Origin of the sequence: Bradyrhizobium sp. Mp19 (genome assembly GCF_029952935.1) — a bacterium.
Lineage (GTDB): Bacteria > Pseudomonadota > Alphaproteobacteria > Rhizobiales > Xanthobacteraceae > Bradyrhizobium > Bradyrhizobium elkanii.
In genome coordinates this window covers 1-56543 of sequence record NZ_JASAUT010000012.1, presented here as the reverse complement: position 1 = coordinate 56543, position 56543 = coordinate 1, and the positions used below count along the sequence as shown (strand labels likewise).

Sequence of the window (56543 nt, the reverse complement as noted above, 5' to 3'; positions counted from 1 at the left end):
GCGGAGGCGACGACGGCTTCCGCGGTGGCGGAGCCTGCCATCGACAGCGAGCGTTCGATGTCGGCCGACAGTGTCCGGACCAGATTGGTGGCGTCGGTCGACGCGCCGGCGAGCGTGCTCTGGGCCTCGCGGGCGGAAGCGACGATGGATTCCGCGGTGGCGGTGCCGGCGGTCGAGAGCGAGTGCTGAACGTCGGCCGCGAGCGTGCGGACCAGGTTGGCGGCTTCGGTGGATGCACCGGCGAGCGTGCTCTGGGCCTCGCGAGCGGAGGCGACGACGGCTTCGGCGGTCGCGGTGCCGGCCATCGAGAGCGAACGCTCGACGTCGCTGGCGAGCGACTTGACCTGGCCGGTGACGTCGGTCGAGGTCGCGATCAGCGTGGTCTGGGCCTCGCGGGCACCGGTCATGATCGCTTCGGCAGCGGCGGAGCCGGACATCGACAGCGACTGCTCGACATCGGCGGCGAGCGACTTGACCTGGCTTGCGGCTTCGACAGAGGCGCTGACCAGCGTGGTCTGCGCGTCGCGGGCGCCGGACAGCACGGAGGCTGCGGTGGCGCTGCCGGCCGCCTGCAGCGTGCGTTCGACATCCTCGGACAGCGACTTGATCTGCGAGGCGACGTCGCCGGAGGCCGAGACCAGCGACACTTGGGCGTCGCGGGCACTGGTGAGGATCGAGTTGGCGGCGCTGGTGCCGACGGCGGTCAGCACGCTCTCGACCTCGGCCGAGCTCAGCTTGAGCTGGTTGCCGACATCAGCGGACACGGTGAGCAGCGCCTGCTGCGCGGTGCGCGCGCCGGTCTGGATGGTTTCGCTGGTGTTGACCACGAGGTTGGTCAGCGAACGCTCGGCGTCCTCGACATGGGACTTGATGCTCGACGACAGCAGCTCGGCGCGGGACATCAGGTCCTCGCTCGCCTGGCGGCCGCTGCTCTCGATGCGGCCGGCGACGGCCTCGACGCGCGAACCCAGCAGGTCCTCGAACTGCGCGACGCGGGTGTCGATGTCGCCGGCGATGACGCCGACGCGGCTCTCGATGCCCTGCTGGATGTCGGCGAAGCGCGCCGAGATGGTGTCGGTCAGGTTCGAGCTGTGACCGTTGATGGTGTCGGCGAGGCGGGTGCTGTGGCCGTTGAGGGTGTCGACCAGGCGGATGCTGTGGCCGTCGATGGTCTCGGTGACGCCGTTGATGCGATGGTCGACCGCGGCGATCGCCTGCACGGTGCCTTCGGTCAGGGTGGTGGTGAGCAGGCCAAGCCGCGAGTCGATCGACTGGATCGCCTGGGAGGCGCCATCGGTCAGCTGGGTCGCGAGCGTGCCGAGATGGCCGTCGATGGTGTCGGTGACCGACTTGGCGCGGCTCTCGAAGGTGACCTCGAGGGACTTCATGCGACCGTCGATCGCGTCATCCAGCGACTGCAGGCGGCCGTCGAACGAGCCGATCTTGCCGGCGAGCGAACTATCGAACGACGACAGCTTGTCGGTCAGCGAGGCGTCGAGATTGGTGACGCGGCTGCCGAGCGTGGTCTCGAACTGCAGCAGGCGCTGGTCGAGCGAGGCGGTGATCTCGCCGCTGTTCGTGGTCACGCGATGGTCGAAGGTGTCGACATAGGTCTTCAGGCTGTCGGCGATGTCCTGGGTCCGTTGGCCCATGCGCTCGACGATGTCGCCGCCGAAGGTCTTCACCGTGCGGTCGAATTCAGAGATGTGGCGGGTGATCAGCGCGCCGAGCGTGCCGGAGTCGCGGGCGAATTTCTCGGCGAGCTCGCTGCCATGGTTTTTCACCAGGTCGTCGAACGCGCTCATCTGCAGCGACAGCGAGTCGTGCGCGGTCTCGGTCTGGCCCACCACCTTGGCGACCAGCGAGTTGACGGTGACGTCGAGCGCTTCGCTCGCCTTGTCGCCGGACGTCAGGATCTGGCCGGCGAGGCGGTTGCCGGCGTCGTCGATCTTGCTGACGAGGTCGTTGCTGCGCAGCTCGAGCTCGAGCAGCAGCGAGTCCGCGGAGTTCTTCAGGGAGTCGTGGACCTCTTCGGTGCGGTCGGAGATGCCGTCGACGATGACGGACGAACGCTGCTCGAACTCGCCGGTGATGCGGTCGATGCGCTCGTTCAGCAGCTCGTGGACGCGATCGGCCAGATCGACGAACTCGTCATGGACATGGCCGGTCTTGAAGTTGAGGCTGGTGGTCAGCCGCTCGGAGGCATCCATCACCGCGCGCGTGGTCTCGGCGCTGGCTTCCTCGAGGCGGTCGAGCAGGTCGCCGCCGCGCTCGCCGAGCGCGAGGATCATGTTGTCGCCGGCATGGCTCAGCGCGGTCGTGATGTGCTGGCCGCGCTCTTCCAGCGCGCCGGTGATGCTCTTGGCGACTTCGTCGACGCGCGAGGCGATCGCGTCCGAGATCAGCGCGATGTCGTGGCGCAGGTCGATCTGCACGCCGGAGATCGCGCTGCGCACCTGCTCGGCCTGGCCGACCAGGTTGTCGCGCTGGTGGGCGATGTCCTGCAGCAGCGCGCGGATGCGCACCTCGTTGTCGGAATAGGCGCGTTCCAGCGCCGCGACCTCGTTGGCAACGAGGGTCTCGAGTTCGCCGGCGCGCGCGATCGCGCGCTCGACGCCGTCGCCCATCGCCGCGACCTCGCGGCGGATCGCCTGGCCGACCGTCACCATGGAATCGGCGGCGGCGTTTTCCGGCTCGGAGAATCGCATCGCGACCTGCGCCATCGATTGCGCGATCATCTGCATGCGCTGACCGTGCGAGGCGAGGCTGGCGAGATAGTAGAACAGCAGGATCGGCACGGCGAACAGCGCGGCAAGGCCGGCGAGCACCAGGACGCCGGTGCCCTGGGCCATCGAGGCCTGCAGGGCCGGCCAGAACGCGATGGTGAGAATCACGCCGCCCAGCAGCCAGGCGCCGGAGCAGACAAAGAACAGCGTGAAGGCGTTGCGCGCGCGTCCTCCCTGCAGCGTCTGCAGCATCTGGCCGATGGTTTCGCGATCGTCGTTGGCGGCGCGGCGCGGCGCGCGCGGTTCTTCGATCGGCTCGAACGCCGAACGATCGGTATTACTCGGACGGGACTCGAACGATGCGGCTGAAAAATCGGCAGCGGGCGGCAGGTTCGGCGGCGCGGCGCCCTCGTTGAGGGGGCTGCGATTCTCCGCGCCCTGTTCGCTGATGTTGAGGGCTTCCTGGATGGCAGAAAGCGCGACTTCGGTGGGATCTTTGACCTTCTTGGGAGTGTTCGCCATGTTCAGTCTGAGCCCTCTCACTATTTTACGCGTCGGCGAGCCTGCGATCGTCCCCACGCAAGCTCGAAGCCGGTGCCCACAAGCGGAGCGCAAGCGGCCCCCTGGGCGGCTTGTCCGCTACATCCGCAAACATCCTATTGGGAGAGCGATGCGAATGAAATGCTTGCGATTAATACTTTCTTAATCATCGTTAACAGCTTTGCGCCATAAGGCCTTATGGGTACTCGAAATTCCGGCCGTAGCGCGTCGATTGTGTCCAGAAATTGTCCAGAATCGGGCGGTTTTGCCGATCATCCCGACAACAATCCGTTAACCAGTTTCGTGATTGGCTGGGCCAACGATCCCGCCGGCGAGGGCCCGGCGGAGACGACAGGGACAGGCCATGCCGCTTCATCTCGAACGGATCGAATGGACGCAATCGCCGCCGCTGGCGCCCGGCGCCGGGCCGATCGACGTCGATCATCTTCAGCGCATGACGCTGGGCGATCCGGGCCTCGAGCGGGAAGTGCTGGCCATGTTCGCGGCCCAGTCGGCCCGGATCCTCGGTGAACTGGCCGCCTTGCCGCCCGAGGCGGCGACCCACGCCCACACCCTGAAAGGATCGGCGCGGGCGATCGGTGCCTTCGGCGTCGCCGAGGCTGCGGCCCAGCTGGAGACCGCGCTGACCGGCGGTTCCGATGCGGCCCAGCCGCTTGCCGCGCTCGGTGCCGCGATTGCCGAGGCGCGCACGGCGATCGAGCTGATCCTGGGCCGCTCCTAGGCGTCCGGCGTCTCGGCAGCGCGCCGCGGCAGCTTGGGCGGCTTCCCAACCAGCGGGCAGGTTTTCGGTCTCCGCGCTAGCGCTGTGCGGATCGACCCGTTATACGACTGCCCGGGACCTTTCCATCCATCGTCCGGCGCATTCCGGCAGCACGAGCAATCATGGCCAAAATCCACTTTATCGACCATTCCGGCGAGAAACGCACAGTTGAGATCGAGAACGGCGCGACGGTGATGGAAGGTGCGATCCGCAACGCCATTCCCGGCATTGAAGCCGAATGCGGCGGCGCCTGCGCCTGTGCGACCTGCCATGTCTATGTCGATGAAGCCTGGCGCGAGAAGGTCGGCGCGCCGTCGCCGATGGAAGAGGACATGCTGGATTTCGGCTTCGACGTGCGTCCGAATTCGCGGCTGTCCTGCCAGATCAAGGTAACCGACGATCTCGACGGACTGGTCGTGTCGACGCCGGAGCGGCAGGCCTAAGATTCTTTCATTCGCCGTCCGGATTCACACCGCGACGGATCCAGCGGCGGAAGTTCTGCTTGACCTCCGCCGGCAGCGGCGTCGGCCTGCGCGCGGCCTCATCGATCATCACCGTGACCGCCTTCGCCGACGCCACGCATCTGCCTTCCGAAAACACCACCTGGTCGAAGGTGGTCGATGTGCGTCCAAACTTGACGAGACCGAGCCCGAGCTCGATCTGACCCGGCCAGTGCAGCTCGGCGCGGAAATGGATGTCGAGGCGCACCATGATCCAGCCGAGCCCCGCCGGCATCAGCCCCATGCTGCGGTCCTTCACCAGCGTGACGCGGCCGGTTTCAAAATAGCTCGCATAGACGGCGTTGTTGACGTGCCCGTTGGGGTCGAGATCGGCAAAGCGCACATTGTCGGACAGGCGATAGGGAAAGTCTTCCAGGCGCGGTGCATCGTCGGCGCGGACAGGGGCGTTCACGAGGGGGATCTCCGTCGGTTTCCCGCCCATACAGCCGAGTTGCGCAGGCTCGGCAAGGGGTTGCCGCGCCAGCCGCTGCCCCTATTATGCATGTCGCGATCCGGCCCACTTGGCTGGACAGGCGAAAAAGCCGTCCAGTCGACCTCAACTGTAAAGAAGCGGACATGAGCGAAGCGATCAAGACCGATGTGCTGATTATTGGCGCGGGCCCCTGCGGACTGTTCGCCGTGTTCGAACTGGGCCTGCTCGACATGAAGGTGCATCTGGTCGACATCCTCGACAAGATCGGCGGGCAGTGTGCCGAGCTCTATCCCGAGAAACCGATCTACGACATTCCCGGAATTCCCTTCGTCACCGGCCAGGGCCTCACCGAGCAGTTGATGGAGCAGATCAAGCCGTTCAATCCGACCTTCCATCTCAACGAGATGGTGGAGAGCATCGAAAAGATCGGCGATCCCCTGTTCCGCGTGAAGACCGATGCCGGCAAGGAGTTCGAGTGCAAGGTCGTCGTGATCTCGGCCGGTGGCGGTTCGTTCCAGCCGAAGCGTCCGCCGGTGCCGGGCATCGAGGCCTATGAAGGCACGTCGGTGTTTTATGCCGTGCGCAAGATGGAGCAGTTCCGCGACAAGAACATCCTGATCGTCGGCGGCGGCGACTCCGCGCTCGACTGGACGCTCAACCTGCATCCGATCGCCCAGCGCATCACGCTGCTGCACCGGCGTGACGATTTCCGCGCAGCGCCGCACAGCGTCGAGCAGATGCGTGCGCTGGTTGCCGACGGCAAGATGGATCTGAAGATCGGCCAGGTCACGGGGCTCGAAGGCGCCAATGGCCAGCTCTCGGGCGCCGCGCTCAAGAGTAACGACAATGCGGTCTCGACGATCGCCTGCGATACGATGCTGCCGTTCTTCGGGCTCACCATGAAGCTCGGTCCGGTCGCGAACTGGGGCGTTGCGCTGGAGAACAATCTGGTGCCGGTCGACACCGCGGCGTTCGAGACCAACGTGTCCGGCATCTTCGCGATCGGCGACATCAACACCTATCCGGGCAAGCTCAAGCTCATTCTCTCCGGCTTCCACGAGGGTGCGTTGATGGCGCAGAAGGCGCACCGCTACGTGTATCCGGACAAGCGGCTGGTGTTCCAGTACACAACCTCGTCATCGAGTCTGCAGAAGAAGCTTGGGGTGCACTGATTCCACTCGAGCAGAGACCAATGCCAGAGGCATGGGCCATTTGCTGCGCGGCGCGGGTACTGGAACCCTCCGTGAAATGGCCGTAGTCTGCTTGTACCCGAGTTGGTCGATCGATCAGGTGATGATGATGCGGAACACGCTATCCAGACTTCGGCTGATCCTCGCGATCGCCACGGCCTTTGCGCTAGCTGCTCCGCTTGCGGCCTCGGCGGCCGACCCGTCGGCGGCCGGCCTGTGGCAAAAGGTCGAAGACGGCAAGCCCGAGGGCTGGTTCCTGGTGATCGAGCGCAATGGTCTGTTCGAAGGCATGATCGCAAAGATGTTTTCATCGCCCGGCGATCCGCCCAATCCGGTCTGCTCGAAATGCACCGACGATCGCAAGGACATGCCGTGGCTCGGCATTCCCCTCATCCGCGACATGAAGCGCAACGGGCTCGCCTATGAAGGCGGCAACGTGCTCGATCCGCGCAACGGCAAGGTCTACAAGGCCAAGATGACGTTGAGCGCCGATGGTCAGACGCTGACGATGCGCGGCTTTCTCGGCATCTCGCTGTTCGGCAAGGATGAGGTCTGGACCCGGCTGCCTGACACCGCGGTGGCCCAGCTCGATCCCGCGATCGTCGCCAAATATCTGCCGGCGCAAGCCGCGGTGGCGAAGCCGGCGGCGCCGGTGCCCGCGACGAAGCGGCACTAACACTTCTCTCTGGCTAACGCTCCGATCTGCGCGCGCTCACGCTCCGCTCTTGCGTGGCAGCGTGAGCGTTCAGCGCTGTCCCGTCGGTGCAATCGGCATCGGCAGTGGCGCGACCGGCTCGGAAATCACTTCAGGCACGGCGGTGTTCAATTGCAGCACGGTGGCGGCCGCGGGGACCGCGGCATCGGCCATCGCCGCATGGCCTTCGGCGCTCGGATGCACCGCGCCGCCATACACCGCCGACAGGATGCCCCATGTCGCGTCGTGGATGTCGCTTGGCTGCATCGAGGACGGCAGGCCCTGCGGGTAGGTCATCGCCGTGAAGTAGCTGTCATTGGCGTCGCGGATCCAGCGCGCGCGCGGCAGATAGGCGCGGTATTCGCCGGCGCTGCGGCCGCATTTGAGCGGCTGGTTGGCCGCGGCGACGATGTCCGACACGAAGCTGTCGCCATTGGCGGCGAAGCAGTCGCGGTCGAATTCCGGATCGGTCGACGCGCGTGCGCAGAAGCCATGGCTCGCAAACGCGTCCTGATGCGCATCGACGAAGGTCATGCGGTCGGCCTGCGGATTGCGGCAGATGATGCCGGACTGGCACTGCGCGATCGCCTTGAGCTGCGGCAGGAACTCGTTCTGCACGAAGCTCGAGACCGACGCGAGGCGTTTGGGATCGGCGTTGAAAGAGGGATGGATCTCGAAGCCGGCGCGGCCGCCGGGGCAGGGTGCGCCGCCGTTGGCGAGCGCCGGATTGGCATAGGCCGTGTAGATCACGTGCGAGAGATCGCCGCCGACCAGCGGCTTCAGTGCATCGCGCAGCTTGGCAAAATCGGCCGGCAGGTCGCGCGCCAGTGCCGAACGGGCATCGTCGACGCTGGCCATCGAGCCGCCGCGGCTGAACAGCGTGCGCTCGGTCGGCGTGTCGACGATCACGTTGGCGACGAGGCCGGAGAAGTAGATGTCGTTGGCGCCGATCGACAGCAGCACGAGGTCGAGGGTGCGGTCGGGCTGACGGCGCTTGGCGGCGGCGAGTGCCGTGCGCAGCTCCGCGATCTGGCCGTTGACGGTGCCCGAGCAGGTGTTGGCTGTCTTCGTCGGCAGGCATTCCCGCGCCTGCTGCGAGCCGAGCAGGCCGTCGGAGATGGTGGCGCCGGTGCAGGCCAGCGGCAGATAGGTCACCGCGATGTGCGGATATTGCACGGCGAGCGCGAGCGCCGTGCGGGTCTGGTAGCTGTACAGCGACCGGTGACAGGCCGAGTTGAGCCACAGCGCGCTCTGGCGCTGCCAGTTGGTCAGGGTGTCCGGTGCTTCGCAGGCGCGGCCGCCTTTGTAGCCCGCGCGGCTCGGCCGGTAATATTGCGCCCCGCCGAGATAGGAGCGGAAGCAGAACCCCTCGTCGGAGAGCGCAATCGCGCGGTCGGGATTGCCCTCGCCGGATGCGATGCTGTCGCCGAGGCCCGCGATCAGCAAGTCGCGTACCTCGATCGGCGTCGTCACGCGCTGGTTGGCGTCCGAGCCGCTCGCGACGTCGACGGTCGCGACCGTGGTGCGGCCGTAGCGGACGCGAAGATTGACCGGCTCGGCGCAATCGAATGTCGAGGATTGCGGCCCGTCGCCGTCGTCGAACGACCAGGCGCAGGTCGCGCCGACCGGAACCGGTCCGGTGAGCCGCACGACGATCGGATGATCGATCGGCGTCAGATAGCTTTCCTTGACGTTGTCGCGCATGCAGGGCTCGCTGACGCGGCCCTGCAGGTCGATGCAGAGCCGGTTCACGGTGTTGCGCGCCCAGCCGCGGCCGTCGCTTTGCAGTTCCAGCGCCTGTTCCGAGGCCAGCACGCTGCGGCCAAGCCCGCTTTCGACATGCAGGCGGAAGTCGCGTTCCTCGCGGAACAGGCGGAAGCGGTTGCGGACCTCCCAGGAGATCTGCAGCTGATTATCCTGCGCGTCCGCCGCTGATGCGAATACCGCTGCCAGCGCGCTGCCGAGCAGCACGCTGCAGACCGTCACCCGAAACGAAAATCGAACCAAAAAGCCAATCATGGCGCGGTTTGACGCGAGCGGTACGGCGAAAATAAGAGAAGCGGCTGCGAGGATCAAAAATCCGGGGTCGAGGGGCCCCGCACGAGGGCCGATAACGTTGTCTGTTACCGTTTCAGCTGCCTGACCCGCTGCTGCCGGCTTTCGATCGGTTGCCGCACGGTCGCCGAAGCCGTGCAGGCTTGGCTTAGTCGTTTCCGCTCTTGCCAGGGCTGCACCACGTTGAGCCAGAGCTCGCGCATGCCCATGATCGAGATCGAAATCCCGAACGGGATCAGGAAGTAGAGGATGCGGAACACGACCAGCGTCGCCAGCAATTGTTCCTTGCTGAACTCCGGCAGCGCCACCAGCATCGCGGCGTCGAACACGCCGATCGAGCCGGGGGCGTGGCTGGCGAAGCCGAGCAGCGTCGCCAGGATGAACACGACCGCCAGCGAGACGAAGTCGATATGCGGCTCGGTCGGCATCAGCAGGTACATTGCAAGCGCGCAGAAGCCGAGATCGACCACGCCGATCAGGATCTGCAACAGCGTCAGCTTGGCCGAGGGCAGCACCACCTTCCAGCCGTTCTGGCCGAGCTCGCGGCGCTTCTCGCCGGTCAGGAGCCAGACGAAATAGGCGCCGATGCCGGCAAGGCAGCCGAGCGCGATCAGCCGGTTCATCGCCGGCGGCAGCAGGTCCATCGCCGACGCCGCCGCCGGGTGCCAGGCCATGCCGAAGCCGAGCACGAACAAATTGCCGAGCCAGAAGGTCAGGCCCGACAGAAAGCAGATCTTGGCGACGTCGATCGCGGAGAGGCCGTAATCGGAATAGATCCGGAAGCGGATCGCGCCGCCGGTGAAGACCGTGGCGCCGATATTGTGGCCGATCGTGTAGCTCGTGAAGCTCGACAGCGCTGCGATGCGGTAGGGGACATGGATCTTGCCGATCGTGCGCAGCGCGAAGAAGTCGTAGAAGGTCAGCGTGCAGAACGCCCCGACCACGCAGAGAGCCGCCAGCGCGATCCGATGCGGCGCGATGTTGGTGAGCGCGGTGAGAATGATGCCGGTATCGACGCCCTTCAGGGTGTGAACAAGCGACGTGATCGCGAACGCGATGATCAACACACTCGCGGCGATCCCGAGCCGTTTCCAGCCGATCTTTTCCTTGAAACCACGCCCAAGCGTGGTCAGCAGCCGAAGCATTCATCCTCCCGGCGGGGCGGCAATTTCAGTGGGACCCGGTCACGGACGGCGACGGGTGACGGGCAAACGCACCGTACGCGATGACCCATAAGGCAAAACCGATGCGTTGTGCAGCCCTTGACAAGCCAAGCTTCGGCCCTCGTCCAGCGTCATTGTCATATTGGCTACATATGTTCTCGCTCTGCGGAATGTGAGTCGCAGGACGGCGACGGGGCCACTGCATGTTCCGCCGTTCCAAGCGATTTCGTCGGCTTTTTCGCCGATTTTGCCGCCGTTCCGGCGTCGATGCGGGTCAGTTGGCGCGAGGCGAATAGACGATATGCATCAGCACGGGGACGCCTGAGCCGGCTGTGGCGTTTACCAAAGTGTGAAGTCGACGCGCGCTTGCGCATGATCCGCCCTGCGCTCGGGGCCAAGTGAGGCGCGCGAGGGCGGTCCGTAGGTCTATTGAGGCAAAACGCCGCGCAAGCGGGCCGCCGTCGGGCAGGCCGGCCAGGCATGCGATTTCACACTTCGATCGGTGGCGAAGTGTTGCGGCGAAACGAAGGCCTATGTCTCGCATTGGTTGCCGAGAGCAAGGACAAGACCATGCAACAGACATCCCTGAACGTCCGGCACATGCCGCCGGACCGGCGCGCAGCGTCGCATCAGCAAACGAGCGGGCTTGCGGCGACGTTGACGCTCGCCGCGATGAGTCTCGGCTATGGCGTCGTGCAGCTCGACGTCACCATCGTCAACACGGCGCTCAATGCGATCGGCTCTTCGCTCGGCGGCGGCGTTGCCGAACTGCAATGGGTGGTCAGCGCCTACACGATTGCCTTTGCGGCCTTCATCCTGACTGCGGGCGCGCTCGGCGACCGGATCGGCGCCAAGCGCATCTTCATGGCCGGGTTTGCGATCTTCACCGCGGCATCGGTTGCCTGCGCGGTCGCGCCTGATGCGGCGACGCTGATCGCCGCCCGCTGCGTGCAGGGGCTGGCCGCGGCCATCCTGGTGCCGAACTCGCTGGCGCTGCTCCGCCATGCCTATGAAGACGAGAAGGCGCGGGGACGCGCGGTCGGGGTCTGGGCCGCGGGCGCGAGCCTTGCGCTGACCGCCGGCCCGTTCGTCGGCGGCGGACTGATCGCGCTGGTCGGCTGGCGCGCGATCTTTCTGGTCAACCTGCCGATCGGCCTCGCCGGCTTGTGGCTCGCCTGGCGCTTCGCCAACGAAACCACGCGTCATCAGCAACACCGGCTCGATCTGCCGGGTCAAGTCGCGGCGATCGCCGCGCTCGGCACGCTGGCCGGCGCGCTGATCGAAGGCGGCGCGCTCGGCTGGGGCAACCCGTTCGTGATCGCGGGCTTCGTTCTCGCCGCCGTCTTCTCCGTGCTGTTCGTCTGGCGTGAGGCGCGCGCGCCGCAGCCGATGCTGCCGCTCTCGCTGTTCCGCCAACGGATGTTTGCCCTGACCTCGCTGGTCGGACTCCTGGTCAATGTCGCGTTCTACGGCCTGATCTTCGTGCTCAGCCTCTACTTCCAGCAGGTCAACGGCCTGTCGGCGTTCGCCACCGGCCTCGCGTTTGTGCCGATGCTCGGCGCCGTGCTGCCCGCCAACCTGATCGCGCCGCATGTCGCGGAGCGGATCGGCGCGCCGGCGACAATCGCGCTCGGTGCAACGCACTCCGCCGCCGGATGTCTGGCGCTGCTGTTCATCGGCCCCGGCACGAGCTATCTCGCGATCTGCCTGCAATTGCTGGCCATGAGCGGCGGCCTCGGCCTGCTGGTGCCGCCCCTGACATCGGCGCTGCTCGGCAGTGCCGAGCCGCAGCATGCCGGCATCGCGGCAGGGGTGCTTAACGCGACCCGGCAGACCGGCAGCGTGCTCGGTGTCGCGCTGTTCGGCTCGATGGTCAGCCGGTCCGCGGCCTTCATCGCCGGCCTGCATGCGGCGCTCGTCATCTCCGCCGGCGTGTTGCTGGCGGCCGCTGCGCTGATCTGGATCGGCGCATGGTCACAGACTCGGCGTTGAGACGAACCGCAGCGAGGCATCTCCGCCTTGCGCTGGCTCGATCGCCTGCATTCAAGGCTTCTTCACCATGCGTGGAACCCTGCTGCAGTGCGGTTACCGTTCGTACACGAATGCGTCTGTTCTTATAGGTCCATAAAGGGGGCCTATATGTATCGCGTTCTGACCTGTCTCACTTTGGAACATGACTGGCGGCTGGTCGTCCTTGGCGGGGTGATCTGCCTGCTCGCCAGCGCCGTCGCGATCAGCCTGTTTCACCGTGCTCGCGCTGCACAGGGTCGTGCCCGCGAGATCTGGATCGGCCTCGACGCGGCGGTCGGCGGTTGCGGTATCTGGGCCACCCATTTCGTCGCCATGCTGGCGTACGATCCCGGCATCGACGCCGGGTACAACATTCCCATCACGCTGCTGTCGCTGGTGCTCGCGGTTGCGATCCTGGCCGTCGGATTGGCCGTCGCCACGCTCGACGAACGCTGGCGGACGGTTGCGGCCGGCGGCGCGATCGTCGGCGCCGGTGTCGCGGCGATGCATTACACCGGCATGCTCGGGCTGGAGCTGCCCGCGCGCATCGTCTGGTCGCCCGGCATCGTAGCCGCGTCGATCGCGTTCGGAAGCCTGTTTGGCGCGCTCGCGCTGGTCGTTGCCACGCGTGGCGAACGTTTCGGCACCACCGCCGCCGCGACCGGTCTTCTGACCGTCGCGATCGTCTCGCATCATTTCACCGCGATGGGCGCGGTGACGCTCGTCCCGGATCCGACGATCGTTTCCGGCGGGCTTACGGTCTCGCCGCGCGTGCTCTCGTTCATGACCGCCGTTGCGGCCTTCGCGATCCTCGGCCTCTCGCTGATCGCCTCGATCCTCGACCGTCGCGCCAAGACCGAGCTTCACAAGCAGAAGGTGGTGCTCGATACCGCGCTCGAGAACATGTCGCAGGGGCTGTGCATGTTCGATGCCGACGGCCGCATCATGCTGTTCAACGAGCGCTACAGCGAGATGATGGGGCGCAGTCGCGTGCCGCTGCAGGGACGCCTGCTGATCGACGTCCTGCAGGATCTGCATTCCATCGGCGAGTGGGACGGCGATCCCGAGGAGTTCTGCAATGCTCTCGTCGCCGAGGCAAAGGCCGGCCACAGCGCGACGCGGATCGTCAGCCGCAACGAGCGCGCGATCCGTGTCGTCGACCAGCCGATGAAGGGCGGCGGCTGGGTCGCGACCTTCGAAGACATCACCGAATGGCAGCAGGCCCAGGAACAGATTTCGCACATGGCGCGGCATGACGCGCTGACCAATTTGCCGAACCGGACGCTGTTCCGCGAGCAGCTCGAGAAGGCCTCGAGACTGGCCAAGCGCTCCGACCAGCTGGCAGTGCTCTGTCTCGATCTCGATCATTTCAAGGAAATCAACGACACGCTCGGGCATCCGATCGGCGATGCGCTGCTGCGCGAAGTCGCGCGCCGGCTGGGCGAATGCGTGACCGAGCACGACACCGTGGCGCGGCTTGGCGGCGACGAATTCGCCATCGTGCAGTTCTGCAGCAATTGCGAGCCGTCCGTCGTGTCGACGCTGGCAAGTCTCGTGGTCGAGCGGATCGCAGCACCCTACGAGATCGAGGGCCACCAGCTCGTGATCGGCGTCAGCATCGGCATCTCGCTCGCACCCGAGGACGGCAAGGATCCCGACGAGCTGCTGCAAAAGGCCGATCTTGCGCTGTACCGCGCCAAGGCCGACGGCCGCGGCACCTATCGGTTCTTCGAGACCGGGATGGATGCGCGTGCGCAGGCGCGCCGCCTGCTGGAGCGCGACCTGCGACTCGCGCTCGAGCATGACGAGTTCGAGGTCTACTATCAGCCGATCCGTGATCTCGCGGGCGATCAGATCGTCGCCTTCGAGGCGCTGGCGCGCTGGAACCATTCGTTGCGTGGCCTGATCGCGCCGAACAATTTCATTCCTGTCGCCGAGGAAACCGGACTGATCGTTCCGCTGGGCGAGATCGTGTTGCGCAAGGCCTGCGCGGAGGCCGTGAGATGGCCTGCCGACATCGCGGTCGCCGTCAACCTGTCTCCGGTGCAGTTCAAGAATCCGAACCTGGTGTCGTCGGTGAAGGCGGCGCTGGAGGCGTCGGGCCTGTCGGCGGACCGGCTCGAGCTCGAGATCACCGAATCGGTGCTGCTGCAGAACAGCGAGGCGACGCTCGCGGTGCTGCATGAGCTGCGCGGTTTCGGCGTCCGGATCTCGCTGGACGATTTCGGCACCGGCTATTCCTCGCTGAGCTATCTGCGCAGCTTCCCGTTCGACAAGATCAAGATCGACCGTTCCTTCGTGACAGACCTTGCGACGCGCGAGGATTCGATGGCGATCGTGCGCGCCGTCACCGGTCTCGGCAAGAGCCTCGGCATCGTCACGACAGCCGAAGGGGTCGAGACCGACACCCAGTTCGACCTGCTGCGTCAGGAGGGCTGCACGCAGGCGCAGGGCTATCTGTTCAGCCCGCCGCGGCCGGCGGCTGACGTTGCCAGGATGTTGCGCCGGACGCCGGAACGATCGGTCGCCTGATCTGGAAGAAGGTCGGGGGCTCTAGCTCTTGCGCAGCGCAAAATAGGCGCCGCAAAACGCCATTGCGGCGCCGAGGCATAGCGCGGCGAGACCGGCGAGCACGGCGGAAATGGTCGAGACCGTGCTCGGCGCCGACGCGGCCTGGCCGGCGCCGGCCAGCATCAGCACGCCGACGACAATCAGGAAGTTGCGCATCCGTTGCGGGATCTGGCCGGCCACCGCGCTGTGCATCAGATTGGCGGTGAAGTAGCCGCCCGAAAATCCGACGGTCGCGATCAGCCACCACGCGATCGCCGCGCCCGCCGGCATGAACTCGTGGCTGTCGGAGCGCCACAGGCCGCCGAGATCGAGCCCGTAGCGCGCGCCGAGCATGTGCACGGCAAGCGCCAGCAGCACGCCGGATATCATCGCGCCGCCGAGGATGAGGTAACGCGGAAAATAGGTCGTCTCGGGCATGGCTCGCTTGTAGGATAGGCGCGACAGGCTGCGCAAGCTTGCGCGTAGGTTTGAACAGGTGGAACGGCGAATTGCCAACAACGTTGCAGGACCGGTCGGAGGTAGGCGAGGGCACGGCGGTGCGCTATGCCTACAAGGCCTCCTTGATCGGCTCGGCGCACCAGTTCGAGCTGACCGGGGACGGGCTGGCGTGGCGGATCGCCGGCCGGTCTGGCGTGTGGGACTATGCCGACATCTCCGCGGTGAAACTGTCCTATCGGCCGGTCTCGATGCAGCAGCAGCGGTTTCGCGCCGACATCGACAACGCCAAGGGCGGCCGGATCGCGATCCTCTCGACCACCTGGCAGACCGCGACGCTGGTCGCGCCGCAAGGACACCTCTACCGCGACTTCATCGTCGAGCTGCATTGCCGTATGAAGGCGGCCGGCAGCACGGCGAGGCTGGTCGGAGGCCTCGGGCCGAAGACATACACCGCCGCGCTGGTGCTGCTGGCCTGCCTTGCGGTTGCAATGATCGGATTGCTGCTGATGGCGCTGCTGACGTCGAACTGGATGGGCGCGCTGTTCCTGGTCGGCTTTGCCGCGCTGTTCACCTGGCAAGTCGGCGGCTTCGTCACGCGCAACCGGCCGCGGCGCTACAGCTTCGATCAATTGCCCGATGCGCTGCTGCCGAAGGCGGTTCGCAATCAGTGAGTTGGCCGCTCTCGCGACCGGACTGTAAGCGGGTTGTAAGCAACGCGCTGTAAGCTTTGTGCCTGATTTGCTTCCCGCTGGAGCGTCAGATGACAATCCGGACCCCATTTATGGCTCTATGCCTCGTGCTCCTGAGCATCCCGCCGGCGCTTTCCAAGGGCAGCGTGGGCAACAAACATGATCCGCTTGATCACAATCACATAGACAACCTGCCGCCCGACGTGCGGCAATACGTTGCCGGAATCTGCAAGGGCACGCCGGTCGCGCAGCACGACTTTGCGACCTACTCGCCGCAAGAAAAGCGCTGGCGGATAAACCTCGAATATTTGCAGTGCGGCGTGATCGGGGAATATCGCAGAGGCAACCAGTGCATGGATGTGGACTTCGTAGCCGAGGGCGCGCATTTCCGTCTCGTGAGAAAGACGTATGCAGCCTGTGGCTTTTGATGCCCTGGCGCCAGGATCACTGTAAATAGGCCGCTGCGAGTGAACGTGCGTCACTCCGTCGAGTCAAAATCCTCCTCGGTCGCGCTCAGCATGCCTGCGAGAGTCCGCAGGCCGAGGTCGAGTTGCTCCATCGGCGGTGCGGCCAGCGCGAGCCGCACCGCATTGGGCGCGTGCCCCGGCGTGGCGGCAAAGGTCGTCGACGGCGTCAGCGCGATGTCGCGGCGCGCCGCGGCCGCGACCAGGGTCTGCGAGCGCCAGTGCGGCGGCAAGGTCAGCCAGAGATGATACGACTTCGGGTTGGTCTGGATTTCGAAATCGGCCAGATGCTTCGCCGCCAGAAGCTGGCGGCGGCCGGCATCGATCCGCTTCAGGCGTGACAGTTCGGCGGCGGTGCCGTCGGCCATCAGCCGCTGCCCCGCGGCGAAGGCGTAGCCCGACGCGGTCCAGCCGCCCGAGCGCACCGCGGCCATGATACTCTCGCGCAACCGCGGCGGCGACACGATGAAGCCGAGCGCGAGGCCCGGCGCGACCTTCTTCGACAGGCTGTCGAGCATGATGCAGCTGTCGGGCGCCAGTGCGGCGAGCGGCGCCTCATCGTCGAGGAATCCGTAGACGCCGTCCTCGATGACGACGAGGCCGAGCTTCTCCACCACGCGCAGCAGCTCGGCGCGGCGCTCGGGCGGCATGGTGATGCTGAGCGGGTTCTGGATCGTGGGCTGGACGTAGATCGCGGACAGATGCGCCTCGCGATGCGCTTTTTGCACCGCATCCGGTCGCACGCCGTGTTCGTCCATCGCGAGCGGCACCAGCGAGATGCCGAGCCGCGCGGCGATGCCCTTGACGAACGGGTAGGTCAGCGCCTCGACGCCGCAGCGTCCGCCGGGCGGCACGACGGCGGCGAGCGCGGCGGCAATGCATTGCCGGCCATTGGCGGTGAACACGATCTGGTCGGGATTTGGCGTCCAGTTCTTGCGCGCCAGAAATTCCGAGGAGATGGTTCGTGCCGCCCGCGTGCCAAAACTGGTTGCCGGCCGCAGCGCGCCCTCGAGCACCTCGGGCCGCTCCAGCCCTTCGAGGCTCTTGGCGATCATCGTCGCCTGGTGCGGCAGCAGCGGATAGTTGAACTCGAGGTCGATGCGGGCGCCGCGCGGTTCGGTCGGCGCCGCGATGCCGCGGCGCGCCTCGCCGGAGACGAAGGTGCCGCGGCCGACTTCGCCGACCACCAGCCCGCGCCGCAACAGCTCGGTGTAGACCCGGCTCGCCGTCGAGACCGCGATGTTGCGGTCATAGGCGAAATGACGCTGCGGCGGCAGCCGGTCGCCCGCCTTCAGCGCGCCGCTGGCGATCTCGGCGGCCACCGCATCCGCCAGCTTCAGATATTCGAACCTCGACATTATTGCACCGAGAGCAATGTTTTACTTGCTCCGAGCAATGTACCGGATCATTTAAGAGGGAACAAGCCCATGATTGCACCGAGGAGCGCGCAAGCAATCCGAGGTCCCGACGGCACAGGCGCTGAAACAGCATTTGTGTCAACGGCGTAGCTTTGTCGATGGGCAGCGAAGGAGATGACAATGTCAGCGATATCCTCAGCCGCCGCAGCGCCCGCGCGGTCCAGCATGTTGGGCGGATTGCTCCGATTGCTCCGAGTGTGGGGTGATGCACTCGCGACCCATTGGGTGCGCCGCGAGGCGATCAAGACGCTGCGCCAGCTCGATGACCGGGCGCTGCGCGATATCGGACTTTCGCGCTGCCAGATCGAGACCGCCGTCACCGGCGACTTCGACCTCGAGCTGGTGCGGATCCGTTAAGATGCCGGTGCTGCGCTAAAGCATGATCCGGAAAAGTGCGGGGCGGTTTTCCCTCGCGACAAACGCGGGACGCGTTTGCGCGGAGATCATGCTCAGACAAAGAGCTAAAGCGCGATGACGATTCAACCCAATCACGTCGCGCTTTAGGGCCGGGCGCCGACTGCCGGTTGCAGAATTCACCGAAACTACACCAAAGAAGCGGAAGAACCCCATCTCCTCACCACTGTCGCTCCAAGGTTGTGAGGCCATATGCTAGCCTGTTAGCTGCGTACGCTAGCGTTGAGTTGGGGACCGATGGCCGCTCGCAAATTGTCGCAAGGGCAGGCCCCGACCCGGGAAGCGCGTCGCCGCTGGCACGAGGAGCGATCGCTGCGTTGTGCGATCCGGTTGGCCCGCATGGGCTACTGGGAGTCGCAGAGTGCCGCCGCGACCGATGTCTGGATATCGCCCGAGCTCGCCGCATTCTACGAATTCGAGACCGCCGACGGCTACATCCCCATCGCCACGGTGCGCGAGCGCTATTTACCCGAAAGCCGGAAGCTGCTGGAGGCGCATTACGCGGCCTGCTGGGCGGAGGGGCGGCCCTATGCGGTGCGGACGAGACTCCGCGGTCCCGATGGCAGCCTGCTCGACTGCGTGGTGCATGGCGAGCCGGAATTCGACGCGCGCGGTCAGGTCCGGCGCGTGTCCGGCATCGTCCGCGACGTCACGGAGGAGACCTCCGCGCTGCGGCGCCTGGCGGAGAGCGAGCAACGGCTGGCCGATTTCGTCTCTACCGCCTCGGACTGGTGCTGGGAGAGCGACGCCGAGCATCGGCTGCTGCCCTATCCCAAATCGCTCGCCGGCAATGCGGCGTTCCAGAGCGTGGCCGCCGGCAGGAAGGCGCGCTGGGAACTGACTTATGCGCCGGAGGACGGGGAGGCCATGGCGCGGCACCGGGCCGATATGGAGGCCCATCGCCCTTTTCGCGACTTCACCTATACGCTGATCGGCAAGGACGGCTCGCGCGTCAGTATCTGCACCAGCGGCAAGCCGATCTTCGCCGATGACGGCAGCTTTCTCGGCTACCGCGGCACCTCCAGCGACATCACCCAGCTCAGGGCGGCCAAGGCGCTGCTCGACCAGCGCACGCGGGCGCTGGAGGAAGCCCACCGCCTCGGCAAGATCGGCACCTGGAGCCACCGGCTGGACAGCGGCCGCACGATCTGGGCGCCCGAGCTCTACCAGCTTCTCGGCTTGCCCGACACGTTCGAGCCGACCGATGAGAACATGAGGCCCTATTTCCTGGACGGCGACGCCGACCGCTTCCGGGACGTGCAGAAACGGGTGCTGCGCACCCGCCGGACCGAGGCCACGGACCTGCGCATCCTGCACGCGGACGGTATGCCCCGCGATCTGGCGGTCATCTGCAAGGCGGAGGTTGCCCACGACAAGGTCGTCGGCATCGTCGGCACCGTGCAGGACGTCACCGAGCGCAAGGAAGCCGAGCGCCAGCTCGAGCAGCTCGCCTACAGCGATCCGTTGACCGGCCTTGCCAATCGCGCGCTGTTCACGCGCCAGCTCGCCGCCCTGACCGAAGGCTGCTCCCAGGGAGGCCGGACTGGTGCGCTGCTGCTCATCGACCTCGATCGCTTCAAGGAGGTCAATGATTCCCTCGGCCATGCGGCCGGTGACGAATTGCTGATCAAGGTGGCGGCTGCGTTGCGGCAGGACTTGGGGCCGCGCGCCTTCATCGCCCGGCTCGGCGGCGACGAATTCGCCGTGCTGGCGGATGGATGCGACACGTCCGACGCCGCGCTGACCGGGCTTGCCGATCGGCTCATCGGCAAGCTGTCCGGCCCCGTCGATCTCGCCGAGGGCGAGGCCTCGGTCGGCGCCACCATCGGCATCGCCCGCCTGCCGGAGCACGGCGCGACGGCGGAGACCGCCGTGCGCAACGCGGACCTCGCGCTCTACATGGCCAAGGAGGCCGGGCGAGGGCGGGCGCAACTGTTCGAGCCGGTCTATGCGCAGGCGGTCGATGAAAGGCTCGATCTCGGCCGCCATCTGCGCCACGCCGTGGAGGCCGGCGCCCTCGAGGCGCATTATCAGCCTCAGGTGGACCTGAAGACCGGCCGCGTCACCGGCTTCGAGGCGCTGCTGCGCTGGTCCCATCCCGAGCGCGGGCCGATCTCGCCGGCGGAGTTCATCCCGATCGCCGAAAGCTCCGGACTCATCGTCGATCTCGGCCTGTGGGTGCTGCGCGAGGCCTGCCGGCAGGGCCGCGCCTGGCTGGATGCCGGGCTGCCGCCGCGCTCCATCTCGGTCAATGTCTCGCCGGCGCAGATCTGGAGCGTGGATTTCGAGACCGCGGTCTCGGCCATCCTGGCAGAGACCGGCTTTCCGGCGGAGCTGCTCTGCCTGGAGCTGACCGAAAGCCTGTTCGTGGATCATACCGAGCAACGGATCAGTCGCACGCTGACGGCGCTGTCCGGCTTAGGCGCCCGGCTGGCGCTGGACGATTTCGGCTCGGGCTATTCCTCGCTCGGCTATCTGACGCGCCTGCCTTTCGATTGCCTGAAAGTGGACCGGGCCTTCGTGGATGGCATTTCCACCGCGCCGGAGAAGCGCAAGCTGCTCGGCGGCATCATCGCCCTGTCGCACGGGCTCGGCATGACTGTCGTGGCGGAGGGGGCCGAATTGTCCGCCGAACTGGACGTGCTCGGCGGGCTCGATTGCGATCTGGTGCAGGGCTTCGTGTTTTCCCCACCCATCGCCGCCGGCAAGGCGCCGCTGGTCGCCGCCAGCATCGAGCGCGAGGCGCGCCGGATGCAGCCGAAACGGAATCGCCTCTAGCCGAACACCGCTTCGGCGGCATTCTTTTGCCCCTGGCTTTGCCTCGATGGTGCCAGCTGACCAATTGACTAGGCCGTTTGCTCACACACCGGAGTTGGGCGAGGGGCGCTTGACGTAGCTAAACATCCGAGCTGTTCGATAGCGTAGCGCGAAAGCTACAAGCGGCGGCAATCCATCTTGCAAATTCCATCTTTGGTTGATTGTGAGCTGGCACACAAATAGCGTTGCCAGCGGGACGCGAGGGGGCGAAGCGTGCATTCGCAGCATTTGCGTGCGCGAGCCGCACGTGTGGACTCATCCGACGGCGTGGCAACGCGGGCGGACCGCGGCGATGTCGCAGGCCGCATCGTCGCACGACGGCGCACGGCATTGCTCTCCGGCACGACATTGATCGCAGCGACCGTTTGCATCGCACTTGCCGCCATTTCGATGGCGCCGACGTCTGTGCGCGCGGACGGCGGCAAGGGCGGCGATGCATCCAGCTCTGGCGGCGCGGGCGGCATCGATCCAAACGGCGGTGCCGGAGCCAACGGATTGACTGGCCTTGCAGGTTCGGGCGGCGGTGGCGGGGGCGCAGGGGGTGGCAGCGGCGGCTCCGGCGGGACCGGCTCAACCGGCGGGCTCGCAGGCGCCGGCGGCAATACGCCCGGCGCAAACGGGACAAACGGAGGCGGCGGCGTCGGTAGCGCTGGCGGTGGTGGCGGCGGGGCCGGGGGTACTAACGGAACCGTGGCGACGACACTTGGCAATGTCGGTGCGCTGGCCGGCGGCACCGGCGGGAACGGCGGGAGCGGCGCCGGCGGTGGTGGTGGCGGCAGCGGCGGCTATGGAGCCATCGTCTCGGGGGCAACCGCCAACACGAATTCCGGGTCGATTGACGGAGGAACAGGCGGCAACGGCGGCAACGGAAATCTCATTCAACCCTTTGCAGGCGGCGGCGGAGGAAACGGCGGAGCTGGTGGGTCCGGCGGAGTGGGCGCCTATTTCGTCGACTCGGGTGCAATGCTCACGACCTCCGGAACCATAACGGGAGGAAGTGGCGGAAGCGGCGGACGTGGTTTTGCGACCATGGGCTTCATCGGATCGGGTGGTGCGGGCGGCTCCGGCGGTGCGGGCGTCTCCTTCGCCGGCACCGGCGGGATGCTCACGAACACCGAAGCCATTACGGGAGGAAACGGCGGAAGCGGCGGGATCGGCAGTTTCGGCGCCCCCGGCGGGAACGGCGGCTCCGGCGGAGCGGGCGCCTATTTCGCCGGCACGGGTGCAACGCTCACGACCTCCGGAACCATAACGGGTGGAAATGGCGGAAACGGCGGGCAGAGTTCTACGGGCTTGAGCGGCGCCGGATCGGCTGGCGCGGGTGGCTCCGGCGGAGCGGGCGTAGCCTTCGCCGGCACAGGCGGGTCGCTCACGAACGCAGGATCCATTACGGGAGGAAACGGCGGAAGCGGCGGCTTCGGGCTCGTCAGCGCCTCCGGTGGGAACGGCGCCTCCGGCGGTGTGGGCGTCTCCTTCGCCGGCGCGGGTGGGACGCTCACGAACGCCGGATTTATTTCGGGTGGAAATGGCGGAAGCTTTGGCATCGGGGGCGGCAGTGCCACCACCGGCGCCGGCGGTGCCGGCATCAGCGGCGCGGGCCTCGCGATCGTCAACAACGGCACGATCACCGGCGGCCTTTCCGGGGACGGTGTGACGCGTGCCGATGCGATCGTCTTCACCGCGGGCGTCAACTCCCTCACCGGAACGGGCACGACCGGCAGCTTCACGATGACCAGCGGCGGCACGTTCGCGCCCGGCTCGGGCGCCGCCGGCAGCTCGATGACGGTCGCCGGCAACCTCGCCTTCCAGTCGGGTGCGGTCTATCTGGTGCAGGTGAGCCCGTCGGCTGCGAGCTTTGCCAATGTCACGGGCACGGCGACGCTCGCTGGCACCGTGCAGGCCGTGGTCGGCCCCGGCTCCTTCACGCGTGGGCAGGCCTATACGATCCTGCACGCCAACGGGCTGGGCGGCAGCAGGTTCGACGGGCTGAGCGTGAGCAATTCGAATTTCACCTTTGGCCTGACCTATACCGCCAATGACGTAGTTCTCACCCTGACGGGTGCCGTCTTAGGGGCGGGCGCCGGCCTCAACCAGAACCAGCAGAACGTCGCGAGCGCGCTCAACAACTTCTTCAACAGCGGCGGGACGCTGCCGCCGAGCTTCGGCAACCTGTTCTCCCTAACTGGCGCCAATCGCGCCAATGCACTTACGCTGCTTTCGGGCGAGGCGGCGACCGGCGCGCAGCAGGGTGCCTTCCAGCTGATGACCCAGTTCCTCGGCGTCATGCTCGATCCGTTCGTCGATGGACGCAACGGCGTCGCTGGCGCCGGCAGTCCCACGCTCGGCTTTGCGCCCGATCGGCCGGACCTGCCCGCCGACATCGCGCTCGCTTATGCCAAGGTGATGAAGACGCCGCTCTACAAGGCGCCGCCCGCGGTGTACGAGCCGCGCTGGAGCGTATGGGGCGCCGGCTTCGGCGGCTACAACAAGACCAATGGCGATCCGGCCGTGCTCGGCAGTCATGACCTGACGTCGCGCGCCGCGGGCTATGCGACCGGCCTCGACTATCATTTCACCCGCGACACGGTATTGGGCTTCGCGCTCGCCGGCGGCGGTACACGATGGGATCTCGCACAGGGCTTGGGCGGTGGCAGGAGCGATGCATTCCAGGCCGGCGCCTATGCCGCGACCCGCTCGGGTCCGGCCTATGTCGCGGCATCGCTGGCGTTTGCCAATTACTGGATGTCGACCGACCGCGTCGCGGCGTTCGGCGACCACCTCACCGCCGATTTCAACGCGCAGAGCTTTGCCGGACGCGCCGAGGGCGGTTATCGCTTCGGCTCACCGGTCGCCGGGATCACGCCCTACGCCGCGCTGCAGGCGCAGAACTTCCGTACGCCTGGCTACAGCGAGGTCGACGTCAGCGGTGGCGGCTTCGGGCTGACCTACAATTCGCGCGCCGGCACGGATACCAGGAGCGAGCTCGGCAGCCGCTTCGACTATGTGACGGCGTTCTCCCGCGATGCCGTCCTGACCTGGCGCGGACGCGTTGCCTGGGCACACGACTGGGTGAGCGACCCGGCGCTGACCGCCGTGTTCCAGACGCTTCCCGGCGCGAGCTTCATCGTCAACGGCGCGGCGCCCGCGAAGGACTCCGCGCTGGTATCCGCGGGCGCCGAGCTCAAGCTCGTCAACGGCGTCACACTTCTCGGCAAGTTCGATGGCGAGTTCGCGCGCGGCTCGCAAACCTATGCCGGCACCGGCACGATCCGTTACACGTGGTAGAGCGGGCGGAGTGATATGCCGTCGTGATGACGCGCCGCATCTAAAGCGACTATGGCAAGTCCGGTGTGCGCCAGAAGCTGAACTCAACGTGAGCACAATGCGTCCGCTTTTCGGTCCATAGCGACCAATCGCCGTCGGTCAGCGCCTCATGTCTTGCCCCCGCGCATTCGCCGAGACTATGCTGGAAGGCCGGCCTTTCGCAGCCCGTCAACCAGGTGCTCCAAGTCTTCGGCGCGTTTGAGAATGGATACCTGCTGCTGGGTGCCGCTGATGCTGTATCTTGGATTTAAGCGTAGAACCTCGTTTGCCTCTGCACGAGCATCTTCCATTCGTCCCAGCTGAGCGTACGTCGCAGCCAGGAAGGCGTGGCCATACTGGTGATTGGGCGCGCGGCTAATGGCTTCGGTCAACCAATGTTGGGCATCGTGGTATTCTTTGAGGTGGTAGTGAGCTACGCCGACCATCAACGGCGCAAAATGCGGATGGAATGGATCAAGGCGCATTTGCAACTTGGCGATTGCAATAGCTCTGGTCGGCTCTCCCACCGAGTAAAATATTTGCGCGAGGCGGTAATCCGCGAAATTGGGGTTTAGCGCCAGCGCCCTTTCGGCGGCGCCAGTCGCTGCGTCGAAGTCACGCTTCCGGATGATGTTATAGCCCAACTCGGCATAGGCTTCGGGCAGGCTCGGATTGTGGGCAATTGCCGTGCGCGCCAATTTGATGGCCAAGTCAAGGATAGTCGGGCTCAAATATTCATCATTCAGCGGATTGAGCCAAGCCACCCGGTGAGTGCTGGCCAGCATTGTATAGCAACGGGCATATTTCGGATCGATGGCCAGCGAATCTGCGAGGTGCCCTCGTGTCCTCAATAATTCCGCCATTTGCCACGAGGACTGGAACGCTATCCACGCCGCACTTGCGCGCATGTAGTGATCGTAGGCCTGCCAAGTCTTGGGCGGCTTGAGCAAGGTGCGTTCAGCTTCCGCCATGTTCACATGCGCGACCAGAATTGCGGCGATCGTCCGCGCCACGTCGTCCTGGATCGCAAATACATCCTTTAACTTCTGGTCATAGCGCTCGGCCCAGCGGTGGACGCCACTTGCAGCATCAATCAGCTGCGCCGTGATCCGAACTCGGTCATTGCCCCGACGAACGCTACCCTCCAGAACATAGCGCACGCCGAGTTCTCGACCCACCAGACGCAAATCAACCGCTCTGCCCTTGTATCGAAAACTCGAATTGCGTGCGATCACGAACAAGTCCGAGAAGCGGGACAACTCGGTGATGATGTCTTCCGAAATTCCATCCGCAAAGTACTCCTGCTCCGGGTCGCGACTCATATTCTCAAAAGCCAGGACGGCGACCGATGGCTTGTCGGGAAGCGCAAGCGCCGGTCGCGCCGGAGCGTTGCCGAACGACACGCGATAGACCCGCACCGGCCGTGCAATGTTCTTCAGTTGATGCTCACCACTATCTTCGAATTCGACGTCAAGCTTATCCTGCGTATCTTCGCGTACGCGTTGCGATACACAGATGTCGCCCGGCTCGCAAAGCGCCTCGAGCCGAGCTGCAACATTTACCCCGTCCCCAAAGATATCGCCGTCTTCTATGATGATGTCGCCGGCATTGATGCCAATGCGGAACTCGATCCGCTTTTCAATTCGCACATCGGTGTTTCGAGTGATCATGCCACGCTGTATCGCAACGGCGCATCGCATCGCGCCGACCACGCTGGCAAACTCCACCAAAATTCCGTCACCGGCGCTCCTGATGAGCCGCCCGCCGTGCTTTTCGATCTCGGGATGGAGGAGCGCAGACAGATGTTCGTTCAGCCGGGCGTGCGTACCCTCCTCATCAGCACCCATGAGGCGGCTGTAGCCAGCCACATCGGCCACGAAAATAGCACTCAGTCGCCGTTCCACACGATCTGCGGCCATAAAAGCTCGCCCTGATCCGATCCGATCTTTAGTCAAAGACTATTGTCAGAAGAAGGAGGTGTCTATCGGGCTCCGAACACCGGTGTTGTTCAGTTAGTGCCAGCCCGCGTGCGAGCTTGGCGAGATCGCCGCCGGTATTGAATTCTGCCTGTTTTGATGGCGAACCGCGTGCGAGTCGCGGACGGATGGTCGCGCTTGCAGGGTGCCCGAGAGCGCCAGCTGGTCGGATGACGTTCTTTCGGAGGTTGCGCCCTTGAAGGGCGCGTGGTCCAGTTGTCCTTGAAAATCGCGATACCCGGCGGAAAGGGATCAGTGCATGACGAGACTCACGCCGCTATTTCTCGCCGCGCTTGTGATGCTCTCCAGTCCCGCCCTGCCGAATGAAGGGCAGATTACATTGGTCGTGGGATTTGCAGCAGGGGGAACCTCCTCAACCGCGGCCAGAATCGTGGCTGAAGCAGCCGAGCAGATGGCGCGAATTTCCACGATCGTGGAAAATCGACCTGGCGCAGGAGGGGCGATAGCGGCGGATTGGATCCTTCGGCAAAAGGGGACTCGAACGCTCTTGTTCATGTCCTCCACGTCGTCGCTCAGGACGTCACCCCAAAGCGGGCTCGTGCCGATCGGAATTTTGGCGACCTTCTCCTACGTTGCTGTCACGAGAAAAGACACTCCCGCGCACCTTGCTGAATACATGCAGGAAGCCTCGCGCGAGGAGAAATATCGCACCGTAGCCACCGCAGGCGCCGGGAGCATTCCCCATCTGATAGGCACAAAGCTTTTCAGTGACTACGGAGTGCCGATGGTGCACGTGCCGTATCAAGGGTCGGCGCCGGCGATCCTCAGCGTCCTTGGGGGGCACGTCGCTGTTGCGATTGTTCCTTTTCCAGATTTTCTCCCGTTTCAAGATTCGCTTCGGATGATTGCGCAAACCGGTAGCGGGATTGAGACGGAAGGATGGGTCGGCATCCTCGCTCCGCCGGATACATCAGCGGAGGAAGTCGTCCGCCTCGCCGAGATTTTCCGGCAAGCGTCGCAAGGTTCTCAGGAGAAACTGCAGAATGTCGGATTTAAGCAAGTATGGCGATCCGGTGCAGAGGCACGAGCGATGCATGAGAAAGATTACACCCAGTGGACGCCGATACTTAAGGTGCTCGGAATTCAACCCTGAGACGGCCGAGACGGCCGCCGGCCATGACGTGACCGGGGGCTTCACACCCTGCCGTCTGGAGCAGCGTCGATTTTACGTGCCCTTTGGTTAGGCCCTCCGCTGTCTTTTCCGCATTCGGCGGCGCCCCTGCACGGATGAAGCGCGGAGGCCAGGCTGCAGCCTTGTCGGGCGCTGACGGCCCGGGCGCTAACGGCGCTTTGATACTTTCTGGACCGTTTTGAGCGCTTGATTGACGCCCTTCAGCGATTCATTGACCCCCTCCAGCTGCGCTTGCAGAGCATCCCTGCGCTTCTGTAGGTCCTTCAGCAGTGCTTTCCTTTGCGCCGCGGTCAATTCCTCAAAGTCGATGAGATCCACTGCAAATCTACACATCGCCGCCTCCAAAGTGGCAAAACTAGATTTGATTAATCCCTTGTCCAATACACGGCTGAATTGTCGACAATTTCTAGTGGATAATCAAGCAGGATGATACTCGGCTCCGACGAATTCTGGGCGACCTTGCGCGCGGCGTGACACCGGCACAAAGCGTTGCACTTTTGGCACCGGCTTGGTGCGACTGACCTGATCGTTTCAAGGGCCAATCAATCGGCCAAGCTGCGCGTTGGGGTTTGCGGCCGCATTGGCCAGGATTGCCGTGTAGTCGGCAATCCAATTCTGGACGGTGTGCGGCTCGAACAACTCGTCCTTGCGCCCGCATATGCCGGTCATTCCCGACGGGGTGTCCTTAAGGGTCATCGAGAGCCAAGCGCGATCAATCGGCATGGCAGACCGTTCCTCCTGGTAGCCGAACGGGCGAACCGTCAGATCGGGCAGCCGGAGCGCTCGGCGGAACGCAATTTGGAGAACGAAATAAACTTGAACGAGTGATGCCGGGCACAGGCCGGTCTCTTCCGCCAGTCGGCTGGCAATGATATCGAATGGAAGTTCTTGTCTGGCGTGAGCCTCCAGGACGGCCTCGCGCACGCGATTGAGCGCTTCGCCAAAGGTCAGATCAGCATCAAGTTGGGTGCGGATGATCGTGGTGTTCGCGAACGGACCGATCACGCGTTCTGTCCGGAGTTGAGACCGATTGGCCATCAAGGTCGCTACGCAAATGTCGTTGCGCTCGCTCCGGAGCAGCAGCAGGGTCTTGAAACCGGCGAGTAAGCCCATGAACAGGGTTGCGCCCCGGTCACGGCTCATGGCGCTGAGCTGCGTCACCAGATTGTTGGATATTTGAAAAGGCTCCTGGACAACGCGCGAGGTCAATTCACCTCCAACGCTGCTTTTCGGAGCCGCAAATGGAGGTGAAGCTTTGTCGAGGCGCCGCTTCCAGTAAGCGAACTGTCTGTTTGCTTCCTCAGTGCCGGACCACAAACGCTGCCAGCGAGCGAAATCGGAAAACTGAAGCGACGGTTCGGGCAGTTGTACCTTCGCACCGGAAATCGCAGCGCCATAGATCTCCAGAAGCTCCTCCACGAAGATTGCCATCGACCAGCCATCGATGATGATATCGTGCATGACCAGAAGCAAAACATGGTCACTGGCATCGAGCCGGAAGATATAGGCCCGGAACAGTGGCGCATTGTTCATGTCGATCGGCGCCAGGGAGCTCCGTTCGGCTTCCAACTTCGCCTTTATCAGCAGAAGTTCCTTGGCTCGAGCATCTCCGGTCTGCGCCGGGGTTGCATAATCCTTCACGGTCAGGATTGATCTGACGTCGACGTCCGGCACGACGTGAGCGAGAGGGACATCACCCTGCCAGATAAACACCGTGCGCAGCATGTCGTGCCGACGCACGACCTCGGCAATGCTCTGCTCGAGCACGGGAATGCTTAGTCGGCCGTGCGATCGATAAGCGAACGGCAGATTGAACTGGGGCAATCCGGGTAGCTTTCGCTCGATGCGCAGCATGCGTTCCTGCACGATGGACACCGCCTGTGCGTCATCTCCATCAGCGCGCGAAATCTGCGGTTGCGGATCGTGCGGGCGCACCAACGAGCCGGCGCCCCCTTTCAATGATTCAAGGTGAAGCGCAAGAGCCGCAACGGTCGGCCAATTGAAGATATCTTCGAATGACAGGGGGCTGCCGAAGCGCTCTTCCACACGCAAAATCAACTGGGTCATGGCAAGTGAATCCACGCCGAGCGCGAAGACATCCTGATCAACGCTGATCCGATCGATGTCCAGGATTTCCTTCCAGATACCGGCCAATTGACGCTCCAATTCCGAGCTGGGCGCAACTCCTTTGCCGTCGTCCTGGATTGGTCGAATCTTTGAAAAGCCGGCCGCAAGTTCATTGCGCTTGATCTTCCCGCCGGGGCCTTTCGGAATCTCCGGTACAATCACGATGAGGCCAGGGACCTTAAACCCGGCCAGGCGTCCTCGGGCAAAGTCTCGGAGACTCTGTGCGCTCACCTTTGCGTCCTGACGCAGCACGATAGCGGCGGCGACGTCCGCGCCTAGTCGCTCATGGGGAACAGGGAAAACAGCGGCTTCGATCACGGCCGGGTGGCTCAGCAAAGCGCCCTCTACCTCGGCGGGGGCAACCTTCTGCCCGCCCTTATGGATGATCTCCTTGATGCGACCGACGATGAAAAGATACCGGTCGGCGTCCAGGTATCCGACGTCTCCGGTCCGGAACCAGCCGTCCTGAAATGCGGACGCGGTAGCGTCGGCATCATTGTCGTATCCCCTGGTTATGGTGGGACCTCGCAGCGCGATCTCTCCACGTTTGCCGGATGGCAAGCGACGACCCACACTGTCCAGTATCGCGATCTCGGGGCCGGCCGGCCGGCCGACTGAATCGCGCTTTCGCCGCTGCAAGGGATTTGCAGCGATTTGGGTCGCAGCCTCCGTCATGCCATAGGTGTCGATAACGGGAACACCAAACAACGCTTCCAGTCCGTCGAGCACTTCCGACGACAGAGACGTCGAAGCCGAACGAACGAGCCGCAACGAGGACCGCTGTGCAGCCTGCCTGTAGGGATCGGCCGCCGCCAATAGCGCGCGATGGATTGCGGGTACCGCAGTGTACCAGGTCGGTCGAAACTCCGTCAGCCAGCCGAAGAAGGCTGTTGCATCGAAGCCGGGAGGACAGACCGCACTGGAGCCTGCCGCAAGCGCGGCCAGAAGTCCTGAGATCAAGCCATGCCCATGAAAGAGAGGCAGCACGCTCAGCAATCGGTCGCGAGCCTCCAGCTCCAAGGCGGCGCCAACGTTGTCGGCCGACAGGCAGACGCTCGCATGGGTCAGAGGGACCGTTTTGGGCCGCGACGTGCTGCCAGATGTCATCAGGATGAGCGCGTCGTCAGCACTGGACGCAAACTCATCGTCAGCCAGCCGTTGCGGTGCCCGATCGACAACGCTGAACGCGCCGGCCCCCTCGTTGGGCCGCATCGACACATCGATCACCGGCACGCCCTGGATGCGGGCGGCACGTCGGCTGGCCGAATTCAAGTCAGCGTGCGTCAATAGCGCCGCCAGCTGCAATTCGTGGAAATAACGCTGGTATTCATCACAGGTAAAACCCGGATTGAGAGGCACACAAACCGCGCCGGCCGCAACCGTGATCGCCGCTACTGCAGCCTCTGGTCCGTCCGGCAACACGACCGCGACCCTGTCGGTTCGGCGCACGCCGACGTTCCGCAACCCGAAAACCACTTCATTTGCCTGCGTCCATAGCGCGCCATACGTCATCGGGCGGCGCGCCGGGGCCAGAATCGCATAGCGCTCCGGCGCAGTTTCCGCATGGTCGGCGAGGAGGTCTCGAACGCACGGAAAGGGGCGTCTTCCGGCGCTCTTGCGTGCGTTACCTTTCCGCAATTCCTTGACAATATTCGACAACGCCGCCCCTCTTCGTCAATGTCGCTCCGTATACTGAACTGGTGAAGTCAATTCCCAGAACCCTCAAACACATCGAAGACGAGAATACGCGGATAGCATCGTCGGGCAATCGACCGCGGGCGCCTCGGCTGCGCTCAGGCAAGTTGCCCGTTCTGACAGCATGGGGAGGGGATGTATGCGCAATTTCGGAATAATAGAAGAATATCCCTGAGTTGCCCGACGTGTCAAGTTGCCTGGTCGACCCCGGCAGTCGCCGGCTCCTTTGCATGGGGTTGTTTTCGATATTTTGGCAGCGCCGCCTGCGACGGCCCCATGACTCATCCCGCTTTAGTGCCGCACCACCAGCACCGAGCATTTGGCGTAGCGCACCACGTGGCCGGCATTTGAGCCGAGGAAGTAGGTGCGCATCGCCGGGCGGTGCGAGGTCATCACGATGAGGTCGGCTTTCATGTTCGCGGCCTCCTCGAGGATCTCGTGATAGATGCCGCCCTGGCGGACCACGCCCGAGATGCGGGAGGGTGCGATGCCGGATTCGCGCGCGACGATCGCGAGCGCTTCTTCCGACGTTTCGCGCTGCTGGCTGTCGAAATCCGCCGGCACGTATTCGGCGAGCATCACCGGCGTCATCGGCAGCACGTTGAGCAGGCGCACCGCGCCGTTCCATGTTTGCGACAATGTTGCAGCGGTTGCGATCGCCGGCTTCGCCAGATCGGTGTCGGCGAGGTCGATCGGCACGAGAATGGACTTGTACATCTGCGCCTCCTGTCCGCGATTGGTCTGGAGCCGTTTGGTCCCTGTGCCGGGACGCGCGCCTTCTTGTTCTTGAAGTCGTTCTGTATCGACGCGAACCGGTCCCCCTGTCGCGCAGACGTCAATATAGCATGGCGGAGCGGCGCTGTCCGCTTGCGTCAGCTGCGCGAGGCTTGCTTCAACAGTTTAGGGCTGACGAACAGGACGAGCTTGCCGCGCCGGAACGAGACGTCGTTCCAGTCGTCGGTCGCGAAGTCGAAGACGGCGAGCCCCGAGGTCGGCAGATTGTCGCCGAGCGCGCGCTTTGCGGCCTCGTCGCCGCTGCCGGTCAGCGTCAGCGCGAGCTCGTGCATGCCGGGGTTATGGCCGATCAGCATCAGCCGCTTCGGATCGGTGACCGAAGCCATCCGGATCGCGGTCAGCAATTGTACCGGATCGGCGCCGTAGAGGTCCGGCACGAATTCGACTTTCGGCGCAGGTCCGGCGCCCTTCAGCGCCTCGCGCACGATGTCCCAGGTCTGCGCGGTGCGGACTGCCGGCGAGACCAGTGCCAGATTGGGCAGGGGCGGATGACGGGCGATCCAGCCGCCGATCTCGGCCGCATCGCGGTGGCCGCGCTCGTCGAGGCGGCGGTCCTGGTCGTGCCCCGAAGGCGCGTCGTGTTCGGTCTTGGCGTGACGCAGCAGCAGCAAACGGCGCATGGACTTCCATTCTCGATTCGGTCAGGTCGAATTAATCTACAGGCTCATGCCCTGGACAAGGTGACAAGCGCCGCGGCGGTTCGTAAGAAACGCCATGAGCGAGAGTTCCACAAGTGCGGCAGACGGCCCCGATCAGGCGGACTCGCCGCTCGGCGACCGTCTGGCGTTTGACCTCGACGTCGACATTTGCGTGGTCGGGGCCGGGCTGGCCGGTCTGACCGTGGCGCGTGAGGCGGCGCGGCTCGGCGCGAGCGTCGCGGTGCTCGAGGGCCGCCAGATCGGCTGGAACGCCTCCGGTCATCATCTCGGCACCGTGATGCCGGGATTCGGCCTGCCGATGACAGACGTGATCGAGCGCGTCGGCCTCGACGATGCCCGCGAATTGTGGGCATTGTCGAAGGAGGGTGCCGATTATGTCCGCGCCACCGCTACCGAAGATTTGATCCCGGGCATCAAGCCGAGCGATGGCGCGCTGGAGGTCTCCAACGTCGATGTCGGCGAGGCGCTGATCGGCCGCCTGCAGACCCTGGGCGAGGATTTCGCGACCGAGGTCGAGGGCTGGCAGGTCGATCGCGTGCGCAGCGTGCTCAGGACCGGCCGCTATTTCCACGGCATCTATTATCCGAAGGCGTTCCAGATCGATGGCCGCAAATATGTGCATGGCCTCGCCGCGCTGGCGATGCGGGCGGGCGTGCGGATATTCGAGGAGACGCCGGTCGTCAGCATCGATTTTTCGGGCATCCGCAAACGCATCGTGACGCCGACGGCGCGGCTGCGGGCCAACCATATTGTCCTCGCCGGCAACATCCATCTCGGCGCGCCGTTGAAGCGCTTGTCCGATACGCTGCTGCCGGTGTGGCGCTACGCGGCTTTGACCGAGCCGCTCGGGGACCGGCTGGCGGAGACCATCGCCTTTTCCGGCTCGGTCGTCGACAGCAACGGCATCGACCATTTCCGTGTCGTCGATGGCGATCGGCTGTTGTGGGCGAGCCCCGAAACCACCTGGGACGCACGGCCGAAGCGGCTCGGCGGGGCGGTGCAGCGCCGCATCGCCACGGTGTTTCCGCAACTCGGCAAGGTTCCGATCGCGGAGATGTTCGGTGGCGCGGTCGGCGTCACCGTGCACGGCATGCCGCAGATCGGCCAGTTGCGCCGGGGCCTGTGGGTAGCGAGCGGCTTCGGCCGGCAGGGACTCAACACCTCGGCGCTCGCCGGGCAACTGATCGCGCGCAGCATCCTGTGGGGCGACGACCGCTGGCGGCTGTTTTCGCCGTTCGAGCTGGTCTGGGCCGGCGGCACCACCGGCCGCGTCGCCGGTCATTTCGTCAGCCTGTGGGCGAGGGGCGCCGCGTCCGCGGCGGGTGTTCTGGCGCGCTACCGCGAGGGTGCACGTGCGAAGGAGCGCCTGCGCGAGGCGCGGCTCGCCGAGGCCAATCTCAGGGCGGGAACCCGGGGACCCGCACCCCGCCGTCCGCCCCCGTCGGCGGTGCGGCCGGCGCGGCCGCCCGCGCCGAGGCAGATCGAGGACGGCGAGGCGCCGTATCCGGATGCCTCGCAAGAAAGTGAGCGGATCTCCGACGGGCGGATGTAACGTCCGCCGGCGGGGTTCGTATCTGTTGACGAACCTCGGGCGCGCCTCCTGAGCCGTCCGCACCGGAGATGATTGATGTTCGATCGCCGCATCCTGCTTGCTTCCGCCGCCAGCCTGCTCGGCTTCGCCGCCTTTCGCTGGCTGCGCGCCTCGCCGGCGCAGGCCGCCGAGAAATTCGAGATCGAGAAGACCGAGGCCGAATGGCGCGCGCAGCTGACGCCGCAGCAATACGAGATCCTGCGCAACCAGGGCACCGAGCGGCCAGGATCGAGCCCGCTGCTCAAGGAGCACCGCAAGGGCACCTTCGCCTGCGCCGGCTGCGACCTGCCGCTGTTCTCGTCCGAGACCAAGTATGAGAGCGGCACCGGCTGGCCGAGCTTCTGGAAGCCGCTGGACAATGCGGTCGGCACGACGTCGGACCGCACCTTCGGCATGGTGCGCACGGAGGTGCATTGCCGCCGCTGCGGCGGCCATCTCGGCCACGTCTTCGACGACGGCCCGAAACCGACCGGGCTGCGCTACTGCATGGACGGTTTCGCGCTGGTGTTTCACCCGGCGGCGCCGTCGGCGACCTGACATTCCTTCCCGGCAATTGTTGCCGCTCCCGGCAAATGTGCCCCGGTCGAACGACCGGGGCATTTTTTTCAAGCGGATGATTTTGTTACGTTTTGTTTCGTGGCACGACCTTTGCGACATGCTCCGCCGATGCGGCCATTCCTGTGATTGCCAGCCGCCGGGAATCGAATTGGAGAACATGTCATGGGTATCTTCGGCGCTCTCACGACGGCTGTCGGTGGCTTGCGCGCGGGGTCTTACGCGCTCGAAAACATCTCCGGCAACATCGCTAACTCGCAGACCACCGCCTTCAAGCGCATCGATACCTCGTTCCTCGACCTCGTCCCGCAGACCGCGCTGACCGCGCAGCTCGCCGGCGGCGTCACCGCGCAGTCCCGCTCGACCAACTCGGTGCAGGGCGACGTGCAGTCGGCATCGGTCGCGACCTTCATGGCGATTAACGGCAACGGTTTCTTCGCGGTGCAGAAGCCCGGCAGCTTCACCGACGGTGCACCGGTGTTCGACGGCGTCGACCGCTACACCCGCCGCGGCGATTTCCAGCTCAACAAGGACGGCTATCTCGTCAACGGCGCCGGCTACTATCTCGAGGGTGTGCCGATCGACCCGACCACCGGCAACCCGGCAGGCTCATCGCCGCAGGTGCTGCAATTCAAGAACGACTTCCTGCCGGCGCAGCAGACCACCAAGATCGACTATCGCGCCAACCTCGCGTCCTATCCCTTGACCACCGCGCACGACACTTCGGTTCCCGGTTCGGAGTTGATCCGGCCGGGCGCGTTCAGCAGTGGAAATAATCCGTTGGTGCTGGGCACGCCGGCTGCGCCGTATACCGATTCCACCATCACCGGCACCGCGCAAAACAACAAGGCGACACCGTCGGTGGCCATTACCGCCGCGACGCTGCTTTCGGGCGCAGCCGGCACCGATTCGATCAATACCAACTTCAGCGCCGGCTCTGCCGGCCCGCCCGTCGTGCCCGCCGACACGATCACGGTCAACGGCACCGTCATCACCTTCGTGGCTTCGGGGGCGACCGGCAACCAGCTCAACGTCACCGACAGCATCGGAACGCTGCTCGCGAAGATCGACTCGATTACCGGTACCACGACGTCATCGACGATCAGCGGCGGCAAGATCACCTTGCACTCCGGCAAATTGGCCGATCTCAACGTGACGAGCTCGAACGCGACCGCCTTTGCGGCGCTCGGCTTCACCGGGTCGGCGGTTGCGGTTCGCGGCGGCGGCGGCACGGTCGGCACCGGCCAGGTTGTCGGCAACGACAACTCGACCTTCCTGAACGAATCCGTCTCGGGCGGCGCCGTCACGGCCTACGACGTGTCGGGCGCGCCGGTGAACCTGCAATTCCGCTGGGCCAAGACCGACAGCTCCTCGCTGGGCAGCGGACATACCGACACCTGGAACCTGTTCTATCAGGTCAATCCCAATGCGACCGGCACGCAGGTCTCCTGGCAGAACGTCAACGTCAACTTCACCTTCGCCTCGAACGGCCAGATGTCGCCGGCGATCTCCTCGGTGGCGCTCACCAATGCCGTCGTCAACGGCGTGTCGCTCGGCAGCCCCGTGATCAATTTCGGCTCCGGCGGCGTGACCCAGTTCGCCGATGCCAACGGCAATGTTCAGGTCAACCAGATCCAGCAGGACGGTTTCCCCGCCGGCCAGCTGCAGTCGGTCAGCGTCTCCACCAACGGCCGCATCGTCGGCAACTACACCAACGGCCGCAACATCGACCTCGCCGAAATCTCGGTGGCGACCTTCAACGGCACCAACTTCCTCAAGCGTATCGACGGCGGTGCGTTCGAGGCGACCGACGAGTCCGGCGCGGCGCTGTTCGGCAAGGCCGGCACCATCGTCGGTTCCTCGCTCGAGAGCTCGAACACGGATATTGCCGACGAGTTCACCAAGCTGATCGTGACCCAGCAGGCCTATTCGGCGAACACCAAGGTGATCACCACAACCAATTCGATGGTGCAGGATCTCCTGAACGTGGTGCGCTGATCGCATCGTTTGCTGCACGTGTGAAGAAGTAAAGGCGAGTACACATCATGGGTTTGAGCCAAGCCCTCTCCACCGCGATGTCGGGCCTGCGCGCCACGCAGGCCTCGCTCTCGCTCGTGTCGTCGAACGTCGCCAACGCGGAGACGCCCGGCTACGTCAGGAAGACGCTCAACCAGGTCACCGGCACCACCGGCCAGTACGGATCGAGCGTCCTCATCACCGGCGTCAACCGCCAGCTCGACGAATTCCTGCAGACCCAGCTCCGTACCGAGACGTCGGGAGCGGCCTACGCCGACGTCCGCTCGGATTTCCTGGCCAATCTGCAGGGCGTGTACGGCAATCCCGACTCCACCGGCACGATCGAGGACGCCTACAACAAGCTCCTGACCGCGCTGCAGGGGCTGTCGACCAGCCCGGAATCGCAGTCGGCCCGCATCGGCGTGATCAATGCCGCGCAATCGATGGCGCAGCAGCTCAACGCGACCTCGCAGGGAATTCAGACGCTGCGCGCCAACGCCGAGGCCGGCATCAGCGACTCCATCAACAGCGCCAACAATGCGATGCAGCAGATTGCGCGCCTCAATGTCCAGCTGGCGGCCAATGGCGGCACGACCGATGCCTCGACCGCGGCATTGCTCGATCAGCGCGACCGCTACGTCACGCAGCTCTCGCAGCTGATGGACATCCGCACCGTCACCAACAGCCAGAACCAGGTGAGCGTGTTCACCAATTCCGGCGTGCAGCTGGTCGGCACCGAGGCCGCGACGCTCAGCTTCAACGCCCAGGGCACGATGACGCCCAACACGTTGTACAATACCGACCCGACCAAGAGCACCGTCGGCACCATCACCATCACGTTCCCGCATGGCGGCACCTATGACATGGTGTCGACCAACTCGATTCGTTCCGGCAAGATCGCCGCCTATCTCGAGTTGCGCGACAACACGCTGGCGCAGGCCCAGACACAGATCGATCAGTTCGCCGCCGCGATGTCGAGCGCGCTGTCGGACAAGACCACCGCGGGCACCGCGGCGACGGTGGGAGCGCAGTCCGGCTTCGACCTCGACCTCTCGGGGCTGCAGAACGGCAACACCATCCACGTCTCCTACAAGGACAACACCACCGGCCTCACGCATAATCTGTCGATCATTCGCGTCGACGATCCGAGCGTGCTGCCGCTGAGCAATACCGCGACCGTCGATCCGAACGACGAGGTGCTGGGCATCGATTTCTCCGGCGGCATGAGCTCGGTGCTGTCGCAGCTCAACGGCGCACTCGGCGGAACCGGCCTGCAATTCTCCAATCCGTCGGGGTCGACGCTGCGCGTGCTCGACGACGGCGCCGTCAACAAGGCCGATGTGACCGCGGCGTCGGTCACCTCGACGGTTTCGTCGCTGACCTCGGGCGATCCGCACCTTCCGCTGTTCACCGACAATGGCGGGCTCTACACCGGCGCGATCACCGCGAACGGCTCGCAGACCACCGGCCTTGCCGCGCGCATCAGCGTCAACACCGGCCTGATCGGCGATCCCTCGCGCATGGTGGTGTACTCGACCAATCCGCAGACGCCGGCCGGCGACACCACGCGCGCCAACCTCGTCCTGAACCAGCTGTCGAACGCCTCGTACAGCTATTCGCCGCAGACCGGCCTTGGCACGTCAGGCGCACCGTTCACCGGCACCTTGCTGAACTTTGCCAAGCAGTTCATCAGCCAGCAGGGCGAGTCGGCGACCGCCGCCAAGCAACTCGCTGACGGCCAGGACGTCGTGCTGAACACGCTGCAGACCAAGATGGACTCGACCTCCGGCGTCAACATGGACGAGGAGATGGCGCATCTGCTTTCGCTGCAGAACGCCTATTCCGCCAATGCGCGCGTGATGTCGTCGATCAAGCAGATGTACGACGCGCTGCTGCAGCTCACGTGAGGGTAACATGTCGATCGACGGCGTAAGCGGCAGAACTTCCTATATCGGCACCACGATCCTCAACCTGCGGAATCAGCTCAATGACCTGACCACGCAGCTTGCGACCGGCAAGGTATCGACGACCTATGCGGGGCAGGGGCTCGATCGCGGTTTTGCGCTCAGCCTGCGCGCGCAGATCAGCGGCATCAACGCGTTTTCCGATACTGCCACCAACCTCAACACGCGCCTGAGTGTCGCGAACCTCACCTTGCAGGGCCTGTCCGACGTCGGGACCCAGGTGAAAAACGCCGCGACGACGGCGACGCTGACGCTCAACGACAGCGGCCAGACCTCGGGCCAGATCACGGCGCAGGCGGCCTTCGCCAACGCGGTCGCGATGCTGAACAGCCAGTCGGGCGACCGCTATCTGTTTTCCGGCCGCGCGATGGATACGCCGGCCACGGTGTCCGCCGACACCATGCTCAAGGGCACGGCAACCCAGGCCGGGCTCACCCAGCTCATCAATGAGCGCAAGCAGGCCGATCAGGGCGCCGGCATGATGGGGCGCCTGAGCGTCTCGTCGCCGCCGGCGACCACGACGGTCACGAGTATCGCCGAGGACGGCTCGCCGTTCGGCCTGAAGCTTTTGTCGGTGCAGTCGTCGTTGACGGGCGGCGCCACGGTGACGCAGCCGGCCGGCACGCCGAAATCAGCCTCCGTCGATCTCGGCGCCGTCAATCCGAAGGACGGCGACAAGATCAAGTTCAACTTCACGCTGCCCGACGGCACCACCGATGCGATCGAACTCACGGCGACCACGACGAACCCGCCGCCCGCCGGCTCGTTCCTGATCGGCGCCGACACCGCGGCGACGACGGCCAACCTGCAGTCGACGCTGACCTCGTCGATCAAGACGTTGAGCGACACGTCGCTGGTCGCGGCGTCCGCGGTCGCGGCGTCGAACAATTTCTTCAATCCGGTCGCGACCGTCTCGGGCGCAGCGGTCAACAACCAGAACACGCCGCCGGCGCCGATCAGCGGCGCCACGGCCCTTTCGGGGGCGGCGGGCACCGACTCGCTGTCGACGAGCTTTGCCGCCGGTGACACCATCACGGTGAACGGCACGCCGATCACCTTCGTGGCCTCGGGCGCCACCGGCAACCAGGTCAACGTCACCGACAGCGTGCAGACGCTGATGGCCAAGATCGACCAGATCAGCGGCACCAAGAACCCGTCGACCATCAGCAACGGCGCAATCACTCTGCACGGCGCGGACGGCGAGAGCCTGTCGATCTCGAGCTCCAACGCCGCGGCACTCGGCGCGCTCGGCATCGCCAACAACACCACCGCAGCGCCGGCGCCGCTCAGGGTAGGGGGACCGCCGTTCGACACCGCGACCAACCTGGTCGCGGGCACGCCCGGCAACACCGTCTACTGGTACACCGGCGAGAATGGCCCGGGGTCGGCGCGCGGCACCGCGGTCGCGCAGGTCGATCAGTCGATCACCGTGCAGTATGGCGCGCGCGCCAACGAACAGGCCTTCCGCTATTTGCTGCAGAACGTCGCGGTGTACGCAGCCGTCACCACCAATGCCAGCAACCCGAATGCGAGCGCGCAGGTGACGGCGCTCGCGCAGCGCGTGAGCGCCAACCTCGCCCCGCAGAACGGTCAGCAGCAGATCCAGGACGTGCAGGCCGAGTTCGCCGGTGCCCAGACCGCGACCAAGGCGGCCACCGATCGGCAGACCCAGCTGAAGGGGATGGCGGAAACGATGCTCGACTCGGTCGAGGGCGTCAATCAGGACGAGGTCGCGACCAAGATCCTGGCGCTGCAAACCAGCTTGCAGGCGTCGTATCAGACCACGTCGATGCTGTATCAGACGACGCTGCTGAAATACCTGCCGATCAGCTGATCGCGCGCCCCTTAACTCCAGCCAGCAAAAAGGCCTCCGCGCGGAGGCCTTTTTCGTTGAGGCGAGTGGGGCTAGAGTGTTTTCAAGCGAAGTGGACGCCGGTTCGCGTGAAGAAAACGCTCAAAACAAGAAGCTCTACGCGCTCTTGCGTGCGTCGTCGCGATCGGCGTTTTGCTGGTCGCGCGCGGTTTCCAGCAGCTTCTCTTCGTGTGCGATCAGCTTCTTGGACTCCTTCAGCGCGTGATAGAGGTCGCCGTTGAGGATGAAGTTGTTGACGCTTTCGATGAACGGCCACGCGCTCGGCATCGCCGTGATGATGTCGCGCACCAGGCTGAAATAGGTCGGGTGGTGCGCCATCGGGTCCGGCGACAGATACATCAGCTGCACGGCGAGATAGATCAGCTTCGCCGGCGTGTCCGCGGTCTCGGGCGTCAGGATATCCTTCTCGCGCAGGATCGGGATGCGATCGCCGTCGATCAGCAGGCGGGCGCGCTGGTCGGTGTTGGTGATCACGCAATTGCCGACGATGATGCGCTCGTTCGGTTTGAGTTCGACCTTCAGGGCCATGACCGTTCTCCTTTGCCTGCAGTCGCGTGACGTCTTCGCTGGCGGAGCGAAGTGGTTCGGCACTGCTTAGCAGCCGCCGTTGCGGCCGGGGGCCGATGCGACAGCGATCCTTTCCCATGATGGTTAATGCTTGGTGAACGAGGGGCGGGCGCTGGCGTCGTTATCTGGCCGGAATTGTCAGTCGTCTCAGTAGTTTTCGGGGCGAACCTCGCCCAATGGCGACAATTTTATTCTTCGGCCTTTGTCTCAAATGCCGTCCCGGAGATTTCTTTTTCCTTCGCGGCCAGACCGCAGGATCGGCCATCCGCCCGATCAGAAAGGATTGGAGCGGCTTTTTTCCTCAGTTTCACACCAGAAAGGTATGAAAATGTCCGACATCATTCTCTCCTCCTCCGTTCGCCAGAACCTCCTCTCCCTCCAGTCCACCGCCGATCTGCTCTCCACGACGCAGAACCGCCTTGCCACCGGCAAGAAGGTCAACACGGCGCTCGACAACCCGACCAACTTCTTCACCGCGCAGTCGCTCGACAACCGCGCCAGCGACATCAACAACCTGCTCGACGGCATCGGCAACGGTGTGCAGGTGCTGCAGGCCGCCAACACCGGCATCACCTCGCTGCAGAAGCTGGTCGATACCGCGAAGTCGATCGCCAACCAGGTGCTGCAGAGCCCGACCGGCTACACCACCAGGTCGACGGTCACCTCCACCGCGGCGCTCGGCGGCACGTCTGCCAACCTCGTCGACGGCACCACGATCAAGAGCGGTGACGTCCTGGCGATCGCGGCTTCGGCCGGCCAGCCGGCCTTCAGCTTCACCTTCGGGGCCAGCACGTCGCTGGCGCAGCTGAACACGTCGCTCGCGGCCAGCAACCTGACGGCGAGCCTCGACAGCTCGAACAAGCTCGTCATCACCACGACCAACGACGCGGCCTCCTCGACGATCGGTGCGGTGACCTTCACCAACACCGGCGGCGGCACTGCGACGTTCAGCGCGGCCGGCACGGCGCCGGTTGCCGACCAGGCCTCGCAGTCGGCGCGCGCCGCTCTGGTCACGCAGTACAACAACACCATTGCGCAGATCACGACCACGGCGCAGGACGCCTCGTTCAACGGCATCAACCTGTTGAACGGCGACAGCCTGAAGCTGACCTTCAACGAGACCGGCAAGTCGACGCTCAGCATCACCGGCGTCACCTTCAATGCCAGCGGCCTCGGTCTGAAGGCGCTGACCGCGGGCACCGACTTCCTCGACAACAACTCGGCGAACAGCGTCATTGCGTCGCTGAGCTCGGCGAGCTCCTCGTTGCGCAGCGAAGCCTCGACGCTGGGTTCGAACTTGTCGATCGTGCAGATCCGTCAGGACTTCTCGAAGAACCTGATCAACGTGCTGCAGACCGGTTCGTCCAACCTGACGCTGGCCGACACCAATGAGGAAGCGGCCAACAGCCAGGCGCTGTCGACCCGCCAGTCGATCGCGGTCTCCGCGCTGGCGCTCGCCAACCAGAGCCAGCAGAGCGTGCTGCAGCTGCTCCGCTAAGCGCGCCGGCAAGTGCTTCGAGGACGGCGGGGGAAACCCCGCCGTTTTCTTTTGTCTCCGGGATATTACGGTGTCTGTCCATGCCCTCAGAACGACGCATTTCGTAACGGCTGCTAACCATATTTAAAGGCGCCGGATGCATAAATATCGGGCGCTAGAATTGCGTCTTCGCGGCTCGAGAAATCCGCATCCCATCGAGGTCATTGAATGTCGAATGCAGCCCAGGCCTACGCTCGTACCTCCACGACGACGGCGTCCCCACGTGAAATCGAAGCGCAGGCGCTGTTGAAGGCCGCGCGGCAGCTGCAGGAAGTCCAGACCAACTGGAACGGTCCCGACAAGGCGCTCGATCACGCGTTGCTGTTCAATCGCCGGTTGTGGTCGATCTTTCTCAGCGCCGCGCAAGGCGACGACAATCCGCAGCCGCTCGAGATTCGCCAGAACATCGCCAATATCGGCGTGTTCGTGATGAAGCAGACCGTCGACATCCAGATGAATCCGGATCCGGCGAAACTGAAGTCGCTGATCGATATCAATTGCAATATCGCCGCCGGCCTCTCGGGCCGCGGCTGATCGATCGATTCCTGACGGAGCCCCTCGGCATGGCCGACGTGTTGAGCATCCTGTCGGCCAACTACAAGGCCGCCGGCCTGACGGTCCCGTCGAAGACGCCCTATGTGGCCGTCGATCCGAACCTCTATGAGGGCAGCTGGAGCGGCAAGTACGCCAACAACAAATCGTTCAACATCTCGGTGTCGAACGTCGATGGCTTCCGCGCCAAGGTCCACTACCAGAGCGACGGCACCAGCAAGTATCAGGACGTGCTGATCAAGGATGGCGGGTTCCGGATCGGCGATACCAAGTTCGCGCTGGTGCAGCAGGGGACGGCGTTGATCGCCAATGTCGTCACCGATCCGGCCACCGGAGCGACCTATCTCGACAAAGCCTACGCCACGCAGAAGACCTGAGCGGTCGTTGGTCCGCGCCTAGGCGCGGCGATCGGTGGCACGCGCCCGCGTCGGCGCGTCCTTGCTGAGATCGAGCGCGTGGAAATAGGCGCGGCGGCGCAATACGGCTTCTTCCGGAAACTGCCTCACCACCAAATTCGTGCGATTATCGACCACCTGATAGACCACGGCGCGCGCGTCGCGGTCGATGATGACCTGGTCGCTGACCAACGGAGCCTGATTTGAAATCGATGCGTTGACGGCGTTGGGATCGATGGTGACGCGCACGCTCGGCTCCGGAGCGGTGACGCTCTGGCTCGCCGGCAGTTCAGTCTTGACCGCCTTCTGCGCCGTATCGCTCGTGGGAGAGACCATCGGCGCCGCGACCGGTGCCCCCACCGGCTTGATGTTGAAATCTGTACTCATGGCAGCCTCGTAGTGCACAGGCACTAGTTTGCTTGAGTCAAATCCCAACCCCTCACGGTCCGCAACTCTACGGGGAACCTCTCAATAGGCTGTTAGAAAACACGCTGAATGCCGCGCTGCCAGGGCGGCGTCGAATTGAGCTAAATTGTAAGCGTAGGCGTCAGAGCGTGCGGCTGACCGCGATCGGCGTCATGTTGCGGGGGCCGGGCGTGGCGCGCTGTCCGCTTGCGGTATAGGTGTTCGGAATGTTGCGGCGCTGCACCTCGGCATTGACGCCGCGCACGATGCCTTCGGAGACGGCATGCGCGGTCGCAAGCACGGTCAAATTGACCTGCAGCATGGCGCGGAATGTCTCGTGATGGCGCCGCAGCGTCGCGAGTAGCTCGGGATCGGTCTGCGACAGCATCTTCTGCATCGATTTCAGATGCTCCACCGCGAGCATGTAGCGCCGCGACAGCTCCGACTTCTGCGCCTCGAGCCGCATGCCCTCGCGGATCTTGCCGGCGCGGACGAACTCGGTCTCCTGCTCGATCACGGCGAGCAGGCCGCTCATCACTTCGGTCAGCTCGTTGGCGAGACGCGCGACGTCCGGCGGCGTCGACGTCGCGGACCGCGCGGCGGGGGCGGATGCTACAGGCCGCGGCTGCTGTGGACGCTGGTTCATCGCGCTGCTCCTTGAAACCCTAGCTCTTGTTCGCCTGCTGCAGGATCAGCGAGCGGAACACTTCGTTGGAAATGCCGACGCCGCCGGCCTTGGCGAAATTCTTCGAGTATTCGTCGGTCAGCATCGATCGCCATGCGCCGGTGCCGACGGTGTCGCCGTACGGGCCGTCGCCCTTCAGGCCGGTCGTCATCTGCGAGAACATCGAATTGAGGAACATCGATTCGAAATCGGTCGCGGTCGCCTTTGCCTTGGCGGCTTGCTGCGGCGTCACCTTCTTCAGCGCGTCCTGCAGCACGGGATCGGGGCGGCCGTTGAACATCGGCATCAACGCCTTGTTCGGCATGCTGCCGGTGGTGCTGTTGATCAGGCTCGCCATCACATCACCTCGATGTCGGCTTCGATCGCGCCGGCGGCCTTGATCGCCTGCAGGATGCTGATGAGGTCGCGCGGTCCGATGCCGAGGCCATTGAGGCCGTCGACCAGCTGCTGCAGCGAGACGCCGTCCTTGACCACGGCGAACTTCTTGCCGTCCTCGCTGACGCCGACGCTGGTGCGTGGTGTCACGACTGTTCGGCCGCGCGACAGCGGATTGGGCTGGCTGACCTGCGGACTCTCGGAGATCGAGACGGTGAGATTGCCCTGCGCGACGGCGACGGTGGCGACGCGGACGTCGCGGCCCATCACGATGATGCCGGAGCGTTCGTCGATCACGATCTTGGCCACGAGATCGGGATCGACCTGCAGCTGCTCGATCTCGGTCAGGAAGGCGACGACGTTGCCCTTGAATTCCGTCGGGATCGCAAGCTGCACCGTGGAGGGATCGATCGGCTCGGCGGTCTTGACGCCGAGATAGTCGTTGACCGCGGCGGCGATCCGCTTGGCGGTGGTGAAGTCGGCGTTGCGCAGCGCGAGGCGCACATTGGGCAGGCGGTTGAGCGCGAACTCGATCTCGCGCTCGATGATGGCGCCGTTGGCGATCCGGCCGACGGTCGGCACGCCGCGCACGACGCTGGCGGCGGCGCCTTCGGCCGCGAAGCCGGCGACCGCCACCGATCCCTGCGCCACCGCGTAGACATTGCCGTCGGCGCCGAGCAGGGGAGTGACGAGCAGGGTGCCGCCCTGCAGGTTCTTGGCATCGCCGAGCGCCGAGACGGTGACGTCCATGCGCGTGCCCTGGGTGCCGAACGCCGGCAGATTGCCGGTCACCATCACGGCGGCGACGTTGCCGGTGCGGATGGTGGCGCCGCGGATGTTGACGCCCATGCGCTCGAGCATGGCTTGCAGCGATTGCTTGGTGAAGGGGATGTTGTTCAGCGTATCGCCGGTGCCGTTGAGGCCGACCACGAGGCCGTAGCCGATCAGCTGGTTCTGGCGCACGCCCTCGATATTGGCGAGATCCTTGATCCGCGACGTCGCGGCCGCCGGCATGACGGAGGCCGCCATCGCCAGCAGCGCGGCGCAGGCCACTCCAAACAGTTTTGCGATGCGGATGCCGGGCATCCCGATGCTCCCCTCGAACTGAACTCGCGGATTGCGCGACACTCCCATGACGGCGATCCGCCATTAACCATGCGAGCTGCGTGCCACTTCGCGTCGCTTGGGCAATGTGTTGATATATTTATCGAAATTGTCGGGGCGTCATTTTCCTCGGGTTCGTCAGGGAGCGCGAAACTGCCGCGCGGCGGCAGAAATTGCCGGGTCGTTTACGCGCCGTTAACCATAAAACGGCGATGCTCGGCCCATTCAGGCCTGCGGGATCACGACGATGCGCATCTACGGACCGAACGGCACCACGCTTGGCACGTCCACCGGCGCCACCCGGCGCACGTCGTCGAGCGGCTTCTCGCTGCCGGATGCGACGACCGCGCAGGAGGAGGTTCGCTCCACCGCGGCGCCGAAGGCCGCGGCCAGCCTCGATGCGCTGCTCGCGCTGCAGGGCGTCGAGGACCCGACCGAACGCCGCAAGCGCTCGGTCGCCCGTGGCAAGGGCGCGCTCGACGTGCTCGATGCGCTCAAGCTCGGACTGCTGTCCGGCAATTTCGATTCCTCCACGGTGAACCGGCTGCGTGATGCCGCGGCGAGCCTGAAGGAATCGTCCGGCGACCCCGGCCTCGATTCCGTGCTCGGCGAGATCGAGCTGCGCGTCGAGGTCGAGCTCGCCAAGGCCGGGCAATACTAGGCTCCTCCCGATCAACTCACGTGTCCCACGCCGCCAGTGCCTTCAGGCCGCCAGTGCCTCAGGCCGCCAGTGCCTTGCGCTGCGCGTCGTAGCGGCGCTGCGCGGCCAGCACGTCTTTCAGATTCCGTTCGGCCCAGTCGCGCAGCGGATCGACGGCTTCGGCGAGCGTCGATCCGAGCGGCGTGATTGAATACTCCACCGTCACCGGCACCGTTGCGATCGCCCGGCGGCGCAGCAGCCCGTCGCGCTCCAGGCTCTTCAGCACCTGCGACAGCATCTTCTGCGAGATGCCTTCGATGGCGCGTCGGAGCTGGTTGAAGCGCATCGGCTCGCCGCGCAGCAGCAGCAGGATCAGCACCGCCCATTTGTCGCCGACCCGGTCGAGGATCTGGCGCGTCGGGCAATTGGCGGCATAGGCGTCCGGCTTGAGGCTCGTGGCTTTCATCGCGGTTACTCCGGCGTGATCAGGTGAGACGAGAGTGCCTTCTTCACACCTACATCCATTTCGCTATCTAGTCACCATTGGAAACCATCAATCGGAGACTTGAGATGAAGATCGCCATCGCCGGCGCGTCCGGCCAGGCCGGCTCGCGCATCACCGCGGAACTCGCCCGCCGCGGCCACGCCGTCACCGCCATCGCCCGCAACCCGGAGAAGATCGCCAGCTTGCCCAATGTCACCGCCCGCAAGGGTGACGCGAACGACCAGGCCGCCCTGGCCGCGCTGTGGGCCGGCCACGATGCCGCGATCAGTTCGATCCATTTCCTGGTCAGCGACCCCGCCAAGCTGATCGGGGCTGCCAAGGCATCCGGGGTCGGCCGCTATCTCGTGGTCGGCGGCGCCGGCAGCCTCGAGGTGGCGCCGGGCGTCCGCCTGGTGACCACCCCCAACTTTCCGCCCCAATACAAGGCCGAGGCCTCCAAGGGAGCTGAGTTCCTCGACCTGCTGCGCCAGGAGAAGGGCCTGAACTGGACCTTTTTGTCGCCCTCGGCGCTGTTCGTGGCCGGCGAGCGGACCGGTAAGTTCCGCCTCGGGACCGACCAGCTTCTGACCGCAGCCGACGGCAAAAGCTCGATCTCGTTCGAGGATTTCGCAGTTGCACTCGCCGACGAAATCGAGCGTCCGGCCCATATCCGCCGCCGTTTCACGGTCGGTTATTGAGGGGGCGGGGCCGTCCCCGGGCAGGGCGGATAAGTTTGCCTGTGCAAGGCCTTGGGGGCGGCCCGCCTTTCGCGGTGGCAGATATTGTCTGTCACATGACGTGGCTATATAAGGCGCCGCGCGGAGGGGTTGTGTTCCCTCCGCCTGACAGGGACATGGCTGCCTTTGGAAAAGCTGAAGAACTACCGGCCGACTGAAAAAGAGCCTTTCATGAATGAGCGGCAGCGCGATTATTTCCGCGCCAAGCTGCTGGCCTGGAAGGATGAGATCCTCCGCGAATCGAAGGTCACGTTGCAGACGTTGCAGGAAGAGAACGTCAATCATCCCGACCTCGCGGACCGAGCGTCCTCGGAAACCGACCGCGCGATCGAACTTCGTGCCCGCGACCGTCAGCGCAAGCTGATCTCCAAGATCGACGCGGCGCTCCAGCGCATCGAAGACAACACCTACGGCTATTGCGAAGAGACCGGTGAGCCGATCTCGCTGAAGCGGCTCGAAGCCCGCCCGATCGCAACGCTGTCGGTGGAGGCGCAGGAACGCCACGAGAAGCGCGAGAAGGTCTATCGCGACGAATAGTGGCGACGGATCGCCACGGATTGCTACCGGCGCGTACCGGTTGTACGTTCGCGCCGCCATGATGACACGCACTCTCAACATCGCTTCGGTGTTTTTCCTGGGCTGATCCCGCTTCCTCCTGGAAGCGTTGAGCGGCCCCACGAGCTTTCGCTCCTGGGATTCCAGTGAAACCGAATGAGCCGGTCAGGTTCCGCGCATCGCGGAGCAGCGATGGCCGGCGACAGTTTGAGAGACAATCATGACCCATCGAAACGACGCGCGCGCGCTTGGCGGCGCGCAGATCGAGCAATTCATCCAGCAGGGCTTTGTCCGGATCGACAGCGCCTTTCCCCGGGAACTCGCCGACCGGGGACGCGCCATCATGTGGCGTGACCTGCCGTGCAGCGAGCACGATCCTGCGACCTGGACGCGGCCGGTGATCCGGCTGCCCGGCTATGGCGGCGCGCCGTTCCGGCAGGCGATCAACACGCCGCTGCTGCACCGGGCGTTCGACCAGATCGCCGGTCCCGGCCGCTGGCGCCCGCGCGACGACATCGGAACCTTTCCGGTGCGGTTCCCGCATCCGGACGATCCCGGCGATGCCGGCTGGCATATCGACGTCAGCTTCCCCGGCGAGGATTGCGACCCCAACGAGCGCAGCGACTTCTCCGCCTGGCGGGCCAATGTCGTCTCGCGCGGCCGGGCGCTGTTGCTGCTGTTCCTGTTCTCCGACGTCGGCGAGGACGACGCGCCGACCCGGATCAGGGTCGGCTCGCATCGGCCAATGGCGCGCTACCTCGCGCCGGCGGGCGAGGCCGGGCGCGCACGCATGGTGCTCGACGATGTCGGCGCCGACTGCGAGGTCGCGCTCGCGACCGGCGAGGCAGGCACGGTCTATCTGTGTCATCCGTTGCTGGTGCATGCCGCACAGAAGCATCGGGGCACGACGCCGCGCTTCATGGCCCAGCCGTCGCTCGCTGCCGGCGAACCGTACCGGCTGGAACGTACGGATGGCGCGTATTCGCCGGTCGAGATCGCGATCCGGCGCGCACTTGGCATGGGGTGAAGTCCGATGATGCGTGCTCAAGCCTTGCCACGCATTCGCTGCACCTCTCCCGCTTGGCTTGCGGGGGAGGGAATGTAATTCCTATGCCGAAACGGCTTATGGCGAGACGACATTCAGGCCAGTCCGGCTCCGAGCGTCGTCGTGCTTGCCGCGCTATTGCGGCGCGGGCCGAACGTCTTCGACCATGCCAGCAATTCGCGGAAAGCCGGCGTCAGGCTCCAGGCCGAATCCGTCAGCTCGTATTCGACCTGCAGCGGCTTCTCGGCGAGCACCTTGCGCGCCACCAGGCCGTCGCGCTCGAGCTCGCGCAGCTGCGCGGTCAGCATGTGCTGGGTGATCGGCGCGAGCGCGCGGCGCAGCGCGCCGAACCGCACGCCGCCATTCATCAGCGTGAACAGGATCTCGAGCTTCCATTTTCCCCCGAGCGCGTGGATCGCGTGCTTGAATTCGATCAGCACATCGGGGTCGGTCGGACAGCTCTCGCATTCACCGCCGTCACTCATATCGCTGGTATTGTTTTCCATACCGGTCTCGAATTTCATCCTACTTGTCCAAGGTCAGATAGGTGACCAGATGCGGCCTGTGCAGGGCGGGCAGCGCAATGTTGGGCCCATCCGCCGAATATGAAGAGGGCAGGGACATGAGCACGGTATTGGTCACAGGCGGATCGGGTTTCATCGGCGTGCATACCATCCTGCAGCTGCTTGCCGACGGGCATGCGGTGCGAACGACGGTGCGCAATCCGGGTCGCAGCAACGAGGTGATCGCGATGTTGCGCGAGGGCGGTGCGGTTGCTCCCGACCAGGTCGGCTTCGTCACCGCCGACCTGCTGCGCGACGACGGTTGGCGCGAGGCGGCCACCGGGTGCGACTACGTGCTGCATGTCGCATCGCCGCTCGGCGCCTATGTGCCAGAGGACGAGAATGAGCTGATCGTCCCGGCGCGGGAAGGCACGCTGCGGGTGTTGCGCGCGGCGCGCGACGCCGGCGTCAAGCGCGTCGTCGTGACGTCGTCGTTCGCGGCAATCGGTTACGGCCATCCGCCGCAAGCGGCGCCGTTCGACGAGACCGTGTGGTCCAATCTCGATGGTCCCGGCGTGCAGGCCTATCCGAAATCCAAGACGCTGGCCGAGCGCGCCGCCTGGGATTTCGTCGCGCGCGAAGGCAATGGCCTCGAGCTTGCCGTGGTCAACCCCACCGCGGTGTTCGGCCCGGCGCTCGGTGCCGATTTCTCCGAGTCGATCGGCATCATCAAGGCGCTGCTCGACGGCGCGATGCCGACGGTGCCGCGGATCCATTTCGGCCTCGTCGACGTGCGCGATGTCGCCGACCTGCATCTGCGCGCCATGATGTCGCCCAAGGCGAGCGGTGAGCGCTTCCTGGCGGTCGCCGGCGAGACCATGTCGATCCTCGGGGTCGCCCGGGTGCTGCGCGCAAAGCTCGGCAGCAAGGCGCGGCGCGTGCCGCGGTTCCAGGCGCCGGACTGGATGATGCGGCTCGCCGCACGGCGCAACCCGATGGCCCGTGCCGCGCTGCCGCTGCTCGGCAAGGTGCGCCGCGCGACCAGCGCCAAGGCGCAGCACCTGCTCGGCTGGCGCCCGCGCGGCAATGAGGAGATGATCGTCGCGACCGCCGAGAGCCTGATCCGGCTCGGCCTCGTCAAGGGCTGACGGCAGCTCCCGTGCAGCGTGCTTGCCAGACGCGTCGGCGAGTGCTGAATTGCAGCGAGCAGACGGAGGCGCCACCGCGCCGCCGAGAACACCAGGGAGGCTGCGCAGATGGATCGGGTCCTCGCGGCCGCAAAGGCGATCGCCAGCGCGCGTCGCAGCCGGGCGCCGCTCAAGGCGCTTCCGAAGGACGTGGTGCCGCGCGACGAGGCCGAAGGCTATCAGGTGCAGTACGCGCTGCACGCTCTGATGCAGCCACACGTGGGCAGCCTCGTCGGCTACAAGATCGGCTGCACCAGCGCGGTGATGCAGGAATATATCAACATCCCGCACCCCTGCGTCGGTGGCGTGTTCGAGAAGGTCGTGCATGACAGTGGCGTGCGGCTGCCGGCGGCCGAGTTCGTCCATGTCGGCGTCGAGTGCGAGATCGCGGTGCGGCTCGCCCGCAATCTCGCTCCCAGCGAGGCGCCGTTTACCGCCGAATGGGTCGCGGAAGCGATCGATGCCTACTATCCCGCGATCGAGATCGTCGACGACCGCTACGTCAAATGGGAGACATTGGGCGCGCCGACGCTGATTGCCGACGACTTCTTCGCCGCCGGTTGCGTGCTCGGGGAGGAGGTGCCGCGCATCACCGTGCCCGATCTGCGCGCGGTCGCGGGACGCGCGATCGTCAACGGCGAGGAAGAAGGCCGCGGCACCGGCGCCGACGTGCTCGGGCATCCCCACAACGCGCTCGCCTGGCTCGCCAATCATCTCGCCACTGAAGGCCGTGGCCTGCATGCCGGCCAGATCGTGCTGACCGGCAGCCTGGTCAAGACGGTGTGGCTGAATGCGGGCGACACGGTCGTGATGGAGCTCGACGGCCTCGGCAAGGTGGAAGCGGCGTTTACGTGAGGCAACGTTGTGTGAGCCTGCCTCCGCATAAAAGATGTCGTCCCTGCCTAGTGCGCAATTGCGCACGGGAGCAGGGACCCATACCCCGCGGCGGCCGTCGTGAACCGCGCTCGTCGTTCCGGCGCCATGCAACAATTAGCATTCGTGGTTATGGGTCCCTGCTTTCGCAGGGACGACATCGAATGTGCAGCGCGACCTTGACTTGACTTGAATTCACCTGACTTTCAAGTCGTCGGGCGTTTGGTGTCCGTGACGAGCTCGACCTTGCCGTCGGTCAGCCGATAGACCGCGCCGACCACCCGGAGCTTGCCCTGATCGACCGCGGCGCTGAGGATCGGCGTCGCCGATTTCAGCTTCGCGACGTTGTCGATGACGTTCTGCCTGATGGCGTTGGCGAGCCGGTCGCCTCCCTTGCCCTCGGTCGCCTTCACTGCCGGCGCGATCGCATTGACCAGCGAGGGCAGATGGCCGGGCAGGGTGGCGTTGTCCTTCAGCGACTTGATGGCGGCGTCGACCGCCCCGCAGCTGTCGTGGCCGAGCACCATGAACAGCGGCACGTTGAGCACGGCCGATGCATATTCCAGGCTCGCGATCGTCTCGTCGCTGGCGAAATTGCCGGCGATGCGGCAGACGAACAGATCGCCGCGGCCGGTGTCGAACGCGTATTCCGGTGCGATGCGGGAGTCCGCGCAACTCAGGATGCCGGCGAACGGATTCTGTCCGCCGGCCAGCGCCTCGCGCTCGTGCTTGAAATCATGCCGCCGCGAGACGCCTTCGACATAGCGGAGATTGCCCTTCACCAGCCGGTCCAGCGCCGCGTCCGGCGCCAGCACGTTCTGTGGCTTCGGCGGCGATTTGGTTTCCTTGGCGGAAACCGGCGATGCAAGGGCGAGGCTGGCGGCGGTGCAGGCCGCGGCAGCGAGGAAGCGGCGCCGGGAGGTCTGGGTGGGAGCTGTGATTTCGCAAAGCTGGCACATCAAAAATCTCCGTAAAATTATCCGGGAATAGCAATCGCGTCCGTGCAAAGGTTGTAGATCATGCGCAGTGCCACCGCAACGATGTGGTTTCACGCGCTCGGAGCCACCACGTTCGCTGTCGTCTCTGCGCAAGCAGGGACGACGATGAGGATGAGTCGCAATTCAAGATGTCAAACGGTGCGGTGTCATCACCCGCGGGTTACGGCTCGTTCCTGGCGTCGTCCCTGCGAAAGCAGGGACCCATACTCCGCGGCGGATGTTGTGAGCGGGACTCGTCGTATCTGCATCGCGCAATAACCGGCATTTGTGGTTATGGGTCCCTGCTTTCGCAGGGACGACACCGAGTGTTTGGCGCCTCTTGCGAGTCACACATCCACATTCTCGCGACATGAATCGTCCGAGCTTTGCTCTTCGTTCCGCCCTCTGCGTTGTAGAGGGCGCAGGGAAAGCCGGTGCCGATCGCACCCATGGGCCCCGTGCAAAAGGTAGAAAGGACGGGGGGTAGGACCACAGGTGTAACCGGAGCAATCCGGCTTTCCCTGCGCGATGGGCTACGGCCCGGCGGGTCGGCGCCACCGGATAACCCGCGGGTTATGAAAGGCCCGGGCCGTCTTGTTGCGCGATTGAGCCGGAAAACCCCAGGTAGCGCGGCCACGGCCGAACCGCCGAAGTTTGCGGTTGACTTATCCATAGCTGGATGGTTATACGTTAATCCATAACCAATGGGTTATTGATCGCAAATGCCAGACGCTCACGACATCCTGTTTCGAACCCTTGCAGACCCGACCCGCCGGGCCATCTTCGAGCGCCTGTGTCGCGAGGGCGAGCAGACCGTCGGCGCCCTGACGGCCCGCGCCAGGATTTCGCAGCCGGCGGTGTCGAAGCATCTCGGTGTGCTGAAGCAGGCGGGACTGGTGCGCGACCGCCATGAAGGCAGGCAGACCCATTACAGCGCGCAACTCGGCGCGCTGGCGCCGCTGATCGACTGGACCAGCCAGATGGCGGGCTTCTGGCAGAACCGGTTCGACCACCTCGAAGATCTCCTCAAAAGGATGGACCAATGAACAAGACCACCGCTGAAACGCGTTCCGCGATCGTCGAGCGTGAATTTCCTCATCCGCCGGAAAAGCTCTGGCGCGCGCTGACCCAACCGCATCTGATGGAGGAGTGGCTGATGAAAAACGATTTCAAGCCCGAGGTCGGGCACAGCTTCAACCTGCGCGGCGAGTGGGGCGGCGTGCTGGACTGCAAGGTGCTCACCGTGGAGCCGCACAAGACGCTGTCCTACACTTGGAATTTCGCGCATGCGGATGCCGCCTACAATCTCGAGAGCGTCGTGGTCTTCACGCTGACGCCGACGGCCACCGGCACCCATCTGCGCGTCGAGCAGTCCGGCTTCCAGCCGCATCAGAAGCAGGCCTATGGCGGCGCCCATGCCGGATGGAAGCAGTTCCTCGAGAATCTCGATCAGCTGATGGCGCGGGAAGGTTGACGGTCTCTCTCTCTCTCTCTCTCTCTCTCTCTCTCTCTCTCTCTCTCTCGTCATTGCGAGCGAAGCGAAGCAATCCATCGCCGCATATGCGGAAACATGGATTGCTTCGTCGCTGCCGCTCCTCGCAATGACGCTGGATCATTCACCCACCAACAGGAGGTCACATTGAACTGGAACAACTGGATCCGGCAATCGCACCGCTGGCTCTCGATCGCCTTCACGGTTGCCGTCATCATCAACATCGTCGCCATGATCCAGCAGCACCAGGCGGTCTGGATCGGCCTGCTGGCGCTGTTCCCGCTGATCTTCATGCTGCTCAGCGGCCTCTATCTGTTCGCGTTGCCCTATCTGTCGCCGCGGCATCAGCATGGGGGATCGACGTCCGCATCCCAAGTGTGATTGCATGACGTGACGACTTGACGTGACGATTTGGGGCGGATGAGGCGCGAGAGACAGCAATGACGGCATCGGAACGTATCGACCGGATGATCGAGGACCTCACCGACTGGCGCGGCAAGACGCTCGCCAGCCTGCGCAAGAGCATTCTCGCCGCCGATCCTGAGATCATCGAGGAGTGGAAGTGGATGGGCAGCCCGGTGTGGTCGCGCGACGGCATCATCGCGGTCGGCAACGCCCACAAGGGCAAGGTCAAGCTGACCTTCATGTATGGTGCGCAGCTGCCGGACCCCGACAAGCTGTTCAACACCGGCTTCGAGGGCAATGCGCGGCGCGCGATCGATCTGTTCGAGGGCGACAAGGTCAACGCCCCGGCGCTGAAGACGCTCATTCGTGCCGCGATCGAGCTCAACCAGGCTAAATCAAAAAAATCCGCGAAGAAGCCGGCGAAGAAGGCCGCCGGTACCCGCACGACCGCGAAGAAGAAGGCGTGAGCTGCGCCGCCATGGTGCTCGCGATCTACCCGAGATGATCAAGACCAGGCTCGCCACACCGCTGGATGCGGACTCCATCTCCGCGCTGCTGACGGCCAACAGCGGCGACCGCGGCGGCATGCTGCTCGGGCAATGGCCGCGCGAGGTGATCGAGACGCGCATTGCAAACGGGCAGCCGATCGTCGTCGCGACCGACTATGAGGGCAGGTTGCTCGGCGCGCTCCTGACGTCGGAGAAGGGGTATGGCGAGGCGCCGCCGGTGCAGGCCATGCTGAAGGCCTGGCCGGGCAGTCCCGATGCATATGTCTACGGCCCGGTGTGCGTCTCGCGGGACGCGCGCGGCCTTGGCGTCCTGGAAGCGTTGTACGCGAAGCTTCAGGCGACGTTCCCCGGCCGCGAGGCAATCCTCTTCATCAGGGAAGACAACCCGCGCTCGCTCAAGGCTCATCTGCGGCTCGGCATGCGCGGGGTCGCGCGATACGACTTCGGCGGCAAGGTCTTCATTGTCCTGAGCGACAGGCCGGACCTCGGGTCATAGCCAGAATTCTCCCGGTCAGCGAGCGTAGCCCGGATGTGCCCACGGGTCGCGCGAACGCATCTACTTCCGCTTTCGGCGGAACAGCGGACATAGCCGGGGCCTGCCACTCGGTGGCCCCGGTCGCGAATTACTCACAGCGGACAGCGCGAGAGCCGGCGATCGCACACCGCCATGATGGGAGGCGTCGAGACCTGCGTCTTCTATGAGAACTTTTTCACGCCGGGTGGTCGCCATGTCCCTTCGCCCGCCGGCAAGATCGAAGGTGGCGTAGGCTTCGGCCAGTATAGACGCATCACGAGATAGATTTTGTCATCCGGCGCCGGAAGCCAATTTGCTTCCCTGTCCGCGCCGGGGCTGTCTTTTTGAATGTACAGCGTCAGCGAACCGTCTGCGTCCTTTTTCATCGCCGA

At 64.9% G+C, this 56543-nt stretch carries 50 protein-coding genes and 1 pseudogene (1 of these 51 running past the window's edge); 31 read left to right on the top strand and 20 right to left on the bottom strand.

The window, feature by feature from the left end; genetic code table 11:
- Positions 1 to 3248: pseudogene (locus QJT82_RS16415) on the bottom strand (negative regulator of septation ring formation) (it extends 2762 nt beyond the left edge of the window).
- Positions 3249 to 3630: 382 nt separating this feature from the next.
- Here QJT82_RS16415 and QJT82_RS16410 point away from each other — a divergent pair.
- Positions 3631 to 4008 carry an Hpt domain-containing protein gene (locus QJT82_RS16410; RefSeq protein ID WP_028341640.1) on the top strand — a complete coding sequence of 126 codons (378 nt, stop codon included), beginning with the start codon at positions 3631 to 3633 and terminating at the stop codon, positions 4006 to 4008.
- 161 nt (positions 4009 to 4169) lie between these two features.
- Positions 4170 to 4490 carry a 2Fe-2S iron-sulfur cluster-binding protein gene (locus QJT82_RS16405; protein WP_018272592.1) on the top strand — a complete coding sequence of 107 codons (321 nt, stop codon included), beginning with the start codon at positions 4170 to 4172 and terminating at the stop codon, positions 4488 to 4490.
- Positions 4491 to 4497: 7 nt separating this feature from the next.
- Here the strand turns inward: QJT82_RS16405 and QJT82_RS16400 are convergent, their stop codons facing one another.
- Positions 4498 to 4959, bottom strand: coding sequence for an acyl-CoA thioesterase (locus QJT82_RS16400; RefSeq protein WP_028341641.1), 462 nt, complete (start codon positions 4957 to 4959; stop codon positions 4498 to 4500).
- Positions 4960 to 5123: 164 nt separating this feature from the next.
- On the opposite strand from QJT82_RS16400, the gene QJT82_RS16395 reads away from it, so the two are divergent.
- Together QJT82_RS16395 and QJT82_RS16390 are read left to right on the top strand one after the other, a co-directional pair.
- Entirely contained in the window at positions 5124 to 6152 is a 1029-nt protein-coding gene (locus tag QJT82_RS16395) for an NAD(P)/FAD-dependent oxidoreductase (protein ID WP_028341642.1), read from the top strand.
- 127 nt (positions 6153 to 6279) lie between these two features.
- Positions 6280 to 6846 (top strand): DUF2147 domain-containing protein, encoded by a 567-nt coding sequence (locus QJT82_RS16390; RefSeq protein ID WP_026193022.1) that lies wholly within the window; start codon positions 6280 to 6282, stop codon positions 6844 to 6846.
- A gap of 69 nt (positions 6847 to 6915) precedes the next feature.
- On the opposite strand, the gene QJT82_RS16385 is transcribed toward QJT82_RS16390, so the two are convergent.
- Together QJT82_RS16385 and QJT82_RS16380 are read right to left on the bottom strand one after the other, a co-directional pair.
- Entirely contained in the window at positions 6916 to 8832 is a 1917-nt protein-coding gene (locus QJT82_RS16385) for a hypothetical protein (protein ID WP_245288764.1), read from the bottom strand.
- Positions 8833 to 8987: 155 nt separating this feature from the next.
- Complete coding sequence (locus tag QJT82_RS16380; RefSeq protein ID WP_028337716.1) at positions 8988 to 10064, bottom strand: YbhN family protein; 1077 nt, start codon at positions 10062 to 10064, stop codon at positions 8988 to 8990.
- 618 nt (positions 10065 to 10682) lie between these two features.
- Here QJT82_RS16380 and QJT82_RS16375 point away from each other — a divergent pair.
- Together QJT82_RS16375 and QJT82_RS16370 are read left to right on the top strand one after the other, a co-directional pair.
- Entirely contained in the window at positions 10683 to 12074 is a 1392-nt protein-coding gene (locus QJT82_RS16375) for an MFS transporter (protein WP_051447939.1), read from the top strand.
- 147 nt (positions 12075 to 12221) lie between these two features.
- Positions 12222 to 14624 (top strand): EAL domain-containing protein, encoded by a 2403-nt coding sequence (locus QJT82_RS16370; RefSeq protein WP_028341645.1) that lies wholly within the window; start codon positions 12222 to 12224, stop codon positions 14622 to 14624.
- 21 nt (positions 14625 to 14645) lie between these two features.
- Here the strand turns inward: QJT82_RS16370 and QJT82_RS16365 are convergent, their stop codons facing one another.
- Complete coding sequence (locus QJT82_RS16365; RefSeq protein ID WP_028341646.1) at positions 14646 to 15080, bottom strand: hypothetical protein; 435 nt, start codon at positions 15078 to 15080, stop codon at positions 14646 to 14648.
- 71 nt (positions 15081 to 15151) lie between these two features.
- On the opposite strand from QJT82_RS16365, the gene QJT82_RS16360 reads away from it, so the two are divergent.
- Positions 15152 to 15772 carry a hypothetical protein gene (locus QJT82_RS16360; RefSeq protein ID WP_245288762.1) on the top strand — a complete coding sequence of 207 codons (621 nt, stop codon included), beginning with the start codon at positions 15152 to 15154 and terminating at the stop codon, positions 15770 to 15772.
- An 89-nt stretch (positions 15773 to 15861) separates the two neighbouring features.
- On the top strand, positions 15862 to 16218 hold the full coding sequence (locus QJT82_RS16355; RefSeq protein WP_155258567.1) for a hypothetical protein: 357 nt from the start codon (positions 15862 to 15864) through the stop codon (positions 16216 to 16218).
- Positions 16219 to 16268: 50 nt separating this feature from the next.
- On the opposite strand, the gene QJT82_RS16350 is transcribed toward QJT82_RS16355, so the two are convergent.
- Positions 16269 to 17612: a PLP-dependent aminotransferase family protein gene (locus QJT82_RS16350; RefSeq protein ID WP_028341649.1), complete on the bottom strand. Its 1344-nt coding sequence runs from the start codon at positions 17610 to 17612 to the stop codon at positions 16269 to 16271.
- A 180-nt stretch (positions 17613 to 17792) separates the two neighbouring features.
- Between QJT82_RS16350 and QJT82_RS16345 the strand changes: the two genes are divergently transcribed.
- From QJT82_RS16345 to QJT82_RS16335, 3 genes are all read left to right on the top strand, one after another.
- Positions 17793 to 18029 carry a DUF1127 domain-containing protein gene (locus QJT82_RS16345; protein ID WP_035631854.1) on the top strand — a complete coding sequence of 79 codons (237 nt, stop codon included), beginning with the start codon at positions 17793 to 17795 and terminating at the stop codon, positions 18027 to 18029.
- Between the two features lie 294 nt (positions 18030 to 18323).
- Positions 18324 to 20864 (top strand): bifunctional diguanylate cyclase/phosphodiesterase, encoded by a 2541-nt coding sequence (locus QJT82_RS16340; protein ID WP_028341650.1) that lies wholly within the window; start codon positions 18324 to 18326, stop codon positions 20862 to 20864.
- Positions 20865 to 21152: 288 nt separating this feature from the next.
- Positions 21153 to 24188 carry an autotransporter outer membrane beta-barrel domain-containing protein gene (locus QJT82_RS16335; protein WP_051447935.1) on the top strand — a complete coding sequence of 1012 codons (3036 nt, stop codon included), beginning with the start codon at positions 21153 to 21155 and terminating at the stop codon, positions 24186 to 24188.
- A 176-nt stretch (positions 24189 to 24364) separates the two neighbouring features.
- Here the strand turns inward: QJT82_RS16335 and QJT82_RS16330 are convergent, their stop codons facing one another.
- Positions 24365 to 26125, bottom strand: coding sequence for an adenylate/guanylate cyclase domain-containing protein (locus QJT82_RS16330; RefSeq protein WP_028341651.1), 1761 nt, complete (start codon positions 26123 to 26125; stop codon positions 24365 to 24367).
- 316 nt (positions 26126 to 26441) lie between these two features.
- Between QJT82_RS16330 and QJT82_RS16325 the strand changes: the two genes are divergently transcribed.
- On the top strand, positions 26442 to 27296 hold the full coding sequence (locus tag QJT82_RS16325; RefSeq protein ID WP_028341652.1) for a tripartite tricarboxylate transporter substrate binding protein: 855 nt from the start codon (positions 26442 to 26444) through the stop codon (positions 27294 to 27296).
- Between the two features lie 186 nt (positions 27297 to 27482).
- Here QJT82_RS16325 and QJT82_RS16320 read toward each other — a convergent pair whose 3' ends face one another.
- The 4 genes from QJT82_RS16320 to QJT82_RS16305 form a co-directional block, all read right to left on the bottom strand.
- Complete coding sequence (locus QJT82_RS16320) at positions 27483 to 27653, bottom strand: hypothetical protein (RefSeq protein ID WP_193395257.1); 171 nt, start codon at positions 27651 to 27653, stop codon at positions 27483 to 27485.
- Between the two features lie 213 nt (positions 27654 to 27866).
- On the bottom strand, positions 27867 to 31121 hold the full coding sequence (locus QJT82_RS16315; RefSeq protein WP_080686794.1) for an AMP-binding protein: 3255 nt from the start codon (positions 31119 to 31121) through the stop codon (positions 27867 to 27869).
- Positions 31122 to 31448: 327 nt separating this feature from the next.
- Complete coding sequence (locus QJT82_RS16310; protein WP_028341654.1) at positions 31449 to 31874, bottom strand: universal stress protein; 426 nt, start codon at positions 31872 to 31874, stop codon at positions 31449 to 31451.
- A gap of 155 nt (positions 31875 to 32029) precedes the next feature.
- Positions 32030 to 32572 carry a histidine phosphatase family protein gene (locus QJT82_RS16305; protein WP_028341655.1) on the bottom strand — a complete coding sequence of 181 codons (543 nt, stop codon included), beginning with the start codon at positions 32570 to 32572 and terminating at the stop codon, positions 32030 to 32032.
- Positions 32573 to 32666: 94 nt separating this feature from the next.
- Here QJT82_RS16305 and QJT82_RS16300 point away from each other — a divergent pair, with 94 nt between their 5' ends.
- From QJT82_RS16300 to QJT82_RS16280, 5 genes are all read left to right on the top strand, one after another.
- Positions 32667 to 34163 carry an FAD-binding oxidoreductase gene (locus QJT82_RS16300; RefSeq protein ID WP_028341656.1) on the top strand — a complete coding sequence of 499 codons (1497 nt, stop codon included), beginning with the start codon at positions 32667 to 32669 and terminating at the stop codon, positions 34161 to 34163.
- A 75-nt stretch (positions 34164 to 34238) separates the two neighbouring features.
- A complete protein-coding gene (msrB, locus tag QJT82_RS16295) occupies positions 34239 to 34739 on the top strand; it encodes a peptide-methionine (R)-S-oxide reductase MsrB (RefSeq protein WP_028341657.1) in 501 nt (166 codons plus the stop codon).
- 183 nt (positions 34740 to 34922) lie between these two features.
- The gene (locus QJT82_RS16290) at positions 34923 to 36755 is read left to right on the top strand and encodes a flagellar hook-basal body complex protein (RefSeq protein WP_028341658.1); all 1833 of its coding nucleotides are present in this window, start codon (positions 34923 to 34925) and stop codon (positions 36753 to 36755) included.
- Between the two features lie 47 nt (positions 36756 to 36802).
- Positions 36803 to 38680, top strand: a complete 1878-nt coding sequence (gene flgK / locus QJT82_RS16285; RefSeq protein WP_028341659.1) for a flagellar hook-associated protein FlgK — start codon at positions 36803 to 36805, stop codon at positions 38678 to 38680.
- 7 nt (positions 38681 to 38687) lie between these two features.
- The gene (locus QJT82_RS16280) at positions 38688 to 40571 is read left to right on the top strand and encodes a flagellar protein (RefSeq protein ID WP_028341660.1); all 1884 of its coding nucleotides are present in this window, start codon (positions 38688 to 38690) and stop codon (positions 40569 to 40571) included.
- Between the two features lie 135 nt (positions 40572 to 40706).
- On the opposite strand, the gene flbT is transcribed toward QJT82_RS16280, so the two are convergent.
- Complete coding sequence (gene flbT / locus QJT82_RS16275; protein ID WP_016847775.1) at positions 40707 to 41138, bottom strand: flagellar biosynthesis repressor FlbT; 432 nt, start codon at positions 41136 to 41138, stop codon at positions 40707 to 40709.
- Positions 41139 to 41505: 367 nt separating this feature from the next.
- Between flbT and QJT82_RS16270 the strand changes: the two genes are divergently transcribed.
- The 3 genes from QJT82_RS16270 to QJT82_RS16260 all read left to right on the top strand — a co-directional run bounded on the left by QJT82_RS16270 (position 41506) and on the right by QJT82_RS16260 (position 43643).
- Positions 41506 to 42675 (top strand): flagellin, encoded by a 1170-nt coding sequence (locus tag QJT82_RS16270; protein ID WP_035631872.1) that lies wholly within the window; start codon positions 41506 to 41508, stop codon positions 42673 to 42675.
- Positions 42676 to 42882: 207 nt separating this feature from the next.
- Positions 42883 to 43248, top strand: coding sequence for a flagellar biosynthesis regulator FlaF (gene flaF / locus QJT82_RS16265; RefSeq protein WP_016846762.1), 366 nt, complete (start codon positions 42883 to 42885; stop codon positions 43246 to 43248).
- A gap of 29 nt (positions 43249 to 43277) precedes the next feature.
- Positions 43278 to 43643: a hypothetical protein gene (locus QJT82_RS16260; protein ID WP_016846761.1), complete on the top strand. Its 366-nt coding sequence runs from the start codon at positions 43278 to 43280 to the stop codon at positions 43641 to 43643.
- An 18-nt stretch (positions 43644 to 43661) separates the two neighbouring features.
- Here the strand turns inward: QJT82_RS16260 and QJT82_RS16255 are convergent, their stop codons facing one another.
- From QJT82_RS16255 to QJT82_RS16240, 4 genes are all read right to left on the bottom strand, one after another.
- Positions 43662 to 44048, bottom strand: coding sequence for a hypothetical protein (locus QJT82_RS16255; RefSeq protein ID WP_028341662.1), 387 nt, complete (start codon positions 44046 to 44048; stop codon positions 43662 to 43664).
- A 160-nt stretch (positions 44049 to 44208) separates the two neighbouring features.
- The gene (locus QJT82_RS16250; protein ID WP_028341663.1) at positions 44209 to 44712 is read right to left on the bottom strand and encodes a hypothetical protein; all 504 of its coding nucleotides are present in this window, start codon (positions 44710 to 44712) and stop codon (positions 44209 to 44211) included.
- A 19-nt stretch (positions 44713 to 44731) separates the two neighbouring features.
- The gene (gene flgJ, locus QJT82_RS16245) at positions 44732 to 45055 is read right to left on the bottom strand and encodes a flagellar assembly peptidoglycan hydrolase FlgJ (protein WP_050386496.1); all 324 of its coding nucleotides are present in this window, start codon (positions 45053 to 45055) and stop codon (positions 44732 to 44734) included.
- Between the two features lie 32 nt (positions 45056 to 45087).
- Complete coding sequence (locus QJT82_RS16240; protein WP_028341664.1) at positions 45088 to 46212, bottom strand: flagellar basal body P-ring protein FlgI; 1125 nt, start codon at positions 46210 to 46212, stop codon at positions 45088 to 45090.
- Positions 46213 to 46477: 265 nt separating this feature from the next.
- Here QJT82_RS16240 and QJT82_RS16235 point away from each other — a divergent pair, with 265 nt between their 5' ends.
- Positions 46478 to 46891: a flagellar assembly protein FliX gene (locus tag QJT82_RS16235; protein WP_028341665.1), complete on the top strand. Its 414-nt coding sequence runs from the start codon at positions 46478 to 46480 to the stop codon at positions 46889 to 46891.
- 58 nt (positions 46892 to 46949) lie between these two features.
- On the opposite strand, the gene QJT82_RS16230 is transcribed toward QJT82_RS16235, so the two are convergent.
- Positions 46950 to 47336, bottom strand: a complete 387-nt coding sequence (locus QJT82_RS16230; RefSeq protein ID WP_028341666.1) for a helix-turn-helix domain-containing protein — start codon at positions 47334 to 47336, stop codon at positions 46950 to 46952.
- Between the two features lie 104 nt (positions 47337 to 47440).
- Here QJT82_RS16230 and QJT82_RS16225 point away from each other — a divergent pair, with 104 nt between their 5' ends.
- The 3 genes from QJT82_RS16225 to QJT82_RS16215 all read left to right on the top strand — a co-directional run bounded on the left by QJT82_RS16225 (position 47441) and on the right by QJT82_RS16215 (position 49673).
- On the top strand, positions 47441 to 48052 hold the full coding sequence (locus tag QJT82_RS16225; RefSeq protein ID WP_028341667.1) for an NAD(P)-dependent oxidoreductase: 612 nt from the start codon (positions 47441 to 47443) through the stop codon (positions 48050 to 48052).
- 210 nt (positions 48053 to 48262) lie between these two features.
- Entirely contained in the window at positions 48263 to 48628 is a 366-nt protein-coding gene (gene dksA, locus QJT82_RS16220; RefSeq protein WP_170991616.1) for an RNA polymerase-binding protein DksA, read from the top strand.
- A gap of 238 nt (positions 48629 to 48866) precedes the next feature.
- Complete coding sequence (locus QJT82_RS16215) at positions 48867 to 49673, top strand: hypothetical protein (protein WP_028341668.1); 807 nt, start codon at positions 48867 to 48869, stop codon at positions 49671 to 49673.
- A 113-nt stretch (positions 49674 to 49786) separates the two neighbouring features.
- Here the strand turns inward: QJT82_RS16215 and QJT82_RS16210 are convergent, their stop codons facing one another.
- Positions 49787 to 50215: a helix-turn-helix domain-containing protein gene (locus QJT82_RS16210; RefSeq protein WP_028341669.1), complete on the bottom strand. Its 429-nt coding sequence runs from the start codon at positions 50213 to 50215 to the stop codon at positions 49787 to 49789.
- A 98-nt stretch (positions 50216 to 50313) separates the two neighbouring features.
- On the opposite strand from QJT82_RS16210, the gene QJT82_RS16205 reads away from it, so the two are divergent.
- Together QJT82_RS16205 and QJT82_RS16200 are read left to right on the top strand one after the other, a co-directional pair.
- Positions 50314 to 51342, top strand: coding sequence for an aldehyde reductase (locus QJT82_RS16205; RefSeq protein WP_259242385.1), 1029 nt, complete (start codon positions 50314 to 50316; stop codon positions 51340 to 51342).
- Between the two features lie 108 nt (positions 51343 to 51450).
- Complete coding sequence (locus QJT82_RS16200) at positions 51451 to 52236, top strand: fumarylacetoacetate hydrolase family protein (protein ID WP_028341671.1); 786 nt, start codon at positions 51451 to 51453, stop codon at positions 52234 to 52236.
- A 224-nt stretch (positions 52237 to 52460) separates the two neighbouring features.
- On the opposite strand, the gene QJT82_RS16195 is transcribed toward QJT82_RS16200, so the two are convergent.
- Entirely contained in the window at positions 52461 to 53213 is a 753-nt protein-coding gene (locus QJT82_RS16195; protein WP_028341672.1) for a carbonic anhydrase, read from the bottom strand.
- Between the two features lie 740 nt (positions 53214 to 53953).
- Between QJT82_RS16195 and QJT82_RS16190 the strand changes: the two genes are divergently transcribed.
- The 5 genes from QJT82_RS16190 (at position 53954) to QJT82_RS16170 (ending at position 56133) form a co-directional block, all read left to right on the top strand.
- The gene (locus QJT82_RS16190) at positions 53954 to 54277 is read left to right on the top strand and encodes a metalloregulator ArsR/SmtB family transcription factor (protein ID WP_016846748.1); all 324 of its coding nucleotides are present in this window, start codon (positions 53954 to 53956) and stop codon (positions 54275 to 54277) included.
- Positions 54274 to 54705 (top strand): SRPBCC domain-containing protein, encoded by a 432-nt coding sequence (locus QJT82_RS16185; RefSeq protein ID WP_028341673.1) that lies wholly within the window; start codon positions 54274 to 54276, stop codon positions 54703 to 54705. Before QJT82_RS16190 ends, QJT82_RS16185 begins: the two co-directional genes overlap by 4 nt.
- A gap of 165 nt (positions 54706 to 54870) precedes the next feature.
- Positions 54871 to 55104, top strand: a complete 234-nt coding sequence (locus tag QJT82_RS16180; protein ID WP_028341674.1) for a hypothetical protein — start codon at positions 54871 to 54873, stop codon at positions 55102 to 55104.
- A gap of 59 nt (positions 55105 to 55163) precedes the next feature.
- Complete coding sequence (locus QJT82_RS16175; RefSeq protein ID WP_028341675.1) at positions 55164 to 55595, top strand: DUF1801 domain-containing protein; 432 nt, start codon at positions 55164 to 55166, stop codon at positions 55593 to 55595.
- A gap of 34 nt (positions 55596 to 55629) precedes the next feature.
- Positions 55630 to 56133, top strand: coding sequence for a GNAT family N-acetyltransferase (locus QJT82_RS16170; protein WP_028341676.1), 504 nt, complete (start codon positions 55630 to 55632; stop codon positions 56131 to 56133).
- A 200-nt stretch (positions 56134 to 56333) separates the two neighbouring features.
- Here the strand turns inward: QJT82_RS16170 and QJT82_RS16165 are convergent.
- The coding region (locus QJT82_RS16165) for a DUF1214 domain-containing protein (RefSeq protein ID WP_281446649.1) at positions 56334 to 56543 on the bottom strand (210 nt) is incomplete at its 5' end.

Excerpts from the sequence above, each read along its gene's own strand:
- QJT82_RS16300 (WP_028341656.1), top strand. The coding sequence starts at position 32,667 with ATGAGCGAGAGTTCCACAAGTGCGGCAGACGGCCCCGATCAGGCGGAC.
- QJT82_RS16345 (WP_035631854.1), top strand. The coding sequence starts at position 17,793 with ATGTCAGCGATATCCTCAGCCGCCGCAGCGCCCGCGCGGTCCAGCATG.
- QJT82_RS16405 (WP_018272592.1), top strand. The coding sequence starts at position 4,170 with ATGGCCAAAATCCACTTTATCGACCATTCCGGCGAGAAACGCACAGTT.
- QJT82_RS16175 (WP_028341675.1), top strand. The coding sequence starts at position 55,164 with ATGACGGCATCGGAACGTATCGACCGGATGATCGAGGACCTCACCGAC.
- QJT82_RS16305 (WP_028341655.1), bottom strand. The coding sequence starts at position 32,572 with ATGCGCCGTTTGCTGCTGCTGCGTCACGCCAAGACCGAACACGACGCG.
- QJT82_RS16230 (WP_028341666.1), bottom strand. The coding sequence starts at position 47,336 with ATGAAAGCCACGAGCCTCAAGCCGGACGCCTATGCCGCCAATTGCCCG.
- QJT82_RS16380 (WP_028337716.1), bottom strand. The coding sequence starts at position 10,064 with ATGCTTCGGCTGCTGACCACGCTTGGGCGTGGTTTCAAGGAAAAGATC.
- msrB (WP_028341657.1), top strand. The coding sequence starts at position 34,239 with ATGTTCGATCGCCGCATCCTGCTTGCTTCCGCCGCCAGCCTGCTCGGC.
- QJT82_RS16260 (WP_016846761.1), top strand. The coding sequence starts at position 43,278 with ATGGCCGACGTGTTGAGCATCCTGTCGGCCAACTACAAGGCCGCCGGC.
- QJT82_RS16370 (WP_028341645.1), top strand. The coding sequence starts at position 12,222 with ATGTATCGCGTTCTGACCTGTCTCACTTTGGAACATGACTGGCGGCTG.
- QJT82_RS16375 (WP_051447939.1), top strand. The coding sequence starts at position 10,683 with ATGCCGCCGGACCGGCGCGCAGCGTCGCATCAGCAAACGAGCGGGCTT.
- flgK (WP_028341659.1), top strand. The coding sequence starts at position 36,803 with ATGGGTTTGAGCCAAGCCCTCTCCACCGCGATGTCGGGCCTGCGCGCC.
- QJT82_RS16395 (WP_028341642.1), top strand. The coding sequence starts at position 5,124 with ATGAGCGAAGCGATCAAGACCGATGTGCTGATTATTGGCGCGGGCCCC.
- QJT82_RS16215 (WP_028341668.1), top strand. The coding sequence starts at position 48,867 with ATGACCCATCGAAACGACGCGCGCGCGCTTGGCGGCGCGCAGATCGAG.
- QJT82_RS16195 (WP_028341672.1), bottom strand. The coding sequence starts at position 53,213 with ATGTGCCAGCTTTGCGAAATCACAGCTCCCACCCAGACCTCCCGGCGC.
- QJT82_RS16190 (WP_016846748.1), top strand. The coding sequence starts at position 53,954 with ATGCCAGACGCTCACGACATCCTGTTTCGAACCCTTGCAGACCCGACC.
- QJT82_RS16205 (WP_259242385.1), top strand. The coding sequence starts at position 50,314 with ATGAGCACGGTATTGGTCACAGGCGGATCGGGTTTCATCGGCGTGCAT.
- QJT82_RS16330 (WP_028341651.1), bottom strand. The coding sequence starts at position 26,125 with ATGGCCGCAGATCGTGTGGAACGGCGACTGAGTGCTATTTTCGTGGCC.
- flaF (WP_016846762.1), top strand. The coding sequence starts at position 42,883 with ATGTCGAATGCAGCCCAGGCCTACGCTCGTACCTCCACGACGACGGCG.
- QJT82_RS16185 (WP_028341673.1), top strand. The coding sequence starts at position 54,274 with ATGAACAAGACCACCGCTGAAACGCGTTCCGCGATCGTCGAGCGTGAA.
- QJT82_RS16200 (WP_028341671.1), top strand. The coding sequence starts at position 51,451 with ATGGATCGGGTCCTCGCGGCCGCAAAGGCGATCGCCAGCGCGCGTCGC.
- QJT82_RS16235 (WP_028341665.1), top strand. The coding sequence starts at position 46,478 with ATGCGCATCTACGGACCGAACGGCACCACGCTTGGCACGTCCACCGGC.
- QJT82_RS16270 (WP_035631872.1), top strand. The coding sequence starts at position 41,506 with ATGTCCGACATCATTCTCTCCTCCTCCGTTCGCCAGAACCTCCTCTCC.
- QJT82_RS16250 (WP_028341663.1), bottom strand. The coding sequence starts at position 44,712 with ATGAACCAGCGTCCACAGCAGCCGCGGCCTGTAGCATCCGCCCCCGCC.
- QJT82_RS16255 (WP_028341662.1), bottom strand. The coding sequence starts at position 44,048 with ATGAGTACAGATTTCAACATCAAGCCGGTGGGGGCACCGGTCGCGGCG.
- QJT82_RS16310 (WP_028341654.1), bottom strand. The coding sequence starts at position 31,874 with ATGTACAAGTCCATTCTCGTGCCGATCGACCTCGCCGACACCGATCTG.
- flgJ (WP_050386496.1), bottom strand. The coding sequence starts at position 45,055 with ATGCCGAACAAGGCGTTGATGCCGATGTTCAACGGCCGCCCCGATCCC.
- QJT82_RS16340 (WP_028341650.1), top strand. The coding sequence starts at position 18,324 with ATGGCCGCTCGCAAATTGTCGCAAGGGCAGGCCCCGACCCGGGAAGCG.
- dksA (WP_170991616.1), top strand. The coding sequence starts at position 48,263 with ATGAATGAGCGGCAGCGCGATTATTTCCGCGCCAAGCTGCTGGCCTGG.
- flbT (WP_016847775.1), bottom strand. The coding sequence starts at position 41,138 with ATGGCCCTGAAGGTCGAACTCAAACCGAACGAGCGCATCATCGTCGGC.
- QJT82_RS16390 (WP_026193022.1), top strand. The coding sequence starts at position 6,280 with ATGCGGAACACGCTATCCAGACTTCGGCTGATCCTCGCGATCGCCACG.
- QJT82_RS16325 (WP_028341652.1), top strand. The coding sequence starts at position 26,442 with ATGACGAGACTCACGCCGCTATTTCTCGCCGCGCTTGTGATGCTCTCC.
- QJT82_RS16290 (WP_028341658.1), top strand. The coding sequence starts at position 34,923 with ATGGGTATCTTCGGCGCTCTCACGACGGCTGTCGGTGGCTTGCGCGCG.
- QJT82_RS16410 (WP_028341640.1), top strand. The coding sequence starts at position 3,631 with ATGCCGCTTCATCTCGAACGGATCGAATGGACGCAATCGCCGCCGCTG.
- QJT82_RS16210 (WP_028341669.1), bottom strand. The coding sequence starts at position 50,215 with ATGAAATTCGAGACCGGTATGGAAAACAATACCAGCGATATGAGTGAC.
- QJT82_RS16365 (WP_028341646.1), bottom strand. The coding sequence starts at position 15,080 with ATGCCCGAGACGACCTATTTTCCGCGTTACCTCATCCTCGGCGGCGCG.
- QJT82_RS16170 (WP_028341676.1), top strand. The coding sequence starts at position 55,630 with ATGATCAAGACCAGGCTCGCCACACCGCTGGATGCGGACTCCATCTCC.
- QJT82_RS16225 (WP_028341667.1), top strand. The coding sequence starts at position 47,441 with ATGAAGATCGCCATCGCCGGCGCGTCCGGCCAGGCCGGCTCGCGCATC.
- QJT82_RS16280 (WP_028341660.1), top strand. The coding sequence starts at position 38,688 with ATGTCGATCGACGGCGTAAGCGGCAGAACTTCCTATATCGGCACCACG.
- QJT82_RS16355 (WP_155258567.1), top strand. The coding sequence starts at position 15,862 with ATGACAATCCGGACCCCATTTATGGCTCTATGCCTCGTGCTCCTGAGC.
- QJT82_RS16240 (WP_028341664.1), bottom strand. The coding sequence starts at position 46,212 with ATGCCCGGCATCCGCATCGCAAAACTGTTTGGAGTGGCCTGCGCCGCG.
- QJT82_RS16350 (WP_028341649.1), bottom strand. The coding sequence starts at position 17,612 with ATGTCGAGGTTCGAATATCTGAAGCTGGCGGATGCGGTGGCCGCCGAG.